Origin of the sequence: Dolichospermum circinale AWQC131C (assembly GCF_000426905.1) — a bacterium.
GTDB lineage: Bacteria > Cyanobacteriota > Cyanobacteriia > Cyanobacteriales > Nostocaceae > Dolichospermum > Dolichospermum circinale.
Genome location: NZ_KE384612.1, coordinates 1,863 through 55,488 on the forward strand (window position 1 = coordinate 1,863; position 53,626 = coordinate 55,488).

The 53,626-nt window shown below is 37.8% G+C and carries 51 protein-coding genes, 2 tRNA genes and 1 pseudogene; 23 read left to right on the forward strand and 31 right to left on the reverse strand.

Annotated elements, in window-relative coordinates:
- Nucleotides 1-88 precede the first annotated feature (88 nt).
- Together ACIR131C_RS0111005 and ACIR131C_RS0111010 are read right to left on the reverse strand one after the other, a co-directional pair.
- Nucleotides 89-1,813, reverse strand: a complete 1,725-nt coding sequence (locus ACIR131C_RS0111005) for an ABC transporter ATP-binding protein (protein WP_028090234.1) — start codon at nt 1,811-1,813, stop codon at nt 89-91.
- Between the two features lie 136 nt (nt 1,814-1,949).
- Nucleotides 1,950-2,555 (reverse strand): DedA family protein, encoded by a 606-nt coding sequence (locus ACIR131C_RS0111010; protein WP_028090235.1) that lies wholly within the window; start codon nt 2,553-2,555, stop codon nt 1,950-1,952.
- A gap of 146 nt (nt 2,556-2,701) precedes the next feature.
- Here ACIR131C_RS0111010 and ACIR131C_RS0111015 point away from each other — a divergent pair, with 146 nt between their 5' ends.
- Entirely contained in the window at nt 2,702-3,484 is a 783-nt protein-coding gene (locus ACIR131C_RS0111015) for an ABC transporter permease (RefSeq protein ID WP_028090236.1), read from the forward strand.
- A gap of 54 nt (nt 3,485-3,538) precedes the next feature.
- On the opposite strand, the gene ACIR131C_RS0111020 is transcribed toward ACIR131C_RS0111015, so the two are convergent.
- From ACIR131C_RS0111020 to ACIR131C_RS0111030, 3 genes are all read right to left on the reverse strand, one after another.
- The gene (locus ACIR131C_RS0111020; RefSeq protein ID WP_028090237.1) at nt 3,539-4,300 is read right to left on the reverse strand and encodes a Uma2 family endonuclease; all 762 of its coding nucleotides are present in this window, start codon (nt 4,298-4,300) and stop codon (nt 3,539-3,541) included.
- A 142-nt stretch (nt 4,301-4,442) separates the two neighbouring features.
- Entirely contained in the window at nt 4,443-5,198 is a 756-nt protein-coding gene (locus ACIR131C_RS0111025; protein WP_231387487.1) for a Uma2 family endonuclease, read from the reverse strand.
- 358 nt (nt 5,199-5,556) lie between these two features.
- Nucleotides 5,557-6,864, reverse strand: a complete 1,308-nt coding sequence (locus tag ACIR131C_RS0111030; RefSeq protein ID WP_028090238.1) for an aminopeptidase P N-terminal domain-containing protein — start codon at nt 6,862-6,864, stop codon at nt 5,557-5,559.
- A gap of 464 nt (nt 6,865-7,328) precedes the next feature.
- Between ACIR131C_RS0111030 and ACIR131C_RS0111035 the strand changes: the two genes are divergently transcribed.
- Entirely contained in the window at nt 7,329-8,552 is a 1,224-nt protein-coding gene (locus tag ACIR131C_RS0111035; protein WP_028090239.1) for an FG-GAP repeat domain-containing protein, read from the forward strand.
- Between the two features lie 227 nt (nt 8,553-8,779).
- Here ACIR131C_RS0111035 and ACIR131C_RS0111040 read toward each other — a convergent pair whose 3' ends face one another.
- The 11 genes from ACIR131C_RS0111040 to ACIR131C_RS0111090 all read right to left on the reverse strand — a co-directional run bounded on the left by ACIR131C_RS0111040 (nt 8,780) and on the right by ACIR131C_RS0111090 (nt 17,154).
- Nucleotides 8,780-9,547 (reverse strand): MBL fold metallo-hydrolase, encoded by a 768-nt coding sequence (locus tag ACIR131C_RS0111040; RefSeq protein ID WP_028090240.1) that lies wholly within the window; start codon nt 9,545-9,547, stop codon nt 8,780-8,782.
- A 12-nt stretch (nt 9,548-9,559) separates the two neighbouring features.
- Nucleotides 9,560-10,147: an anthranilate synthase component II gene (locus tag ACIR131C_RS0111045; protein ID WP_028090241.1), complete on the reverse strand. Its 588-nt coding sequence runs from the start codon at nt 10,145-10,147 to the stop codon at nt 9,560-9,562.
- A gap of 74 nt (nt 10,148-10,221) precedes the next feature.
- On the reverse strand, nt 10,222-10,677 hold the full coding sequence (locus ACIR131C_RS0111050; protein ID WP_028090242.1) for a diacylglycerol kinase family protein: 456 nt from the start codon (nt 10,675-10,677) through the stop codon (nt 10,222-10,224).
- Nucleotides 10,678-10,817: 140 nt separating this feature from the next.
- Nucleotides 10,818-11,318, reverse strand: coding sequence for an rRNA maturation RNase YbeY (ybeY, locus tag ACIR131C_RS0111055; RefSeq protein WP_028090243.1), 501 nt, complete (start codon nt 11,316-11,318; stop codon nt 10,818-10,820).
- Nucleotides 11,319-11,330: 12 nt separating this feature from the next.
- Complete coding sequence (locus ACIR131C_RS24530) at nt 11,331-11,486, reverse strand: DUF3285 domain-containing protein (RefSeq protein WP_071604953.1); 156 nt, start codon at nt 11,484-11,486, stop codon at nt 11,331-11,333.
- Between the two features lie 397 nt (nt 11,487-11,883).
- Nucleotides 11,884-12,997, reverse strand: a protein-coding gene (gene prfB / locus ACIR131C_RS0111065; RefSeq protein WP_155963084.1) for a peptide chain release factor 2 whose coding sequence is annotated in 2 segments (ribosomal slippage) — nt 11,884-12,924 and nt 12,926-12,997 — 1,113 coding nt in all. Because the reading frame shifts where the segments join, the coding sequence is not laid out codon by codon here.
- A gap of 107 nt (nt 12,998-13,104) precedes the next feature.
- Entirely contained in the window at nt 13,105-15,168 is a 2,064-nt protein-coding gene (locus tag ACIR131C_RS22525) for a serine/threonine-protein kinase (protein WP_035371868.1), read from the reverse strand.
- Nucleotides 15,169-15,233: 65 nt separating this feature from the next.
- The gene (locus tag ACIR131C_RS0111075; RefSeq protein ID WP_035371870.1) at nt 15,234-15,902 is read right to left on the reverse strand and encodes an N-acetylmannosamine-6-phosphate 2-epimerase; all 669 of its coding nucleotides are present in this window, start codon (nt 15,900-15,902) and stop codon (nt 15,234-15,236) included.
- Between the two features lie 35 nt (nt 15,903-15,937).
- Nucleotides 15,938-16,363, reverse strand: a complete 426-nt coding sequence (locus ACIR131C_RS0111080) for a PIN domain-containing protein (RefSeq protein WP_028090246.1) — start codon at nt 16,361-16,363, stop codon at nt 15,938-15,940.
- Complete coding sequence (locus ACIR131C_RS0111085; protein WP_028090247.1) at nt 16,360-16,635, reverse strand: hypothetical protein; 276 nt, start codon at nt 16,633-16,635, stop codon at nt 16,360-16,362. The genes ACIR131C_RS0111080 and ACIR131C_RS0111085 overlap by 4 nt, the downstream gene beginning before the upstream one ends.
- 324 nt (nt 16,636-16,959) lie before the next feature.
- The gene (locus ACIR131C_RS0111090) at nt 16,960-17,154 is read right to left on the reverse strand and encodes a hypothetical protein (RefSeq protein ID WP_028090248.1); all 195 of its coding nucleotides are present in this window, start codon (nt 17,152-17,154) and stop codon (nt 16,960-16,962) included.
- 344 nt (nt 17,155-17,498) lie between these two features.
- Between ACIR131C_RS0111090 and cobN the strand changes: the two genes are divergently transcribed.
- Nucleotides 17,499-21,221, forward strand: a complete 3,723-nt coding sequence (cobN, locus tag ACIR131C_RS0111095; protein ID WP_028090249.1) for a cobaltochelatase subunit CobN — start codon at nt 17,499-17,501, stop codon at nt 21,219-21,221.
- A gap of 307 nt (nt 21,222-21,528) precedes the next feature.
- Here cobN and ACIR131C_RS0111100 read toward each other — a convergent pair whose 3' ends face one another.
- From ACIR131C_RS0111100 to lipA, 4 genes are all read right to left on the reverse strand, one after another.
- A complete protein-coding gene (locus ACIR131C_RS0111100; RefSeq protein ID WP_028084223.1) occupies nt 21,529-21,984 on the reverse strand; it encodes a Fur family transcriptional regulator in 456 nt (151 codons plus the stop codon).
- 279 nt (nt 21,985-22,263) lie between these two features.
- Nucleotides 22,264-23,511 (reverse strand): RNA polymerase sigma factor SigC, encoded by a 1,248-nt coding sequence (gene sigC, locus ACIR131C_RS0111110; RefSeq protein ID WP_028090250.1) that lies wholly within the window; start codon nt 23,509-23,511, stop codon nt 22,264-22,266.
- 549 nt (nt 23,512-24,060) lie between these two features.
- A complete protein-coding gene (locus tag ACIR131C_RS0111120; protein ID WP_051347543.1) occupies nt 24,061-25,047 on the reverse strand; it encodes an NAD(P)H-dependent glycerol-3-phosphate dehydrogenase in 987 nt (328 codons plus the stop codon).
- 183 nt (nt 25,048-25,230) lie between these two features.
- Complete coding sequence (gene lipA, locus ACIR131C_RS0111125) at nt 25,231-26,100, reverse strand: lipoyl synthase (protein WP_028090253.1); 870 nt, start codon at nt 26,098-26,100, stop codon at nt 25,231-25,233.
- Nucleotides 26,101-26,225: 125 nt separating this feature from the next.
- Between lipA and ACIR131C_RS0111130 the strand changes: the two genes are divergently transcribed.
- The 6 genes from ACIR131C_RS0111130 to ACIR131C_RS0111150 all read left to right on the forward strand — a co-directional run bounded on the left by ACIR131C_RS0111130 (nt 26,226) and on the right by ACIR131C_RS0111150 (nt 28,136).
- Nucleotides 26,226-26,299 (forward strand) — tRNA-Pro (locus ACIR131C_RS0111130).
- Between the two features lie 19 nt (nt 26,300-26,318).
- Complete coding sequence (locus ACIR131C_RS25520; protein WP_155963088.1) at nt 26,319-26,489, forward strand: hypothetical protein; 171 nt, start codon at nt 26,319-26,321, stop codon at nt 26,487-26,489.
- Between the two features lie 182 nt (nt 26,490-26,671).
- Nucleotides 26,672-26,800: a hypothetical protein gene (locus ACIR131C_RS27100; protein WP_334310495.1), complete on the forward strand. Its 129-nt coding sequence runs from the start codon at nt 26,672-26,674 to the stop codon at nt 26,798-26,800.
- 76 nt (nt 26,801-26,876) lie between these two features.
- Nucleotides 26,877-27,167, forward strand: coding sequence for a BrnT family toxin (locus ACIR131C_RS0111140; protein ID WP_028090254.1), 291 nt, complete (start codon nt 26,877-26,879; stop codon nt 27,165-27,167).
- Nucleotides 27,157-27,453: a hypothetical protein gene (locus ACIR131C_RS0111145; RefSeq protein ID WP_028090255.1), complete on the forward strand. Its 297-nt coding sequence runs from the start codon at nt 27,157-27,159 to the stop codon at nt 27,451-27,453. The genes ACIR131C_RS0111140 and ACIR131C_RS0111145 overlap by 11 nt, the downstream gene beginning before the upstream one ends.
- Nucleotides 27,454-27,917: 464 nt before the next feature.
- Entirely contained in the window at nt 27,918-28,136 is a 219-nt protein-coding gene (locus ACIR131C_RS0111150; protein ID WP_028090256.1) for a type II toxin-antitoxin system HicB family antitoxin, read from the forward strand.
- A 76-nt stretch (nt 28,137-28,212) separates the two neighbouring features.
- Here the strand turns inward: ACIR131C_RS0111150 and ACIR131C_RS0111155 are convergent, their stop codons facing one another.
- Nucleotides 28,213-28,704, reverse strand: coding sequence for a GNAT family N-acetyltransferase (locus ACIR131C_RS0111155; RefSeq protein ID WP_028090257.1), 492 nt, complete (start codon nt 28,702-28,704; stop codon nt 28,213-28,215).
- A 76-nt stretch (nt 28,705-28,780) separates the two neighbouring features.
- Here ACIR131C_RS0111155 and blaOXA point away from each other — a divergent pair, with 76 nt between their 5' ends.
- Nucleotides 28,781-29,656 carry a class D beta-lactamase gene (gene blaOXA, locus ACIR131C_RS0111160; protein ID WP_081677188.1) on the forward strand — a complete coding sequence of 292 codons (876 nt, stop codon included), beginning with the start codon at nt 28,781-28,783 and terminating at the stop codon, nt 29,654-29,656.
- A gap of 183 nt (nt 29,657-29,839) precedes the next feature.
- Here blaOXA and ACIR131C_RS0111165 read toward each other — a convergent pair whose 3' ends face one another.
- Complete coding sequence (locus tag ACIR131C_RS0111165; RefSeq protein ID WP_028090259.1) at nt 29,840-30,559, reverse strand: class I SAM-dependent methyltransferase; 720 nt, start codon at nt 30,557-30,559, stop codon at nt 29,840-29,842.
- 42 nt (nt 30,560-30,601) lie between these two features.
- Nucleotides 30,602-32,248 carry a dipeptide ABC transporter ATP-binding protein gene (locus ACIR131C_RS0111170; RefSeq protein WP_028090260.1) on the reverse strand — a complete coding sequence of 549 codons (1,647 nt, stop codon included), beginning with the start codon at nt 32,246-32,248 and terminating at the stop codon, nt 30,602-30,604.
- A 286-nt stretch (nt 32,249-32,534) separates the two neighbouring features.
- On the opposite strand from ACIR131C_RS0111170, the gene ACIR131C_RS0111175 reads away from it, so the two are divergent.
- A complete protein-coding gene (locus tag ACIR131C_RS0111175) occupies nt 32,535-33,419 on the forward strand; it encodes an ABC transporter permease (protein WP_028090261.1) in 885 nt (294 codons plus the stop codon).
- 30 nt (nt 33,420-33,449) lie between these two features.
- Nucleotides 33,450-33,809, forward strand: a complete 360-nt coding sequence (locus ACIR131C_RS0111180; protein ID WP_028090262.1) for a hypothetical protein — start codon at nt 33,450-33,452, stop codon at nt 33,807-33,809.
- Between the two features lie 128 nt (nt 33,810-33,937).
- On the opposite strand, the gene ACIR131C_RS0111185 is transcribed toward ACIR131C_RS0111180, so the two are convergent.
- A complete protein-coding gene (locus ACIR131C_RS0111185) occupies nt 33,938-34,372 on the reverse strand; it encodes a peroxiredoxin (protein ID WP_028090263.1) in 435 nt (144 codons plus the stop codon).
- Between the two features lie 149 nt (nt 34,373-34,521).
- On the opposite strand from ACIR131C_RS0111185, the gene ACIR131C_RS0111190 reads away from it, so the two are divergent.
- The 4 genes from ACIR131C_RS0111190 (at nt 34,522) to ACIR131C_RS0111205 (ending at nt 38,468) form a co-directional block, all read left to right on the forward strand.
- Complete coding sequence (locus ACIR131C_RS0111190; RefSeq protein WP_028090264.1) at nt 34,522-34,926, forward strand: Npun_F0494 family protein; 405 nt, start codon at nt 34,522-34,524, stop codon at nt 34,924-34,926.
- A 128-nt stretch (nt 34,927-35,054) separates the two neighbouring features.
- The gene (gene cobQ, locus ACIR131C_RS0111195) at nt 35,055-36,527 is read left to right on the forward strand and encodes a cobyric acid synthase CobQ (protein ID WP_028090265.1); all 1,473 of its coding nucleotides are present in this window, start codon (nt 35,055-35,057) and stop codon (nt 36,525-36,527) included.
- 209 nt (nt 36,528-36,736) lie between these two features.
- Complete coding sequence (locus ACIR131C_RS0111200; RefSeq protein WP_028090266.1) at nt 36,737-37,852, forward strand: LptF/LptG family permease; 1,116 nt, start codon at nt 36,737-36,739, stop codon at nt 37,850-37,852.
- A 175-nt stretch (nt 37,853-38,027) separates the two neighbouring features.
- Entirely contained in the window at nt 38,028-38,468 is a 441-nt protein-coding gene (locus ACIR131C_RS0111205) for a hypothetical protein (RefSeq protein WP_028090267.1), read from the forward strand.
- On the opposite strand, the gene ACIR131C_RS0111210 is transcribed toward ACIR131C_RS0111205, so the two are convergent.
- Together ACIR131C_RS0111210 and ACIR131C_RS0111215 are read right to left on the reverse strand one after the other, a co-directional pair.
- Nucleotides 38,465-38,908 carry a ketosteroid isomerase family protein gene (locus tag ACIR131C_RS0111210; protein WP_028090268.1) on the reverse strand — a complete coding sequence of 148 codons (444 nt, stop codon included), beginning with the start codon at nt 38,906-38,908 and terminating at the stop codon, nt 38,465-38,467. The two genes, ACIR131C_RS0111205 and ACIR131C_RS0111210, sit on opposite strands and share 4 nt — an antisense overlap.
- Nucleotides 38,909-39,283: 375 nt before the next feature.
- Entirely contained in the window at nt 39,284-39,799 is a 516-nt protein-coding gene (locus ACIR131C_RS0111215; RefSeq protein ID WP_028090269.1) for an orange carotenoid protein N-terminal domain-containing protein, read from the reverse strand.
- 208 nt (nt 39,800-40,007) lie between these two features.
- Between ACIR131C_RS0111215 and queG the strand changes: the two genes are divergently transcribed.
- Both queG and ACIR131C_RS0111225 read left to right on the forward strand, forming a co-directional pair.
- Complete coding sequence (queG, locus tag ACIR131C_RS0111220) at nt 40,008-40,982, forward strand: tRNA epoxyqueuosine(34) reductase QueG (protein ID WP_028090270.1); 975 nt, start codon at nt 40,008-40,010, stop codon at nt 40,980-40,982.
- Nucleotides 40,957-41,604, forward strand: coding sequence for an HAD-IA family hydrolase (locus tag ACIR131C_RS0111225; RefSeq protein ID WP_028090271.1), 648 nt, complete (start codon nt 40,957-40,959; stop codon nt 41,602-41,604). The genes queG and ACIR131C_RS0111225 overlap by 26 nt, the downstream gene beginning before the upstream one ends.
- 98 nt (nt 41,605-41,702) lie before the next feature.
- On the opposite strand, the gene recA is transcribed toward ACIR131C_RS0111225, so the two are convergent.
- Nucleotides 41,703-42,776: a recombinase RecA gene (gene recA / locus ACIR131C_RS0111230; RefSeq protein ID WP_028090272.1), complete on the reverse strand. Its 1,074-nt coding sequence runs from the start codon at nt 42,774-42,776 to the stop codon at nt 41,703-41,705.
- 251 nt (nt 42,777-43,027) lie between these two features.
- On the opposite strand from recA, the gene ACIR131C_RS0111235 reads away from it, so the two are divergent.
- The 5 genes from ACIR131C_RS0111235 to ACIR131C_RS0111255 all read left to right on the forward strand — a co-directional run bounded on the left by ACIR131C_RS0111235 (nt 43,028) and on the right by ACIR131C_RS0111255 (nt 49,835).
- A complete protein-coding gene (locus ACIR131C_RS0111235) occupies nt 43,028-43,393 on the forward strand; it encodes a DUF1818 family protein (protein ID WP_028090273.1) in 366 nt (121 codons plus the stop codon).
- Between the two features lie 140 nt (nt 43,394-43,533).
- A tRNA-Pro gene (locus ACIR131C_RS0111240) sits at nt 43,534-43,607 on the forward strand.
- Nucleotides 43,608-44,235: 628 nt separating this feature from the next.
- On the forward strand, nt 44,236-44,733 hold the full coding sequence (locus tag ACIR131C_RS0111245) for a chemotaxis protein CheW (protein ID WP_028090274.1): 498 nt from the start codon (nt 44,236-44,238) through the stop codon (nt 44,731-44,733).
- A gap of 62 nt (nt 44,734-44,795) precedes the next feature.
- On the forward strand, nt 44,796-46,826 hold the full coding sequence (locus ACIR131C_RS0111250) for a methyl-accepting chemotaxis protein (protein WP_028090275.1): 2,031 nt from the start codon (nt 44,796-44,798) through the stop codon (nt 46,824-46,826).
- 54 nt (nt 46,827-46,880) lie between these two features.
- Entirely contained in the window at nt 46,881-49,835 is a 2,955-nt protein-coding gene (locus ACIR131C_RS0111255) for a hybrid sensor histidine kinase/response regulator (RefSeq protein ID WP_028090276.1), read from the forward strand.
- A 315-nt stretch (nt 49,836-50,150) separates the two neighbouring features.
- On the opposite strand, the gene ACIR131C_RS0111260 is transcribed toward ACIR131C_RS0111255, so the two are convergent.
- From ACIR131C_RS0111260 to ACIR131C_RS0111275, 4 genes and pseudogenes are all read right to left on the reverse strand, one after another.
- On the reverse strand, nt 50,151-52,307 hold the full coding sequence (locus tag ACIR131C_RS0111260) for a polyribonucleotide nucleotidyltransferase (protein WP_028090277.1): 2,157 nt from the start codon (nt 52,305-52,307) through the stop codon (nt 50,151-50,153).
- 268 nt (nt 52,308-52,575) lie between these two features.
- Nucleotides 52,576-52,938: a DUF5615 family PIN-like protein gene (locus ACIR131C_RS0111265; protein WP_028090278.1), complete on the reverse strand. Its 363-nt coding sequence runs from the start codon at nt 52,936-52,938 to the stop codon at nt 52,576-52,578.
- Nucleotides 52,935-53,273 (reverse strand): DUF433 domain-containing protein, encoded by a 339-nt coding sequence (locus ACIR131C_RS0111270; protein ID WP_028090279.1) that lies wholly within the window; start codon nt 53,271-53,273, stop codon nt 52,935-52,937. The genes ACIR131C_RS0111265 and ACIR131C_RS0111270 overlap by 4 nt, the downstream gene beginning before the upstream one ends.
- 122 nt (nt 53,274-53,395) lie before the next feature.
- Nucleotides 53,396-53,626, reverse strand: a pseudogene (locus ACIR131C_RS0111275) (Uma2 family endonuclease); the annotation flags it as partial.

Sequence of the window (53,626 nt, forward strand, 5' to 3'; positions counted from 1 at the left end):
GTTACATAGAATTGCAGCTAGATTTGAATATTAAAAGTATTATTGATAATGTATAATGTATACTTATCATTTCATGCAGTGAGTAACTTTAGGAAAACTGTTGAGCATAATACCGCGCATATTTCCCTGCTAATTCTAACAATTGCTGATGATTTCCTGATTCGACAATTTGTCCTTTTTCTAAAACTAAAATGCGATCGCATTTTCTGACGGTTGACAATCTATGGGCAATAATTAATACAGTGCGGTTTTTCATCAATCTCTCTAAAGCTTCTTGTACCAAAGCTTCTGACTCGGAATCTAAGGCAGACGTAGCTTCGTCAAGTATCAAAATCTGCGGGTTAAGCAGGACTGCGCGAGCAATAGCTATTCTTTGTCTTTGTCCCCCTGATAAATTCACACCTCGCTCTCCCACCCAAGTATGATAACCTGCCGGTAATTGCTGAATAAATTGATGAGCATTGGCGATTTTTGCGGCTTTTTCAACAGCTTGAATATCAAAATCATTCTGTCCAAAGGCGATATTTTGGGCAATAGTTCCTGAAAACATAATTGTTTCTTGGGGAACGATGCCAATTTGTTTTCTTAAACTATTTAAAGTCACATTTCGGATATTGATATCATCTATAAAAATCTCTCCAAATTCCGCATCATAAAATCGAGGTAACAGGTTCACAAAAGTAGTTTTACCAGCACCAGAAGCACCAACTAAAGCAACAGCCTGACCGGGCATTATTAATAGGCTAATTTTTTTTAAAACCGTTTCTCCCGATTGATAGGCAAAAGTAATATTGCAATATTCGACTTTACCATTAACAGCAGGTAAATTAATAGCATCAGGTTTTTCTAATACCGTTGGTTGAATTGCTAATAACTCAAAAATTCTATCAACTGATGCCTCACCTTGTTTAAATTCATTATAATTATTAGTAGTATGTCCAATGGGGTCAATTAACAAAGCTGCTGCTGTTAAATAACTAAAAAATTCACCGACGGTTAAATTACGTTGAGATATTTGCCAAGTTCCTACCATTAATAAAGATAAGGCACTGACAGCTTCTAAAAACCCGACAATAGGAATTTGAATAGCTTTTAATCTTTCTACGGAATATTTAGCTTTAAAACTGCGTTCTGCTTCAAAACTAAACCTATCAATTTCGTATTTTTCCGCTGCGAAAGCTTGAATTAAGCGAATTCCGCTAAAAACTTCCGTTAAAATAGCAGATAAATCAGAGATACGACTTTGACTTTTGAGAGAATATTTCCGTAAACGTTCCCCAAACCAACCAATTAAAATTCCCATGATTGGGGCAACAATTACCGTTGCTAAAGTCAGTTGCCAGTTTAAATAAATCATGTAAATGGGAATAGCAATTAACTGTAAAGCACAGGGAGTAAAATCATGGAAAAGCTTATTAATCACTTCTCCAACCCGGTCAATATCCTCCGTGAGACGATAAGATAAATCTCCAGCTTTAGCAGTTTCAAAAAAGCTGAGATTGAGTTTTTGTAAATGGGTATAAACCTGTTGTCGGAGATCAAAAGCTACTCTTAAAGCAGCCCTGGCCATGTATAAGTCTTGCACGGACTGAAAAAAGCCTCTGACCAGAAAAATAGCAGTGCTGATTGCGGCTAATTGAGCGATCGCTAATACATTACCATTGCCAAAGGGAACTGCCAACTTCCCTGCGACATTAATTAGGGTTAATGTTGCCAGTACATAGCCTAAAATGCCCACAAAACCCTTAATAATAGTTGGCCATTGGGTGCGGATATAGGGTAGAAGTTGCCAATAATGAGAACGAGTTTTCAACTTATAACATCCATAATATTTGCCTTAGTTACATTACCAGTTTTTGGTGATCTTTGGCAATCAAAAATAATCAATTGACATCATTGAATAAAAATTGGAGTATCTCAATAGATTTTGAATTGTGAATTGTGAATTTTTAAGGTTTATTAGCTCTATTTTCCTTAATTATATGAATAATTGAAGGTAATAAAGAAACAACCACAATTAAGCCAATTATTGGTAACAGATATTTATCTAATTGTTCCGCTGGTAAAGATTTTCCTAAGAAGAAACCTAATAAGGTAATACCAAAAGTCCATACAAAACCACCGAATAAATTGTAAGACATAAAAGACCGATAGTGCATAGCTCCAATTCCTGCGACAATTGGGGCAAAAGTCCTGATAATTGGCACAAATCTTGCTAAAACAATCGTTTTCTTACCATGCTTTTCGTAAAAATCTTGGGTTTTGACAACGTGCTTTTTATGGAATAACCAAGAATCTTCTTGATCAAATAATTTTCTGCCAAATTTATGTCCAGTAAAATACCCGACATTATCACCCAATACAGCACAAACAAACGCACCGAAAATCAGTACCCAAATATTCAACAAGTTTTGAGAGGCGACAAATCCTGCTGTAAATAATAAACTATCACCAGGCAGAAAAAAACCAATCAATAAACCAGATTCAGCAAAAATAATTCCCCATACTCCAAAGTAACCAAGTGATTTAACTAATTCTGGTAAATCAAAGTGCATAAAATCCCACTTGTTTAAGACATTTTACTCAACATTTTAACGGTTATAAATTTATAGAAATAAAAAGTAATATTAAATTTAGATAAATTTATTTTATGTTTAATTTATATTTACATATTTAACGGATATTGGGGTCAAGGCGAAAAATGCAAAGATATTTAAAAGTGCTGAGATTATTTTGGACTGCGGCGATCGCTGCGGAAATGGAATATCGTATTAATTTTATCATTGCTGCTCTTAGTAGTTTAGGTAATTTAGTCGGTAGTATCTTTGGTTTGTTCCTATTTTACCGCACAGGTTACACTTTTACAGGTTGGTCATGGGAAGCAGCTTTAGTAGTTTTAGGAGTTTTCACCTTATTACAAGGCTTTAGTGCTACCTTTCTCTCTCCCAATTTAAATTACATTGTGCGCCATGTCCAGGAAGGGACTTTAGACTTTGTATTATTAAAACCTGTTCGCAGTCAGTTTTGGTTATCTTGTCACACCTTTTCCCTCTGGGGAATACCAGATTTAATCTTTGGGTTACTGATAATTGGCTACGCTGGTACTAAACTTGGCTTAGGCATTGACAGATATCTATTGACCCTCTGGCCATTATTTTGCGGTTTAGTTATTCTTTACAGTTTGTGGTTTATACTAGGAGCAACCAGCATTTGGTTTGTTAAAATATACAATATTACAGAAGTATTAAAAGGCTTCTTAGAAGCGGGAAGATATCCAATTACTGGCTATCCTGCGGTTTATCGCTTTTTCTTTACCTTTGTATTACCAGTATCTTTTTTAACTACTATTCCCGCCCAATCCATGTTAGGAGAAATTGAATTTACCTCGTTGCTAGGTGCAGGATTATTAGCTTTTGTATTATTTTTCATTTCTACTCAGTTTTGGCGATTTGCTCTCCGTTTTTATACTAGTGCTTCTAGTTAGTTATCAGAGGAGTTAAATGTAGACAGAAGCTACATTTAACCCAGACAAAAGAGATTACAAAATATCTGGATTTTCGCCCAAATCTCGTAATCTAGCAGCTAACCTAGCCGCTTTTGCTTCAGCTTCCTGCTCTCGTAATTGAGCGGCTTGGGCTTGTAATTGAGCAGCTTGGGCTTGTAATTGAGCAGCCTCCTCTGGTAACAAAACGAGATTACCAGCAACATCATAAAACCGCGCCCAAATTGCAGTTTCCCTGTCTATAGTTCCTTCCCAAGTTCCCAACCATAAACCTAAACGTCTACACCATAGCCAACCATTTTCATTTGGTGTCAAGGGTTGATACTGTTGTTCATGATCTAAATGCCATCCTTCTAAAGAATTGGCATCAAATGGGTCATAGACAAAGTAATCTGAAGTATGGAAAGTCTGTTCGTACAAGTCTTTTTTAATTCCCTTATCTATTACTGCTGTAGACCGTGACATTAACTCCACAATTACATCAGGATAGCGACCATTTTCTTCCCAAACTACCCAACCTTGTCGAGGATTTCTACCATCAACATTCAGAACCACAAAGAAATCTGGACCGCGAAAATCACGATTGCGAATTTGGCTACTGCTGTAGTATATAAACATATTGCCCCCAGTAAAATAATCATTGCGGTCAGACCAAAGCTGCTGCAACGAACGAATGAGGACATTCATAGCAATACGGTGACGATTTGATTCCAAGACTTCACCATCATCAAATATTAAATCTGTTGGTGGGTTATGGGCTTCCCAGTCCACAACGGCTAGATTGTTGTCGGTAGTCATGTAATTATTACCTTTTTCACCAAGCCCTAAACTCCTATGATAATCTGAATCAATATCAAAAGCGATACAAATTAGCACAGCAGTGGATTAATTCAGGGTGTGCTATCAAGATATGAAACCTGCTGTAACTGATAGAACAACATCACAATATATCTGGATTTTCACCCAATTCTCTTAATCTCGCAGCTAATTTCGCCGCTTTGTCCTTAGCATTTTCCGCTTGGATTTTAAACTTCTCCGCTTCTACTCTTACTTTTTCTACTTGTGCTTTCTCCGCCTCCTCTGGTAACAAAACTAAGTTGCCAGTAATATCATAAAAGCGTAACCAAGTCGCAGTTTCCCTCTGTATAGTTCCTTCCCACGTTCCTATCCACAAACCCAAATGTCTACACCACAGCCAATCATTTTCATTAGGTGTTAAAGAGCGATATTCTTGGTGATGATCTAAGTGTAATCCCTGTAAAGAACTAGAGTCAAAGGGGTTGTAAACAAAGTAGTCTGAGGTGCAAAAAACCCGATCATTAAGGTACTTTTTAATACCTATATTTACCTCTGCCGTCGCTGGTGATATTAATTCTACAATCATATCAACATAGCGACCATTTTCTTCCCAAACCGCCCAACTTTCTTGAATATTACTACTATCAACATTGAGAACAGCAAAAAAGTCAGAACCGCGAAAATGACGATTCTTGACCTGGCTACTGCTGTAATAAATGAACATATTACCCTCGGTAGAATAATCATTGCGGTTAGACCAAAGTTGCTGTAAAGAACCCATGAGGACATTCATAGCAATTCGGTGACGATTTGATCTCAATGGTTTACTATCATCAAGTATTAAATCTGTATGTTGCTTATGGTGTTTCCAGTTGACAATGGCTAGATTGGTACTCATATTAATTATCACCTTTTTCATCAAGCCTGAAACTTCTGTGATCATCTGTTTCGCACTTTTTTAGGGTACTTTTCTATCACGGTAATTATTGACGATTGATAAACAACAGAATACCCCATACCCTAAGAGTCCAATAAGACATTAATGTGCTATTTTCCGAGTTTACCAATGATCTATCATCTCCTCCTGTGAAATTAACTAAAATACATTATCACCTTCCCCCCCTTGACAGAAAAGGGGTTACTTATCAGTTTCTTGTATCTTAAACCACAAAAAACCTAGCAACCTCCTCCTGAATACTACTATCTTACTGAGTTTTCATGCAATTATTTAGTCCAAAAAAATTACAAATTATTGTTTATTTTTCTAAATCCTTAATTTCCTTGGGAACTCCCGCAGTTAATACCTCATTTCCCTCAGAAGTAACTAATACATCATCTTCAATTCTAATCCCAATTCCTAGCCAACGCGGGTCAATTTCCGGTTGGTCTTCTGCTGGTTTAGTGTCAGGGACTATATACAGTCCCGGTTCTATTGTCAGCACTTGGCCAGGTTGTAAAATTTGCGGGTTTTCTCCATGTTGATAAATTCCCACATCATGCACATCTAAACCTAACCAATGACTGGTACGGTGCATATAAAATGGTTTATATTTTTCCTCCTCTATTAATTTATCAATTTCCCCTTTGAGTAAACCCAGTTCCACTAATCCCTCTGTTAATATCCGCACCGCTGCATTATGAGGTGCATAGAAAGAATTACCTGGCTTTACTTCTGCTATCGCTTGTTTTTGTGCTGCTAATACAACTTCATACAATGCTTTTTGTTCTGGTGTGAATTTACCACTAACGGGAAATGTGCGGGTAATATCTGAATTGTAATAACCATAAGCGCAACCAGCATCAATCAATAGCAAGTCCTGTTCTTGCAGTTGACTGTTATTTTCAATGTAATGTAGTACGCAAGCATTCTTACCAGCAGCAACAATGGAAGGATAAGCAGGTCCCATTCCTCCCCGTAAACGGAAAAGATGTTCTATTTCGGCTTGAATTTCATATTCATAACGTCCCGGTTTACTGCTTTGTAAAGCATAATTATGAGCTTCTACCGCAATTTCTACAGCTTGACGCATTAGGTCTAATTCTGTTGTGCTTTTATAAAGTCTCATATTGTGCAGGAGAATACTAGGATCTGCGATCGCAATTGGTCCTGTACCTCGTTTAGGGTAAGTTCGTAGTAAACTTTGGTAATGTTGGATGATTTTATCATTAAAATTGCGATCGCGTCCCAAATGATAATAAATGCGGTCTGCTTTTTCTAAATATTGCGGTAACTTCTCATCTAACTCTGCAATGGGGTAAGCTATATCTGCACCATAAAATTCTTTTGCTCCCTCTACTCCACAACGATAACCAGTCCAAACTTCCTTGTCTGGATCTTTCGGTTGCACAAATAATATAAAGCGATGCTCTGGATGATGAGGTGCTAATACCGCTACTGCTTGCGCTTCATTGAACCCAGTTAAGTAAAAGAAATCACTATCTTGACGATAAATATACTCAACATCGTTGTGCATGACCGCTGTGGGCGCACTTGTGAAAATCGCTGTACTACTGCCTATTTTCGCCATTAAATCCTGACGACGTTGCTGATATTCTGTTTGCATAGCTGATTTATTAATAGTGTTGTTTTTAGCTTTAACAATTAAAGACTACTGAGAATGTTGTCGAGAAAATTGCTAATTCTACTTATAATAGCTAATTTTCTCTTGATTTGTGTTCACCAATCTTTTTTTTGGATGAACCACAGAGGACACAGAGGTGGAGTTTTATGCTTACCAAGACGCAAAGGAATAAAAGCAATAAAAGCAATACATATATGATTCGGGATCTCGATGTCAAGAAAACAGGATTTTATTTTTAAATCATGACTTTAATAAATAAAATATAAAATATTTTTTGATTGTTTAGATATTACTTTTGATTTGGAAAATTTCCTATTTATAAACATGATGTAAATGTCTATAAATACTGACATTTAATAAAAATAATTAACCAGATGTTTACTGTTTACAGAATCTTTATCAAAAGCAAATTAAAAATGGATATTAATTACTCATAAAAACACATCATGCCTGAACAATTATCTTTAAATACAAGCCGTTGGGCAAAAGAATCCCTGCAAAAATCAGATGCTTTGACAAACCCTCTTGATAGTTTGCTTCCTCCTAGTTCTGCACCTCAATCACCATTAGATCCATCATTATTACCAGCAAATCCACAATTACCATTAGGAAGTCCTAACCCCAATCCTAATCCTTATTTAACCAGTGCAGCCATTGTTCCTGATTTTAATGCTGACGGTAAAACAGATAAACTTTGGGTTAACGTCCAAACTGGTGAAATTTTAGTTCGCTTAATGAATGGAACACAAGTTTTAGAACAGGGTTCTTTGGGTAAATATGACTTAACAGCTTATGACTACAAACTTGCTGATTTTAATGGTGATAATAAGACCGATTTCTTGTTACGCAATAAGACAACTGGTGAAAATACAATTGTGCAAATGGATGGTACAAGAGTCGCTAATTACTTAACTTTAGATCGAGTTGATCCAGGTTGGACTGCTAATATTGGCGATTTCAATGGCGATCGCAAAACTGATATTTTCTGGAATAATGCAACTACTGGTGAAAATGCTATTTGGCAAATGAATGGTACAACAGTAATTAGTGCTAATGTCCTAGAAACTACAGGTCCAGGATTGACTGCAACCATTGTTGATTTTGATGGTAATGGTAAGAGTGACATATTCTGGCGTAATACCACCACTGGTGAAAATAGTGTTTGGTTTATGGATGGTAGCCAAACTACCAAGTATGATCTCCAGGCTCAAGATGCTTCCTGGACTTCTACCCTTGGTGATTTTAATGGTGACTTCAAAACTGATATTTTGTGGCGCAACTCCCAAACAGGGGAAAATAAGATTTGGACGATGAATGGCGTTTTTGTAACTGAAGGTACTGTCAGCACCTTGAGTACAGATTGGACTGCAAAAATTGGTGATTTCAATGGTGATGGCAAAACCGATATCTTCTGGCATAATGCCTCTACTGGTGCAAATACTGCTTGGTTGATGGATGGTACAAGCATCAGTTCTGAAGCTTTCTTACCTAGCAATACCCCTGGTTTGACAGCATCTCTAGGTGATTTTAATGGTGATGGTAAGACTGATATTTACTGGCGTGATCAACAAACATCCGCTGATAAAATCTGGACTATAGATGGAACTTTAGCTACTGAAACTCCTGTTGCTGATGTAGATAAGCTGACACCAGAATGGTATACAGGTTGATTTAGTCAGTAGTTATTGGTCAAGACATATTGTCAGTATGACTAGGACTTTCTAAATTCAGAATCAGCGATCACTTTCTAGAATATTATGGAAAGCGATCGCTTTTTTGCTTGAGAAGATATTGACAAAGAATTTTAAATATGTTATTATATCCCCTATAAATGAAAACTATTTTCTTTAAAACATCCCCAACTCCTTCAAAAAGTCGAGTATAAAAATCCGTGGTGTCAAAATTTATAACTCAAAACCTGGATTTCCGTATTTTTTGGTAAACTCTTGGCATTAATTACTATAGAGTCACTATTACCTCGGCGGATATTAACACCCTGCATCAAAGTCAGAAAATCATCTACTGGGGTAATGTCACACTGGTTTGTATCAGCAGCTTGAGTGCGGTAATGGGTGGGAATAACCAACTTAGGATTTAAGACGGTAATGGCTGCTTTTGCTTCTTGAGCATTGTAAGCTTTAGCACTACCACCTACAGGAATAAATAATACATCAGGACGACCCATGAGGATTTTTTGTTCTAGGGTCAGGGGTGCAGCAGAACCCCCTAAATGCAGTAAATTAAGTCCTGCTATGGTGAATTTCCAAGCCAGATTTTTCCCGAATCGTTTTCCATTGTGACGATCATGATCTGTGGTAATTCCCTGAAAATTAACACCCCTAAATTCGTAAACCCCCGGTTGATAAACTAATTTGGGATTTACCGGTAGTCCTGCTACATAACCTTCATCTAATAATTGACTACTAATTAATACCAAATCTGCCGCAACTTTTGGGGGACGATACTTAGCTGTACAACCCAAGGTGCGAAAGGGATTAATCAGAATTTTGACATTTCCAGTGGTGAATAAAAAGCAAGTATGACCCAACCACTGAATTGATACACCGCTAGACTGGGCATTTACTGAAACAGGCAAACCTAAATTAGTAATTACAGCCGTCATTAGACCTGCCCCAGTATAGCCTATCAACTCTCGTCTTTTCATCTGTTTTTCGCTTTACAAGGTTCGCAGAAAATTTCTGAGTAATTCCTTACCCAAAGAAGTTAAAACACTTTCTGGATGAAATTGGACTCCTTGAATGTGTGGATAGTTCCGGTGTCTAACACCCATAATTGTACCATCTTCTACCCAAGCAGTAATTTCCAATACTTCTGGACAAGTTTCCCGCTCAATTACCAAACTATGATACCTGGTAGCGGTCAAGGGATTTTCTAAACCTTGAAAAATTCCTATCCCCTTGTGTGATACCTGGGAGGTTTTTCCGTGCATTAATTCTGGTGCAGAAACTATTTTACCACCGAATACCTGACCAATACTTTGATGTCCTAAACACACCCCTAAAATCGGTAATTTTTCGCCAAATTGAGCGATCGCATCTAAGGAAATTCCCGCATCTTCTGGACGACCAGGACCAGGGGAAATGACTATTGCGTCTGGGTTTAAGGTTCTAATTTCCTCTACAGTCATCTTATCATTTCGTACGATTTGGATATCATTAGCTACAGGGAAATCTGCTGCTAGTTCTCCCAAATACTGAACTAAATTATACGTAAAGCTGTCGTAATTATCAATGACTAATATCACGATTTTTGCCTAATTTCATCTTAAAATATTCGAGACGTTTCCTAGAAACGTCTCTATTTTTCACAATTCACTATCTAGAAATTGGATAGGATTAAAGTTGCTAAAGGAGGCAATAATAGTGTACTTGCGACTAACACTGCTACTAAAGCGGAAACAAGTACAGCCCCAGCCGCACAGTCTTTAGCAATTTTTGCCAATTCATGGTAGGATTGTTTCACCGTTAAGTCTACAATAGACTCAATGGCAGTATTCATTAACTCTAAAGTCAAAACTAACCCACTGGTAACAGCAATTATAGCTATTTCCACTGCTTCTAGACGTAAGAATACACTCAAACTAATAGCCAAAGCGCAGACGGCTAAATGAATGCGAAAATTACGTTGAGTCTGAAAACCATAGATAATTCCAGCCCAAGCATACTTAAAACTAACAAATAAATTAGAGGCAATTTGCCAGGAAAGTTCCCTCTCTTTAGACACAAGCGGTGGTAAGCTTTTACTTGTTGGTGATGACGAAAGTTTTGAAGGCATAGATAAAAAAATATGATATGTGACAGAGTGAGAATCTACCGATTTCCATAGCCGGATCAACTTTGAAGCAATTGTAGGCCATTTTAAATAGCGACACTATGAAGTAATCACTAAGATTCCCAATTTTAAATATACATATACTACACCTCTAAGTTAATAATCATACCTATCTTCTCAAGTAAGATAACTTGTTGCTGTAACATTTCCATCAAACTTTTTTCATCAGGATGATCCCATCCTAACAAATGCAATAAACCATGAACCGTTAACCAAGCTAATTCTGTAGATAAGCTATGTTCCTGCTGTTGTGCTTGTCGCTGTGCTGTATCTACAGAAACAATAATATCACCTAAATACAAGGGCATAGATATGAGCATTTCCTCGCTTTGTGGTAAATTTGCTTCTAGAGATGCAAAAGCTAAAACATCAGTAGGTTTATCCTGTTCACGGTATTGGGAATTGAGGGTTTGAATTTCCGTATCAGTTGTCAACCGCAAACTAACCTCATAACTAGGTGCAGTTGGTAAATAATCATTAAGAATTTCTAACCACTCCTGAAACCAATTTTCCCAAGTTTCGGGAGGAATTAGGGAAAAGTCGTCAACACAATTCTCTAAATATAATTCCACTGGTAAAGGCACAATTTTTCCCCCTTAGCGGGTCAGATACGCTAAACCAACGAGGACAGATAATAGTCCTACAGCAGTTAACGCAAAGTGTTTCAAGGAAGTACCGCCTTTTCTGACCATGTTCCGCATGGCTAGTTTAACATAGCTGGGTTGGGGTTCTGTATTAGGGGACTTGTCCATAGTTAACTTCTCCAAAAATTTCCTTTATTACTTTAACAGGTTGCGGGAAAATAGGACTCAGGAGTGCAGACTATTAACCTAAATTAAGCTATTACACGGCTAAATTATGCAATCCTAATATGGCTAGATGTTGTGGTGCGGGCATCCTGCCCGCTATAATTATACAAATTAAAGGCAGTACAGCTTATTAACCTAAATTAAGCTATTACACAGCCAAATTATACAATCCTCATATATAGCAATCCTCAACAAAACGTAAATACCTCTTTTTTTCTCTCTACCTCTGTGTCCTCTGTGGTTCGTTCCCAAAAATCCGTTTACAACCCACCGAGAATTGCTATCTTTAATCGATGGATATCCTGATTCTGATAGTGTACCTAAGTGTCCCCTGCTTTCCCTAAGCTTCTACTATCTGATTTTCTTGTCTTAAATAGGCTTGGATAAACATATCAATCTCACCATTCATAATGTCGGTAATGGCTGTTGTTTCTACGTTTGTACGCAGGTCTTTAACCATCTGATAAGGATGAAATACATAGTTACGGATTTGATTACCCCAGGAGGCTTCTACCATATCACCGCGAATTTCCGCTATTTCTTGGGCGCGTTGTTCTTTGGCTATAATTAGTAGTTTAGCTTTAAGACGAGCTAGGGCTTTTTCTTTATTTTGCAGTTGTGACCGTTCTTCTGTACAACGGACTGCTATCCCTGTGGGAATGTGAACTATGCGGACTGCGGTTTCTACTTTGTTGACGTTTTGTCCACCTTTACCACCAGAACGGGTGGTGGTAATTTCTAAATCTTTTTCGGGAATGTCTAATTTGACGGTATTATCTATTTGTGGCATCACTTCAACTCCCGCAAAACTGGTTTGTCGTTTACCGTTAGCATTAAAGGGAGAAATTCGTACTAAGCGATGAGTACCCATTTCAGAACGCAAATAACCATAGGCGTAGCGTCCGGTTATTTCTAGGGTAGCAGATTTAATACCCGCTTCGTCACCTTCTGATTCTTCTGCTAAAGTAACTTTATAACCATGATCTTCTCCCCAACGGGTATACATCCGCATTAACATAAATGCCCAGTCTTGCGCGTCTGTACCACCAGCACCAGCGTTAATTGTTAAGACTGCACCTTTATCGTCGTAGGGTCCAGAAAGTAGTTGTTGTAATTCCCATTGATCTAAATCATGATTGAGTTTGTTAATGGTAGACTCCGCTTCTTGTAATAGCGCTGTGTCCGTTTCTAGTTCCAATAGTTCAACAACTACCCTAGTATCGTCTAAATGGGAATGCCACCGGTAATATTGCTCTAAATGGGATTTTAGATCATTGAGTTCTTGTAGGGTGTTTTGGGCTTGGGTTTGGTCTTCCCAAAATTCTGTTTGGGCAGAAATTTGTTCTAAATCGTGAATTTTGGCTTGGAGTGCGGGTACGTCAAAGATAGTCCTGGGTTTTACCCAGGCGGCTAGACAATGTTTCGATTTCGCGTTTTAGTTCTAATACGTCCATAATTTTGGCTACTGGCAGGGATGTGATATTTTTCTCAGTTAATTGGATAATTGGTATTTTATATTTTACTGGATTTTGGTAAGAAAAAAGAATGGTTTACAATCTGATCATAGATTTTGGGTTGGGGTATTCTGGGCTTTTATGCGGGCTTCTATAGCTTGTTGGTAATCTGGTTTATATTCTATAGCTTTATCGTAGGATGAGATCGCCTGTTTATATTGTTGCATATTTAATAGCGCATTACCGCGACTATACCAACTTTCATAATGATTGGGTTTATAACGGATAGCTTTATTATAGGATGCGATCGCTTCTGGATATTTTTGCAAACTATATTGTGTATTTCCCAGATTATACCACAGTAAATAATCATTTCCCTTTAAAGAAATAGCTTTTTTATAAGATTCTATGGCTTCTGGATAACGTTTAACTTGATGTAATGCCCAACCCCGATTATACCATGCTTGATACCGTCGAGGATTGGATTGAATCACTTGGTTAAAAGAATCAATAGCCTCTGGATATCTACGTAATGTCATCAATATATTACTTCTTGATAACAAAGCGGGAAAGTTACCATGATTGTATTGTAGCACCTGATCATAAGCTTGCAGAGCAAATTCATAACGATTTAAATTCACCGAACAATTACCTAAATTATACCAAGCTAATTCATGATCTGGTTTTAATTCTATGGTTTTTTTATAAGCTGTAATTGCTTCCTCATACTGTTTAAGATTTTGTAATGCCAATCCTCTTTTGTACCATAATTCAGAATTATCAGGTTGTAAATTAATTGCTTGTTCATAAGCCTTAACTGCATTATTATAGTTATTAATTTTTATAAAAACATCCCCTTTAGCTTGCCAAACTTGAGGAGCATCATTTTTGAGTTCTAAAGCTTTATCAAAAGTGGCAAGTGCTTCCGCATAACGTTTGAGATTTACTAAAACCAACCCGCGATTATTCCAAGCTTCTAAATAATCAGGTTGAAGTTGAATAGCTTGATCATAGACCATTAAAGCTTGTTCATATTTCTTTAATTGAAATAATGCTTGACCTTGACCATACCAAGCTTGAGGATAATCAGGTTTAATATCTCCGGCTTTTTCATAAATTGTTAAAGCCTCTTGATAGCGTTGTAATTGCAGCAGAGTATTCGCCTGATGATATAATTCTATAGCATTTTTATTATTAATGCGATTAATTATAAATATTCCACCGACAGCACCAATAACTAACACAAATATCCCCAAAGGTAATTTCCAGAATATCCCTTTTTTAACTGGGGAATTTTTAACTTGATTTGGTAAAGTTGCGGGAGAAAAAACTATTGTTTCCGATGTATTTTTATGCAAATTTTGTAAAGCTTGTAATGCTATTGTCGCAGAGGCATAACGTTGTCGAAAATCATAACATACCATTTGATTTAAAAATTGAGCAAATTCTGGGGATACCGTGGCGGAATTTTGCCAAATAATTTCATTAGTTTCGGGATCTTTTTCTAATTGTTCAGGGGATAATCCTGTTAAAGCTTGAATAGCAATAATTCCCAAAGCATAGATATCACTACTAAATTTGGGTGTTCCTTGTGCCTGTTCTCCAGGGATATAACCAGGTGTGCCAATAGCGACAGTAGATTTAGTAGTATCCAGGGAATTTACTAATTTAGTCGTAATTTGTTTAACTGCACCAAAATCAATTAAAATTAGTTTACCATCTTGTTGTCGTCTCAGAATATTCCGAGGGTTAACATCACGATGAATTACTTTTTGTTGATGTACAAAATCCAAAATTTCTAAAATTTCTTGTACTAGGGAAATTACCTGATTTTCAGTAAAAATTGTACCTGATCTTAATTCTTGACTAAGGTTATTACCTACAATAAGTTCCTGCACCAGATAAAATTCGGCATTTTCTTCAAAGTAAGCTAAAAGTTGCGGAATGCGGTCATGAGTCCCTAATTTATATAAAACTTGGGCTTCTGTGTCAAACAACCTTCTGGCTATTTCCAAAGTAGCAATATCACTAGACTGAGGTTTAAGTTTCTTAACTACACACTGCGGTAAACCGGGTAAATGAGTATCATTAGCAACATAAGTTTCGCCAAATCCCCCACCTCCCAGGTAATTGGTAATTTGGTATCTGCCCACAAGGGTGTTTCCTAGCATTTTATGAGCCTATTTGAATAATATGTTATATTATGACTATTTTGCCACAGAAAAATGAGAAGATTTTAATTTTCCAATGCCAAATTATAAGCTTTAACTAACAAATCAATGCCAGTAATTGCTCCACCCACAACAACAGCATTAGCGCCTAAATCTAAGGCTTTTTTGGCCATTTGTGGTGAAGAAATACCACCCTCACAAATCACAAAAGTGTCAAGATTTTCTACTATTTTAGTCAGTAATTCCCAACCAGGAGGAGAAAAGTCTTGAGTTTTCCCAGTGTAACCAAAAAGAGTAGTTCCGACAATATCCGCACCCGCATTAACAGCTAATTGTGCTGCTTGATATGTATCTACATCTGCCATAACCGGCTTATTTAATTGATCATGAATCAAATTAATAATATTTGCTAACTTTTCATCACCGGGACGATATCTAGTAGTAGCATCTATAGCTATGATATCCGCACCTGCTGCCGCTACGGCCACAGCGTGATGAAATTGTGGTGTAATATATACATCAGAACCAGTTATTACTTGTTTCCAAAGTCCGATAATGGGAACTTGGACTTTTTTCCGCACCGCTTGGATATGAATAGGTGTGTCAATTCTCACTCCTACAGCCCCATTATTTACTGCTGCTTGTGCCATTGCAGAAATTACATAAGGATCATGTAATGGTGAGTTTATGGGTGCTTGACAGGAAACGATTAATCCTTTTGGTAAGTTAGTCATGTTTGATATTGTCTAAAAGTTGTAATAAAATACTGTCAGTCATGCTTTATTTCTTGAATAATGCTTAGTAATTCAGTTGGACTATAAATAAGCAAACTAGCAGTTTTAAAATCCTTGCTATTTCGAGTTACAAAACCATCAACACCCGCATAAATGCCTGAATGATATAAAACAGCATCCTCAAAATCAGAAAAATCTGAATTTATCGCTGCTTTCAATATCAGATCATTAACCTCTGCAATCGCAAATAAATTAAGCAATTGATTAATAGAAACCTTGGCTGACTGCTTTCCTATTGATTTAGTTAACAAATAATCAATCGTAGTTATCGTTGTCGCACAAAGATAACCTTGAATAATTTGCTGCTCAACAGCATTAAATAAATTAATAGAGAAGCTAACGAAAGGCTCACGCTCTAGCAAAATATCAAGAACAATATTGGTATCAAATACAATTTTCAAAGATACTTCTCCTCTAAATGTTTTTTATAGTCTGCTACATCAACATGATAACCTTTCAAAACACCAACTAGAGATCGCGTAATTGGCAAAATTTCATCATTGCTAGTTTGGTGTAACAATTCTCTCTGTTCAATTAATAAATCATGGGTGGCTCGTCTGCTTTGCTCTTCTAATAACATTTTTTCCACAGCTTTCTGTACTAATAGCTGCATATCAGGCATTTCCAAAAGTTGTTTTCCCAATTCATCAGGTAACTCAATTTTAACTTGCATAAAATCCTCCATTAAAACGGCGGTTTAATTCTTAATTCTTCACAGAATAATGCAATTATAGCATCTGTGACCTGACAATGAATTTATTTATTGCCTCATTTAATGCTAACGTAAAAAGCCCAATTTGTAAACTCGAAATTTTCGTTAATTCTTTAATTTTACTGGCACAATCTCAACTATCTAAATGTTGTATGGTTGAAAATTTATATTTAACGTAGGTTACTAGTTAGGTAAACTGTCAGAATCAGGATGTACAGGATGAAAACAGGGATTTTATCACTAATTACCTATTATCAGCTTTAACTAAATAACTAGCAATTTCAGTTATTTAATGGTAATTTGTCCGTTCATTAGCATGGGAAGTAACCAATCTCTTAATTGGGTTTGTTTAAAAATATCTGTAAAAATATTATTTTCTGAATTATAAACCGCATTTTTTAGCGATAAGTATTCATAACTTAATCGCTGTAAATGTAGAATTGATGGCAGTTTTACCCTAGAATTTTCGTTAAAAGTCATAAGATAACAAGGTTTTCAGACTGATATGGAAATACCGTGATAATTATTCCAGACTATGGTATAATTACCATAGATAAATCACTTAGTAAAGTGCGATTCTAATAATTTTATCTAATTTCCATGGATGACAGTATAGCTCGTCTTTCACCCCGTTTTTCACTTTCTCTGAAAATCTGTTGATACCAAGGAAACTCTTATAATATTACCATATCCCACCTCAGGATTTGTGGAAACGCTATCTAGTACAATAGTAGGGGGTGTTGGGTTTCGTTCCCATTGCTTTGCAACGCTAACGCGAACAACCCAACCTACAATAAATGTTATGTCATTATTAATTACCAACTATGCACCGTATAAATGCTACTGCTGGAGGCTGGAATCAATCAGAAGGTTTATTTTTCCTAGAACAAACTATAGCACCCTTTGTATTGATTACAGCAGCAGATACTGATATTCAAACTCTAGGAACTGTAGTTTCTCAATTACCTGATGAATTTCCGGAAATTCGAGTCGCTAATTTATTACAACTACAACAACAAATCAGTATAGATACTTATAGCGAACAAGTATTAGAATCAGCGCAAGTAATTGTTCTGCGTCTTATTGGGGGAAGTTCTTATTGGAATTATGGTCTAGAAGTTATACAGGAAATTGGAGAACGTAATGGCACAACCCTAATTATAATGCCAGGAGATGACGGACTTGATCTTGATTTAATCTCCAAATCTACAATTGCTCCAGAAATTGTCCAGAAAATCTGGCAATATTTTCAAGAAGGTGGTACAGAAAATTTCCTCAATGCTTTAAAATTTATCGCTGATACGGCTTTATTAACAGAATTTAATCCTCTACCTCCACAACCTGTTCCCCGTGTGGGTTTGTATGGGAGGTTAGGAACTGAGAATAATACCCAATTACCAATTACCAATTACCCATTCCCAAAAGTTGGGATTTTGTTTTATCGCGCTCATTATTTATCAGGAAATACTAAAGTTATTGATGCTTTGTGTAATGCTTTGTTAGAGAAAAATTTACAACCTGTACCAGTTTTTGTCTCTTCATTGCGTGAACCTGGTGTAAGTGATAAATTATCTGAATGGTTTACAGATCAAAATGGGGTAAATATTAGTTTATTAATGAATACCACCAGTTTTTCCCTAGCGCAATTAGAAACAGAAATACCGCAAATTGAACTTTGGGAAAAATTAGATGTCCCGGTTTTGCAAGTAATTCTTTGTGCTAGTTCCATTGAACAATGGGAATCAGAATCACAAGGTTTAACACCCCGTGATATTGCTATAAATGTGGCTTTACCAGAAGTAGACGGACGGATTATTAGTAGGGCTGTATCCTTCAAAACTTTGCAAACTAGAAATCACAAATTAGAAACCGATATTGTAGTTTATGAACCCTTGAGCGATCGCATTGAATTTGTTACCCAACTGGCTGCAAATTGGGTACGATTGCGCGTAAAAATGCCCTCAGAACGGCAAGTAGCCTTAATTTTAGCAAATTACCCCAACACCAACGGAAGGCTGGCCAATGGCGTAGGATTGGACAGTCCTGCCAGTTGTGTAGAAATTCTCAAAGCTTTAAAATTAGCTGGTTATGAAGTAGGAAATATTCCTGAAACTGGAGACGAATTAATTCAAATTCTCACATCTAGCATCACCAATGATCCCGAAGGAAGAGACTGGAAACCAATAAATCAAAGTCTTTCAGCAGCCGAATATCAAAAATATTTTGCCACCTTACCTGCAAATATACAACAAGAAATTATTGAACGGTGGGGAGCAGTAGAAACAATTCAAAATTTGGCAATTTCGGGAATTAAATTTGGTAATATTTTTGTGGGTATTCAACCATCAAGAGGTTATGATCTTGATCCGACTTTAAATTATCATGCACCAGATTTAGAACCAACACATAATTACTTAGCCTTTTATCATTGGCTGCGAGAATCTTTGGCTGCGGATGCCATAATTCATCTAGGAAAACATGGTAACTTAGAATGGCTACCGGGTAAAAGTGTCGCCTTATCTAATAATTGTTATCCAGAAATTGCCTTGGGACCAATGCCCCATTTATATCCATTTATTGTCAATGATCCTGGTGAAGGTTCACAGGCTAAAAGACGCGCCCAAGCAGTAATAATTGATCACTTAACACCGCCCATGACAAGGGCGCAATTATATGGAGGATTGCAACAAGTAGAAAACCTCATTGATGAATATTACGAAGCCGAAAGTTTAGATCCTTCCAGATTAGCAATAATTAGCGATCGCATCAAAGAATTAGTCATCAAAGAAAACCTATATAAAGACTTAGGAATTACCAACCCCAAAGACATCACCAATTTTGAAACCTTAATCTTAAACTCCCTAGACGGTTACTTGTGCGAACTCAAAGAAGCCCAAATCCGCGACGGCCTACACATATTCGGCCAATGTCCCCAAGGAACCCAACTAAGAGATTTAATAGTAGCGATCGCCCGCATCCCCAACCGCTATTCTATAGGTATTACCCGCACGATAGCCAAACAATGGGACATAGACATAGATCCCCTCACCGATGACCTTTCCACCCCCCTCTCTGGGTCTGTGCGCCTCTGCGAGAGACTTAAATCCTGTCATATCATTGGGGATGTCGTTGAACTCCTAGAAATAGAAGCCGCCCATTTAGTAGAAAAAATCATAGCCGGAACAGAAACCCAAAACTGGATTAGCGACAAACTTCTCCCGTCCCTGCAAAAAACCAGCGAAGAAATCACCAACCTCCTCCGGGGACTGGATGGAAAATATGTCAAAAGTGGTGCTTCCGGCGCACCGACGCGCGGCCGTCCCGAAGTTCTGCCCACTGGTAAAAACTTTTACGCTGTTGATATTCGTGCCATTCCCACGGAAACAGCCTGGGATATCGGCAGAAAAGCGGCTGAAACCCTGATTGAAACCTACACCCAAGCAAATGGAGAATATCCTAAAACTCTCGCTTTATCGGTGTGGGGTACGGCTACCATGCGGACAGGTGGTGATGATTTAGCGGAGGCTTTAGCTTTGCTCGGTGTTAAACCTGTGTGGGATGGTGTAGCGCGACGGGTGATAGATTTTGAAATATTACCTTTGGCGGTTGTGGGTCGTCCCCGTGTGGATGTTACTCTGAGAATTTCGGGTTTTTTCCGGGATGCTTTTCCTAATTTAATCACTTTATTTGATCAAGCTGTAAAAGCGGTTTCAGCTTTAAATGAACCCCCTGATCAAAATCCCCTCGCAGATATGGTTCGTCAAGAAACTGAACAATGGACTCAACAGGGTTTATCTTTAGATGTAGCACAAGAGCGATCGCAATATCGCGTTTTTGGTTCTCAACCAGGTGCTTATGGGGCGGGACTCCAAGGTTTAATGGCTTCCCAAAATTGGCAAAATGACGAGGATTTAGCCCAAGCTTACACAAATTGGAGCGCTTACGCCTATTCTTCTGGTCAGGTAACAGGGAATAAGAATGTGGAAGCTTTTGAACAACGTTTAAAGCAAATGCAAATTGTCCTCCACAATCAAGATAACCGCGAACATGATTTACTTGATTCTGATGATTATTATCAATTTCAAGGAGGTTTAACAGCCGCTGTGCGTTCTCTTCAGGGTAAAAATCCCGAAACCTACTTTGGCGATAATTCTAATACACTCCAGCCCAAAATTCGCCAACTCAGTTCAGAAATTGCCAGGGTCTACCGAACGCGAGTCGTTAATCCTAAATGGATAGCTGGAGTTATGCGTCACGGTTATAAGGGTGCATTTGAAATGGCCGCAACGGTAGATTTTCTTTTCGCTTACGATGCTACAGCCCAATGTGTGGAAGATTATATGTATCAAGGTGTCTTTGAAGCATATTTAGAAGATGCCACGGTTCGTGAATTTATTCACAACAAAAACCCTTGGGCGTTACGTGATATTGCGGAAAGACTACTAGAGGCAAACCAGCGCGGTTTATGGCAAGATGTAACTAGACAAACACTAGAAAGCCTCCGTAATTTAGTCCATCAAGCAGAAGCCACCATTGAAGAAAAATAATTTACCAATGGGTCATGGGTAATGGGTCATGGGTAATTGGTAATTGGTAATTGGTAATTGGTAATTGGTAATGGGTAATTGGTAATTGGTAATTGGTAGTTAATTTCTGTCACCTGTAACCTGTAACCTGTAACCTGTAACCTGTAACCTGTCACCTGTCACCTGTCACCTGTCACCTGTCACCTGTCACCTGTCACCTATAACCTGTCACCTGTAACCTGTCACCTGTCACCTGTCACCTGTCACCTGTCACCTGTCACCTATAACCTGTCACCTGTACCCTGTACCCTGTCACCTCCCTTAGTTTTTAAATAGGCATTAACGCCCTTTGGCACTTAGGGCATACAGCATGAATAGTCATTTGACAATCTAATAAATGATAACCTTCTTTTTGCGCTGTTTTTCCCCCAATTTTTAAAATAGAGTCATTTTTAAACTCGATAGTCGAGTTACAGCGCACACAAATTAGGTGATGATGGTGATGGGGATAAGGTTGATTGATTTCATAATGTTTATGTCCTTCCCCCAATTCTAACTCCCGCAAAATCCCCATTCTCGCCATTAACTTTAAAGTCCGGTAGATAGTTGATAAACTAATACCTTCACCGTCAGTCTCTAAGCGATGATAGAGATCCTCTGCACTTAAATGCTCACCTTGGGGGAGTTCTTGAAAAATATGTAGAATTGTTTCGCGCTGTGGAGTTAAACGCCAACCACGGTCGTTTAGTTCTGCTTTGAGTGAACCAGTTGTGTAGACAGTCATACTAAATTTTCTCAACAAAGCTCATTAATTGAGAATATAACAAATATTTGTCCCAATTTGCAACAATCATTGGTTATTGAGAATATTTACTAGTTGATAGGTGACAGGGAACAGGGAACAGGGGACAGGGAACAGGGAACAGGGAACAGGGGACAGGGAACAGGGAACAGGGAACAGGGGACAGGGGACAGGGAACAGAAATTAACTACCAATTACCAATTACCAATTACCAATTACCCGTTACCAATTACCAATTAATTACCCATTACCCATTACTTTCTAACTTAAAGACTCTAGATAGTCGCGGACAAGGTTACGGCGCTTAGGTTGACGAAGTTTCTGCAAAGCCTTTGATTCAATTTGTCTCACTCTTTCCCGTGATAGGTCAAGGGCCCGGCCAATTTCTGATAAAGAGTAAGAATGACCATCGGACAAGCCAAAGCGCATGGAAACAACATCACGCTCCCGGTCGGTTAAATCGTCCAGAAGACTATACAAATCTTTATGTAAAGACTCCCGCATTAAGGTTTCTTCAGGGGTAATGTTATCAGTTTCTAGCAATTCCCCCAATTCAGTATCTTTATCTTTTCCTACTTTGGTTTCTAAAGACACAGAACGAGGAACTCTCAATAACACTTCCCGGACTTGAGCAGGTGTCATATCTAACTCAATTGCCAGGTCTTCTAAGGTAGGTGTGCGACCTTTTTCTTGGGCAATTTTCCGTTGCGCCTTTTTAATTTTGTTCAGTTTTTCGGTAATATGGACAGGAAGGCGAATGGTACGACTAGAAGTAGCGATCGCTCTGGTAATTCCTTGACGAATCCACCAATAAGCATAGGTACTAAAACGATAACCCTTAGTGGGGTCAAATTTCTCAACGGCTCGTTCTAAACCTAAAGTTCCTTCTTGAACTAAGTCTAACAATTCCAAACCACGATTTTGATATTTTTTCGCCACAGATACCACCAAACGCAAATTCGCTTTAATCATCTGGGCTTTAGCTTGTAGTCCTTGACTTTGAATTTGCTCTAGTTCTTCCACGGTTAACTGAGCGATTTCTGCCCAGCGTCTCTTACCATTTGCTAAAGTGGGTTTAAGATCGGATAAATTTATCCCCGCAGTAGCCGCCCACCGTTCTAAAGAAGGGCGGTGTCCTAACTCCGAAGCCAAACGCTCCTGTACCTCAATTAATCGCAAATAAGGGATAATTATCGCATCTCCCTCCTGGGCTGCTAAACTAAGCACTACTCGCATCCGTAAGTTTCGCTGTACTTTTTGAGCTTCGGAAACTTCTTCATCTTTTCCTAATAACCGGACTCGACCAATTTCTTGCAGATAGAGACGAACTAAGTCTGTACTGCTGCGGTTAACTTGAACGGGTAAATCAGATTCAACTACAGGGATATCTAAATCCGGTAAATCATCTAGAGATAAATCACCTGCATCACTACTGATTTCGAGATCCACCGGTACGCTTAGATTTTCGCTATCGTAGTTGGTATTTTTATAAACGGATGTTGCTGGCATAATGTCTCAAGTTGCTCCAGGTAAAAATAAATTAAGGGCAGTTAAAATTATGATCAAATCAACGGTTGCTATTCCGTAATTTCTCATCAAATAAAACAGTTTAGTCTTCGATGTACAATTAATGGCAAAACTTTGTACTAGTGTAAGTAGGCATAAAGGAAGAAAACTTAATTTATCAGCTTTTGCACCTTTTTTTAACTTGATAGTTATTTTTGCCGCACTCCACTGCCTGAAAAGAATATATTTTAACGATTTTTTGGTTTCTAATAGCATCAGGAACTAATAGCTATTCTAATCTTGAGTCGAACTTTCAATTAGAAGTTATCTACTAGTCAAAATCACCATTTTTAGAGATATTTACAGTTGTTTTTCTAACTGATCATAGTGTCAAAAACATACTTCTGATCATGATGTTTATAAACTACATGGTCATATTTACATCATTCAAAACGTAATTTCCTGACAATTTGGCAAATTCTTTCAGGGACTGAAAGCGGTAATCATTTAATTTTCATTGCAGGCCTTACTCTGTAAGCATTTTACCCTTACTTACCACATTTGTTCTGTGGGAAAATCATCAAATTCTGGCTTAATATCTCGTAACATAAGTTGATCTAATGCTTGTTGAGGTGTAACTTCTCCTTCCAGTAGTTGATAAACTTGTTCACTAATAGGAATAGCAATACTTCGTTGTTGTGCAATTTCCATTAATACCCGACAAGTGTTTACACCTTCCGCTATTCCTGGAAGACCCGCTAAAATTTCTTTGAGCGTTTTTCCATGAGCTAACTGATAACCAAGTTGATAATTCCGACTTAAAGGGCTGTTACAGGTAGCTAGTAAGTCTCCTAGACCGGATAAACCATAAAATGTTTCCGTTTTCGCGCCTAAATTCTTACCAATTCGCACTATTTCGGTTAAGCCACGGGTGACTAAAGCCGCTTTAGCATTTGTTCCTAAGTTTAATCCATCACATACACCAGCAGCGATCGCTATTACATTTTTTAGCGTTCCTCCTAATTCTACTCCCACAGGGTCAGGATTAGTATAAACACGAAAACGACTGGAAGAAAATACCAATTGTACACTTTGGGCGGCATTGATATTTTTACTAGCTACTACGGTTGCTGCTGGTAATTCCCGGACAATTTCCTGGGATAAATTCGGACCTGATAAGACAACAACGGGATGATTTGGAAAAATTTCTTGCCAAATTTGCGAAGGTGTGTATGTTGTTTTGGTTTCTAATCCTTTAGTTGCGGTGACAAAGATTGTCTCTGGAGACACAGGAGAAGATTGTACCACAGAAGCTACATCTCTTACCCCTTGCATAGAAATAGCCGATAAGACTATGTGGGCATTTTCCAGTACACTGACTAAGGATTGTGATCCCTGACGTGACCATAAATGCACCTGATTACCATTAATTGCTGCTAATTTGGCCAGGGCTGTACCCCAAGCACCAGCACCAAGAATCACGACAGATTTTAAATTTTGGATTTTGGATTTTGGATTTTGGATTTTGGAATTGGTCATTAGGGTAAAATAACAACAGATTTTAAATTTTGGATTTTGGATTTTGGATTTTGGAATTGGTCATTAGGGTAAAATAACAACAGATTTTGGATTTTGGATTTTGGATTTTGGAATTGGTCATTAGGGTAAAATAACAACGGACAACGGACAACGGACAACGGACAACGGACAACGGACAACGGACTATCGTGGGTAACGTTTCATTAATTCTCTGACTTGCTCTGCATGATAGGAGCTTCTTGTCAATGGTGAAGAAACAACTTGTAGAAATCCTAATTCTTCTCCAAAAGTTTGCCAAGCTGCAAACTGTGTTGGTGTAATAAAATCAGATACCTGCAAGTGTTTTTGAGTAGGTTGGAGATATTGCCCAATTGTCAAAATATCACAATCTACCCTTCTGAGGTCTTCCATAACTTGACGCACTTCTGCGTCTGTTTCACCTAAACCGACCATAATACCAGATTTTGTGTAAGTTTTAGGAGAAATTTGCCGGGAGCGTTGTAATAATTCCATAGTCCGCTCATAATTACCTTGGGGACGCACACGACGATATAAACGGGAAATAGTTTCTGTATTGTGGTTCAGTACCTCTGGTTTAGCTTGGAGAATTATCTCTAAAGCTTGCCAATTACCGCATAAATCAGGAATTAATACTTCTATGGTAGTATGAGGTGAAATATCATGAATAGCATGAATACATTTAACAAATTGAGACGCACCACCATCAGGTAAATCATCTCGATTAACGGAAGTAATCACGACGTGATTAAGCTGCATTCGGCTGACTGCTTCCGCTAGTCTTATAGGTTCAGTGGGATCTAAGGGCTGGGGTTTTTTTTCAAAGTCAATATCACAGTAAGGACAAGCTCTGGTGCAAGCAGGACCCATAATCAAAAATGTAGCAGTACCAGCATTGAAGCATTCACCAATGTTAGGACAAGAAGCTTCTTCACAAACGGTATTCAGGGCTAAATCCCGCAAAATCTCTTTAATTTTACCAACACGCTCCCATTGAGGTGCTTTTACCCGCAACCAGTCTGGTTTTACAGTCACAGTCTACTTTTACCATTTTAGTTATACAAGTCTTATACTAGCAAGCAAAGACATCTCCGGCGGCAGAAAAATTTGTTATTTTTTGCTAATTGTGGTATGATGGTTCTAAATTACCATTTCTATGGCGGGATGTGGCGCAGCTTGGTAGCGCACTTCGTTCGGGACGAAGGGGCCGCTGGTTCGAATCCAGTCATCCCGATTTACTGGGGAAGAAGTATATGTTGTTGTTATCACAGGATGATTCGCTTTCTTTGGTAGAATCTGATCGGAAGATGACGATTCCTACGGAGAGCTTCGCTAACGCATCCCTGGATGAAGGTAAAGCTGTAATTCCCGTGTGGTTAGATGTTATTTATCAGAGGTTAGCTCTGAAGCTAGGAAAAAACTAAGACTCTTAAATATAAAGCAGATACACTGCACTTTAAACTGTTACAACTATCAGGATGCGATCGCTTACTGTACTGGCAATATGAACTACACGACACACAACGCTATTGTTAATTTTATTTGGGGTATTGCCGACGATGTATTGAGAGATGTCTATGTACGTGGTAAATACTGAGATGTCATTCTGCCAATGACGGTACTACAGCGTTTGGACTGCTTACTAGAACCTACTAAGGAAAAGGTACTTGAACGTTACAAGCTACTGGAAGAAGGTAGTTTTGGACAAAATGCCATGCAGATATCTTTGCTTTAGAAGCGGAGACAGAAGGAGTATTAAAAGCGATTATCAGCGAATAATAATTTCATCAGGAAAGGAAATAAAATAGATAATGAATTTTGTTTATAGACTTCAGGGTGTTGAATTTGAATGGGATACAAATAAAGATGAGAGCAATTTTGTTAAGCATGGTGTTAGATTTGAAGAAGCAGCAGAGGTCTTTTTTGACCCTTTTTATCAAGAAGGAGACGCTAGTGATAATAATGAACAACGCGATTTTATTTTGGGGTATTCGTTATCACAACGTTTATTGTTAGTCGTTTATGTAGAAAGAAAAGCGCGAAAAAGAATTATTTCTGCTCGTCCTACAACGAAAACCGAAAGGAGATTATATGAGCAATAATCAGGAAGAATTAAAATTACAACTGCGTCCCCGTGCCACAGAAGTTTTTCCTCTTAATATACCAAAAGATACTTTAGTATCTATAGAAGAAGTAGCTGTTAGTAAAGATATGTCTGTAGAAGCTTTGATTAAATTTTATATTGGACAAGCTTTGCGGCAAGATATAGCTAAGTTATTTAATGAACGTTTATTAGATAAAACTGCACAAGTTTTATCACGTCATATTCAGTCTGAGGAAGAAATTTCTAGAATTATGCAGGAAATTAAAGCTGAAACAATAGGATAATCAGGGATGTGAAAATGTTGGGTTTCATTCTTCAACCCAACCTACAGTTATATTTTGTTTTTTAGTTATTACTTATTCTGAGGAGGTTGTGAAATGAAGCGTTATCAAGTTTATAAAAAAGAGGATAAATTACCGGCTGTAATTGAAGCAATGCTTACAGTAGGGATTTTCTAACCATGAAGATTGGGAAACGACGTTCGCAATAAACAACCATTTTATCAGATGAAATTAAATGTATTTTGGAGCAGTGACAATGTTAGGTTTACTAGAGTCGGGTTTCACGGCGTTCTATCCAACCTACAATAGAGGCTGTTAGTGCTTCGGTGGGGTTATTAGATAATTTGTAATTATTTTGTCTGATAGCGAAGCGTGGCGTTAGCCATATCAGGATTTCCAGGATTTAAGGATTTACAGGATGTTAATTGTAGTAGGATAGCAAATATATAGTGAGGTTTAATTAAGTTATGAAAACTTTTACTGCTTATGTTGAATATGATCCAGCTACTAAATTATATGTGGGTATTGTTCCTGGTATTTCTGGGGCGCATACTCAAGGAGGTAGTTTAGATGAATTACAGGAAAATTTAAAGGAGGTTCTTGAGCTTTGTTTATCTGAATATGGTAATGATTTAGAAGAATTACCTCGTTTTGTTGGTATTCAGCAAATAGAGGTGAGTCCATGAGTAAACTACCAATTGTCAATTATCAGACAATGGAAAAACTATTATAGTTATTGGAGTTTGACACGGCTCCCAACCCCTACATTACACGCAAACCTAAAATCATCAAATCCCGTTCTACACCGTCCAAATCAGCGATTTTTGGTAGATTTCCCCAAGCTTGAAAACCAAACCAAGCAAATAACTTTAAACTAGGTTGATTATGGGCGAAAATAAAACCAACTAAAGTTTTTAAACCTAGACTGGGACTTTCTGTAATTGCTTTTTCTAAAAGTTGTTTTCCTAAACCCCGTCCTTGGAATTTTGGGGAAATGTAAATACTAATTTCTGCTGTGGAATAATAGGCTGGTCTACCGTAGAATGATTGGAAACTCAACCATCCAGCAATTACCCCCTCCGTTTCTACTACCCATAGGGGACGTTGGGAGGGGACTCGTCCTTTAAACCAAGCAAGACGACTTTCCACAGATACGGGTTCTAAATCAGCGGTAGCCATACGGCTAGGAACGGCAGCATTGTAAATGGCTACAATAGCGGGTAAGTCGGTTGCTGTGGCATTGCGGATGATCATTGCTGATATTGGGGGTGCAGATTTTTGATAAAGTAAAATAGATATTTCCAAATAATACACTCTCAGGAGAAAAATCTTGTTTCCTATTTGGCGTTCACCTCTGGTGCTGAGTTGTCTGCGATCGCTCGGTCTGGTATTTACAGCTATAATCACTATTAGCCTTGGGTCAATCTATGTTCAGGCACAAACCGCCCCTGTGTTATCTCCAGATTCACCAAAAGTCAAGGTTAGAGTCCCCGATTTAGGGCGACATTTCCAAAAACTTGGGGTGACAGGATCAATTATAATTTATGATTCAAAAAACAATCGTACCTATGAACACAATCCTCAGCGAAATGTCACGGCATTTACTCCGGCTTCAACTTTCAAAATTTTCAACGCTTTGACAGCTTTAGAAACAGGTGTGATTGCTGATGATGTAGCTGTCTTGACTTGGGATGGAATTTATCGAGATTTTCCGGGTTGGAATCAAGATACAAATTTACGTCAAGGTTTCAAAAATTCAACTGTCTGGTTTTATCAAATTCTTGCCCGCAAAATTGGCAATGAACGAATGCAGCAATGGATTGATAAAGTTGGTTATGGCAACCGACAGATTGGTACTTCCGCAGATATTGATCGTTTTTGGCTGCAAGGACCTCTGAAAATTACACCCAAGGCGCAAATTGATTTTTTGCAACGGTTGTATCAAGGTAATTTACCTTTTTCAAAACGAACAATGGATCTTGTCAAAGATATCATGGTGCGTGAACAAACTCCCGATTACACACTGCGAGCTAAAACGGGATGGTTGAGTAGCAACAAACCCCAAATAGGTTGGTTTGTGGGTTATGTGGAACAAAATAAAAATGTCTATTTTTTTGCCACAAATATTGATATAAATAAACCAGATGATTTATCGGCTAGAGTCGAGATTACACGCAACAGTTTGAAAGATTTGGGTTTGCTATAAACTTCGCTGATTATATCTTAAGAGGATATTTTAAAAGTTCTTAATGTATAGATAAACCCCTCTCCAAACCTCTCCCCTGCAAGGAGAGAGGCTTTAAAGCCCCCATTCCCTGGTAGGGAAGGGGGGTTGGGGGGTTAGGTTTCTAGAGATTATTGGTTTCATCTAATACTTTTCAAACACCCTCTAAAACCGGACTTTGTACAATTCAAATAATTCTCCTAATTGCTGTTTAACAATCTTACCACCCCCAGCTTTAATTATTTTTTCCCATTCTGAAATCGGTTCTAGAAACACTTCCGCACCTAAATAGGTTTCGAGTACAGCCCAGTCTTCTGCTAGAGGTTGTTCTGAATTGAGAATATCAAAAACAAAATTTCCTCCTGGTTTTAATACTCGTTTGACTTCTATTAATACAGCTTGCCAATATTCTAAGGGAAAATAGCAACTAAATCCTGTGGCAATTACTAAATCAAATTGATCTTCTGGATAATTCAAATGGTGTGCTGGTCCTAATTCTACACCTTTAAATAGTTTAGAATTTAATTGTGAACCACGGGAATTAAGGGTATCTTTGGCTATATTACTAATTTCTTGTCCATAAAAGAATGCTTGCCAATCTCGCCAAGGATAGATTAAAAAGCTGAAACCGCAACCAATATCTAAACAATGTTGATTTTTTTGAGGTTGGGCAATTTCCCAAAATGGTGAAACTATTCTATCATTTAATCTGCCATTAATCCATTCCTGAAATATTGGCATTGCTTCTATTTCTTCGGGTAATGCAAATTTTTGATTTTGATATTGGCGGTTAAAACGATATGCTATTTGTGCTATTCTCTCTTGCCATTTATCAGAGGAATAGTTATTGGTTTTATAAGTATTAGACGGTGAATTTTTAGACATTTATTACTTTGGTAATTGGTCATTTTCTTGCTCCTAACTCCTTTAAGCTTTTGCTAGTAAAGGTGCAGCAGCTAGGAGGGTTTGGGTATAAGGGTGTTGAGGATGAGCAAAAATGTGTTTAGTCTGTCCTATTTCTACTATTTTACCACTATTCATGACGGCAATGCGATCGCACAAAAACCGTGCTAACCATAAATCATGGGTAATAAACAAGTAGGTTAAATCAAATTCTGCTTTTAATTGTAACATTAAATCGAGGACTTGGGTTTGTACACTCGCATCTAACATACTCACCGGTTCATCACATATTATCAGTTTCGGATGGGTAATTAAAGCCCGGGCTATGGCTACCCGTTGTTGTTGTCCTCCAGATAAATCGGCAGGATAACTGTGATAATATAATTCTGCTGGGGTTAAACCAACTTTTTCTAACATCCATAACACCTGTTCTTTGGCTTTTTTTCCATGAGCTAAATTATGAATTAATAAAGGATCTGTGATACTTTCCCCTACGGTCATGGCTGGATTTAAACAAGCATGAGGATCTTGAAATATCATTTGGATTTGTCTCCGGGAAAAACGGATTTGTTGACGGGATAAACTGGTTAATTCCTGTCCTAAAAATTCGACTTTTCCTGATGTGGGACTGATCAATTGTAAGATGGTTCTCGAAAGTGTACTTTTCCCACAACCAGACTCTCCTACTAATCCTAAAATTTCCCCTGGATACAATTCTAAGTTAATTCCATCTACGGCTTTAACTGTTTGACCTTCTCCTTTAAATATTCTTTCAATAAAATTCGGTTCTATGGTATAATGTTGTTTAAGTTCGGTAATTTTTAAAATGGGATTTTCTTGGTTGAGTTTTCCCTGTTCCCCGTTCTCTTTTCCCTCTTCCTGTTGAATATGTAAAGCTGCTTTTAATAAAGATTGAGTATATTTGTGTTCAGGGTGAGCAAATACAGTTTCCGTTTTCCCCATTTCGACTATTTTACCCTGATACATCACCCCAATGCGATCGCAATATTCCCCCACCATGGCTAAATCATGGGAAATTAACAATAATCCCATATTTTCTTCTCCACATAATCGCGTTAATTCTTGGAGAATTTGAGCAGAAACAGTCACGTCTAAACTAGTTGTTGGTTCGTCCGCAATAATTAATTTAGGACTCAATAACAAAGCTAACGCAATGGCTACTCGTTGACGCATTCCTCCGCTAAACTCATGGGGGTACTGATGCCAACGATTAGAAGGGATTTTCACCTTGTCTAAAGTCGCTAAAGCTCTTTCCTTGGCTTGCTGTTTGGATAATTCTGGTGCATGAGCCTGTAAAGTTTCAATACAATGATTACCAATAGTCATTAATGGGTCTAATCGCGTCATGGGATCTTGGAAAATCAAAGCCACGGCTTCTCCCCGAAACTTTTGCATCTGGATTTCTGTTAAATTAAATACAGATTTTCCTTGAAATTTTACTAATCCTTCCACACGACTGGAGGCTGGTAATAAACGCATAATTGCTCTACCGATAGTTGATTTACCACAACCAGACTCTCCTACCAATCCCATGCTTTGACCAGATTGGAGAACAAAAGATACATCATCAACAGCCCAGTTTTCCCTTTCTCCACTGCGTTGAGGATAGGCTACACGCAGATTTTCCACAACAAATAAAGCTTCACTCATAATTCAGACTTTTTATAAACGTATTAATTTTAACTTTGTCTCACAAGTATATTCTGTATACAGGTCAATAAAATACCTTGAAACACAATAGATATACCATGAAAAATCTTTCTAGTGATCGGGAAAAAACTAGTTTCGGCTTTTCATCAAATTTTAGACTTGATATACCCATCATATACTGTAATGATTTTAGTTATAATATAGTATTAAGAATCATAAATATTCTTTGCTAATTTAAAATAGCAGGGATGTTTATAATTGATACCCTTTGATTTTAGCATTTTGTATGAGTAATGATAAATTAGCTATGAACTGGCAACAACTAACCTCATCAGATGTAACTGGTGATACAAACTCCAATTTATTCGGGGAAATTGTGCAAGAGACCGTTGCTTTAACCCGTCGTCTGTTTATTCAACTGCAACGACGACCTTCCAGCCTGATAGCAGGGATTATTCAGCCCGTTATGTGGTTAGTTTTATTTGGGGCGTTATTCCAAAATGCCCCCAAAGGTTTATTTAGTAGTACGTCGAATTACGGTCAATTTCTCGCAGCAGGTGTAATAGTATTTACTGCTTTTGCTGGGGCTTTAAATGCCGGTTTACCCGTCATGTTTGACAGAGAATTTGGCTTTTTAAATCGCTTACTGGTTGCACCCTTAGCCTCACGCTTTTCAATTGTTTTTGCATCTGCTATCTTTATCATTAGCCAAAGCTTACTACAAGCGGCGGTAATTGTGGCAGCAGCGGCATTTTTAGGGGCTGGTTTACCTGATTTTACGGGATTATGTGCGATTGCTTTGATTGTCTTTCTTCTCGCCTTGGGTGTCACCGCAATATCACTAGGTTTGGCCTTTGCATTACCGGGACACATTGAACTGATAGCCGTAATTTTCGTTACTAATCTTCCCTTATTATTTGCCAGTACAGCCTTAGCGCCTTTATCATTTATGCCCAGTTGGTTGCAGGTTATTGCTACCCTCAACCCTCTCAGCTACGCAATTGAACCAATTCGCTACTTATATCTACATAGCAGTTGGGGATTAGATAATATAGTCATGCAAGCCTTCTGGGGTAATGTTACCTTTGGGTATGCACTATTAGTCTTACTAGGTTTTGCCCTCTTTGCTTTACTTAGTATACAATCCCAAATACGTCGCAGTCTTGCTTAGTCTAAACAGCAGAATAGGAGGGGAAACTTCATGAAAAGATCATTTTTAGCAATTCACAAAATTATAGCCGTGACTATTGCTAGTATTACTGCTACTATAGTCACATTAGAACCTACCTTAGCTGATCCTAACCAACCCTTTAGCAGTTTGGAAAGTGATCGCAATAGTAACCCCTTGTCTGGTAATAGCTCAGATTTTAATATGTTCAACCTGATTCATCAAGCACAAATGGGGACTATCCAATGGAACGCCCAAGAACAGAATCAACAATTAGATCAAGCAGCAACAGCATTTAAAGCAGCACAACAGAAACGGCTTCAGAGTCAGTCACAACAAAATCCAACTGCATCAGAATTGCCCTTAAAAACTCTACCATCACCCGACAAATAAAACCTGAAGCCGGAAAAATTCTCATAAACCTCTTAACTCTGTGTCCTCTGTGCCTCTGTGGTTAGATAATAAATTACCTTTTACCCAAGAGACAGAGAACCCAGAGGAAAAAAACTCAATGCTGATAATTACCCAATTTTTGCTAAGACATCACTAGCGTGGGTAGAAGTGTTAACAGAAGCATCAACATCAATAATTTTGCCATTACCATCAATGATGTAAGTAACACGCTTGGCATAACCACCGCCATCAACATCATAAGCTGTAATGATGCTTTTATTGGTATCAGCCAATAAAGGGAAATTTAGATTATACTTCTGAGTGAAAGCTTGATGATCAGCTTCATCATCAGCACTCACACCCAACACCACGATACCTTTGCTTATATATTCTGAGTGAGCATCGCGGAAACTGCAAGCTTGTTTAGTGCAGCCCGGTGTGTCATCCTTGGGATAAAAGTAGAGAACCACTGTTTTACCAGCAAAATCAGACAATGAAACTGTGTTACCGTTAGTATCTTTAGTGGTAAATGCAGGTGCGTCTGTACCAACTGCTAGAGGCATAATTCACCTTATCCTGTTTAAGAAATATTCATGCAATCAAGATTTTACAATAATTTACAATATTTAAATAACCTGATTATCCAATATGTTCCTCCAGAAGTATTTATTTTCAAAGCCTTGACAAAAAGCCCAATTTAGAGTAACAAAAAATGCCTGCTGTGGATTCTCCAAACCTCAAACCCCTAGTTTATACTAAGGAAGCACTAAAAAGAGCCGAGCGATCGCTAATTTGTTCGCCCTTTAATCTGAATTTGTTTATGGCCATGACTAGTCAAAGCATCCAATTGGGTGCTGTAGCAATGGATAAAGGAGTTAAGCAAAATTACACCAAGCGCCCATTATCAGAATTAAGCTGTGAAAACGCCTTAGCCTGGTTAATTGATGTAGGCGTATTGCGACGAGAAGTTGACGGACAGGGAATTACAGACAGTTTTCGTTTAACGCCCCTTGGTCATCAATTAATCGGAAAGTTAAAAAATCACAATCTTCCTGATGCTACACTGAGCGATCGCTGGCATAATTTTATCACCCGTTGGTTACGCTTACCCTTTTAACTAACTTAATTGTGGTTAAAAATTTTGTATGGTAGGCATCCTGGCTACCATACTTATACAACTTCAAAAAATAACAGTTTATTCACTGATACACTACTGCATCTAATAATACTAAATAGTAGTCAAAAATGAAATCAATTATGGTAGTGGGAACAACATCCCACGCAGGAAAATCACTGATAACCACCGCCATTTGTCGGATTCTTTCCCGGCGCGGGTTGCAAGTAGCCCCCTTTAAAGGCCAAAATATGGCTTTAAACGCCTATGTTACCGCCAGTGGGGGAGAAATTGGTTATGCCCAAGCAGTACAAGCCTGGGCTGCGGGAATAGTACCTCGGGTAGAAATGAATCCAATTTTACTTAAACCCCAGGGGGATATGACATCCCAAATCATTCTTAAAGGTAAAGCCATAGGTACAGTCAGCGCCACAGATTACTACGAACAATATTTTGAACTCGGTTGGCAGACCATCAAAGAGTGTTTAGAATGCCTATCTACAGATTATGAAGTCCTAGTTTGTGAAGGTGCTGGTAGTCCCGCCGAAATTAATCTCAAACACCGGGATTTAACTAATATGCGGGTCGCTAAACATTTAAATGCACCTACATTATTAGTAGTAGATATTGATAGAGGTGGAGCTTTTGCTCATGTGGTGGGAACATTAGAACTATTAGACCCAGATGAACGCGCCTTGATTAAAGGCGTAGTCATTAACAAATTTCGGGGACAAAGATCAATTCTCGAACCCGGAATTAAATGGTTAGAAGAACGGACAGGTATACCTGTGGTTGGTGTTATTCCCTATTTAGAACAGGTTTTCCCCGCAGAAGACTCCCTAGATTTACTAGAACGCAAACCCACAAAAGCTAACTCTGAACTAAACATTGCGGTGATTCGTTTACCCAGAATTGCCAATTTCACCGATTTTGACCCCCTAGAATCAGAACCATCAGTAACAGTAAAATACTTACATCCTAAGCAAGATTTAGGACATCCAGATGCAGTAATTATACCAGGAACAAAAACCGCCATTGGCGATTTAATAGCTTTGCAAAAAAGCGGTATGGCAGAAGCAATTCAAAATTACGCAGCCTCTGGTGGCACGGTTTTAGGCATTTGTGGCGGTTTCCAAATGCTCGGACAAGTTATAGCCGACCCAGAAGGAATAGAAGGACAAGCTGGTAGATATCAAGGGTTAAATTTATTACCAATAAAAACAGTAATGACAGGTCAGAAAATTGCCCGTCAGCGTCAAGTTACCTCCAATTATCCCCAAGCGGGTTTACCTGTCACAGGCTTTGAAATTCACCAAGGGCGCTCGCGCATAGAAAACCCCGGAGATCAAAAATCCTGTCAACTTCTATTTGATGATGTTAATTTAGGGTTAGTAGATAGTTGTCAATCAGTTTGGGGAACTTATCTGCATGGAATTTTTGATAATGGACCTTGGCGACGCGCTTGGTTAAATCGTCTTCGTCAACAACGAGGTTTGAAATCTTTACCCACAGGTGTAGGAAATTACAGAGAACAGCGAGAACAACTTTTAGAATCTTTAGGGAATCACATTGAAGAACACTTAGATTTAACACCGTTTATATAAATCAAAATTTCGGGTTGGCTGGGTACAATTAACTCATTCCCAGACTGAAGCTGGGAATGACCACTACATAATATACCTATACCACCTCAGCTATCAAAATCTTAAATTTTGCGCCTTTGCTCCTTTATATCTTTGCGCGAAACATAATCATGACATCTCAACAGTTTAAATCATTCTCTCCTTTCATCTCCCTATTTTCCTTTTCTATCATGGATCGCTATTTGGCGCTCCAACTACTGCCACCATTTTTATTTGGTGTCGGTGCATTTACTTCTGTAGTTTTAGCAATTGATAGTTTATTTGAATTATTAAGAAAAGTTGTAGAATCTGGTTTACCACTTAACATCGCTTTAGAAGTTTTCTTATTAAAGCTACCTTATGTCATGGTTTATTCTTTTCCCATGTCCACTTTGTTAGCTACTTTAATGACTTATAGTCGTCTTTCCAGCGAAAGTGAATTAATTGCATTACGTGGCTGTGGTGTTAGTGTTTATCGGATGGTTTTAACTGCTGTAGTGTTAAGTTTTGCAGTTACGATCATGACTTATATATTTAATGAACAAATTGCTCCAGCCGCAAATTATCGAGCTACTGTTACCCTAGAAGCAGCACTGAAATCAGATCAACCTTCTTTTAAACAACAAAATATTTATTATCCTGAATATCGAGAAATTAACGAAGCAAATGGGAGCAAAAATAAAATACTTTCTCGCCTATTTTATGCTGATCAATTTGATGGTAAACAAATGAAAGGTTTAACAATTATAGACCGTTCTCGCGGCGGAGTTAATCAAATTGTTATTTCTGAATCAGCTAAATGGAACGGTAAAAAACAAGTTTGGGATTTTTATAATGGGACTATTTATTTAATAGCAACTGATCAATCATATCGGAATATTTTACGATTTGAACATCAGCAATTACAACTACCTCGCACACCTTTAACTTTAGCGGAAAATAGCCGGGATTATGGGGAAATGAATATTTCCCAAGCTTTAGAACAATTAGAAATCGAACGTTTGGGTGGTAATGATCAAAAAATTCGCAAATTACAAGTGCGAATACAACAAAAAATCGCTTTTCCCTTTGTTTGCGTCATTTTTGGTTTAGTTGGCTCAGTTATGGGCAGTATACCTCAACGTACTGGAAGAGGAACAAGTTTTGGTATTAGTGTGATTGTCATTTTCAGTTATTACCTACTATTATCCGTCTCTGGAGCTTTAGCACAGGCTGGTATTCTTTCTCCTCTAATCGGTGCATGGCTACCCAATTTATTTGGATTAGGGACAGGTTTATTTCTATTAGTGCGCGTAGCTGGCAGATAAATGTTGATCCTTAAATTAATGATTAAGAAATATTAACTTAATTAATAACTTTTGCTAAATTTATTTGACATATCAGTTTAACTTATTAAATACTGTGAATATAGGGCTGCTTGCAGATGATCCCGATTATTTGGTTACTAAACATAAAAATCCCTAATTTGATAGAATTTCAACTATGGAAGCTTTATTTTGCCTATCACCCCGCTATCGTCTAGATGATGAATCACCTTGGTTAGAAGGAATTGATCCTAGTCGTCATTACTGGATTGCGGTGAATGGAGATAAAAAAGCAACAGTGGCCATCCCCGGACTCTTAGTATCTTCTATAACTGAATTTAAACAAGTTATCCGTCAGTTTCGCTCTCTCCAACCCGGTGAAATGATGAGTTTGGCGAGAATTTCCAGCGTTTCTATAATTCACTGTATTTCTCCTAACTGCTATGGTCTAGAATCAAAAATTAATGATGCTGCTGTATGGCATCTTTTTGATCAGGAAACCTTAGATAGCTTGTTAATGACAGCACATCCAGATTGGCAGTGTTCACAGTCTGATATCGAACTAGGTAGAAAATTGCTATTCCGTTCTTTAGCTCAAGCTACTGCTGCTAAAGGCTAAACGGGATCAACTGTATATTCTTTATCGGGTGGCCTTAAGCACAGCAAATCTTGGGGTGAGGCTAAAAGCTTGATTTTAGCTTCAGTGATTTGTTTATTTTGGTTGAGAATGAATAACCACAGGACATTGACACCACACCAAGAAGTTTCCGCTTTACCTGTCACCTGAATTTGAGTATGATGCTCTGGTAAATTCTCACTTATTCCTTGTTGCGGATAGGCTTTGATATCTTGCGCTTCTTTGTCAAGATAAGAAGCGATCGCATCTAGTCCGATAATAGCAGATTCAAATGGTGGATACATAATACCATCCTCCGCAAATAAAGCAGCGGTTTGTGTAAATTCCCCAGCATTTAAAGTAGTAAAGTAATTTAAAATTGTTGTTTCTGTGACTCCTGAAATCTCAAGTCTCCTTGGTGGTGAGAATTTAGCAACGGTCATATATTTACCTGTATTAATTTAGATTAGAAATAAACCACAAAGGCGCGAAGGACGCGAAGGAAGAAATACAAGATTAAAAAAAATGGGTTTAGGCTAAGAAAAAAGTGATATTACGCAACTGACTATTTATGGATATTATTGTGACAGTTGCGTAACTTCTAAAATGGGTAAATATTGAGTTTATGAGGATATAGAAATTTTGGCGTTGCTGAATTGGAGTATGATTTTTGGAGGTAGAGACGTTCCATGGAACGTCTCTACAAGGATCTTGAATGTATGCAGTATCATTTTCATCCCTAAAATCAGCAACACCGAAATTTTTAAATCCCTTGTGGGGAATTTAAAATCCAAAATCTAAAATCCAAAATCCAAAATCTAATCAGCTAGGGGGTCTACACCCATATCTGAGACTACTTTCCGCAAAACAGTAATTTGTTGACCAAAATCTAATTCTTTTAAGGTTTCTAAAACTCGTGAACCGTCGCGGGACAGTTGATAACCGGCTGGTACGGGAATAACAAAGCCTTTCACCATTAATTCCGATAATTCGTACCAGAAAGCCAACTTGGTGTTGACGCTGAGAATACCATAGGCGCGAGAAATGGAACTATTTTTTTGAGCAGCCAAGTCGCGCATGACTTCTAACTGCTCTGGGTGAGACATTTGTTTAATTTGATTTAAAAGACCTTCTGCTAATTGCAAACGCGCTGCACCTGTGGCTGCTGGTGTAATAGAGCGACCCATTTCTGTATAGGCATACCATAGCACTGCTAATTGGTCATCTACGCTCAGGGATTTAAATACAGCAATAGTCGCAGGGATAGCGTCGGTGGTTTGATAGTTAAAAGTTCCAGAAAATCTGGTTGAAGCTGAATCAGAAGTGAATGTCATAATTTCTCCAAGGTCTATGAATTAAGTTAGGAGGTTAATCACTCTGGGTTGCTTGACCTCTTCCATCCCATATTGCATTATTTCTTAACAAATTGCAAATAAAATTTACATATATGTGTAATCAGGAATAGTAAACTAGGGGATCATAGCCTGGCCTGATGATATACTGATCATCTCCTTTGTCTTTGCTAAATTTCCCATAAGAAAAATGAATGAATGTACATCAATTAACAGCATAGTGGTCAAAGCAAAGGCCAAAGAGTTAGGATTTCATGAGGTGGGAATTGCTGCTGTGGCTGATTTAGAAGGGACAGAAATACAAAAATTGAGAGATTGGCTAAAAATGGGTTATCACGCTGATATGGAATGGATGAAAAATCCCCGGCGTGAGAACATTAGTTTAGTTATGCCGGAAGTGCGATCGCTTGTATCTGTAGCATTGAATTATTATACTCCCCATGCACGCCCCCAGGGTGATGAATATGGCAAAATTTCTCGCTACGGCTGGGGTCGGGATTATCATAGAGTCATGGACAAAAAGCTGAAGGAATTGGCTAGTTGGCTAGAATCTCTGGGTACGGATATAAAAGCGCGTTATTATGCAGATACAGGACCAATCCAAGATAAACTTTGGGCTGAAAAAGCTGGGATTGGTTGGATTGCTAAAAATGGTAATGTGATTACCAGGAAATATGGTTCTTGGGTGTTTTTAGGAGAAGTATTAACTAATCTAGAGTTAGAAAAGGATCAACCGAGTACACAACATTGCGGAACTTGTACTCGTTGTTTACAAGCTTGTCCTACAGGTGCAATTACTGAACCATTTGTAGTAGATGCTAATCGCTGCATTGCCTATCATACCATAGAGAATCGGGATCAAGAGCTACCACCAGACATTAAACCTCATTTACAAGGATGGGTAGCAGGTTGTGATATTTGTCAAGATGTTTGTCCTTGGAATCAGCGGTTTGCTCAAGTGACTGATGTAACTGATTTTCATCCTTATCCTCAAAATTTGCAACCCAAGCTGGTAGAATTGGCACAAATATCAGATGAGGAGTGGGATAAAAGATTCCTAGCATCACCTTTGCGACGCATTAAACCAGAAATGTTACGACGTAATGCTCGCGCTAATCTTGACGTATCCAAGCATAATAATGACCCAGAAAGTAATAATTTTTGATTTTGATGGGACGATTGCTGATACAGTAGATGCTCTTGTAACTATTGCCAATCGTTTAGCTAGGGAATTTGGATATATTCCGATTAATTCCCAAGAATTAGCACTACTGAGAAACTTACCAGCCAGAGAGATTATTAAATATTCTGGTGTTTCACTATTCAAAATCCCTTTTCTTGTGAAAAAAGTAAAAGGAGAATTAAAGCATAAAATCCACGAATTGCATCTTATTAATGGAATTAAAGCCGCATTAGTAGAACTTCATGATCAAGGTTATCACCTGGGAATTATTACTTCTAACTCTCAAGAAAATGTGCATGAATTTCTCAAGTGCCATAAATTGGATAATTTGTTTGACTTTATTTATTCAGGAGTAACTATTTTTGGCAAAACCACAATTATTAATAATGTCTTGCGTCAAAAACAGTTTAAACCAGAGGCGGTGATTTATGTAGGAGATGAAACTAGAGATGTGGAATCTGCTAAAAAGGCGAATATTAAGGTAATTGCGGTCAGTTGGGGGTTTAATTCTTCGGAAGCACTAGGTAAACAAAACCCAAATTTTTTAATTCATGATCCTAGTGAATTAGTGAGTGTGATTAAAAATTGGGCTTTGATAAAGTAAAGAATTTTTTTGACCTAGAGTCGTTACAGCCATACAGAACAAGAGTTTGAGAAGATTTTTACTGTAGAGATGTTAGCAGTAACATCTCTATTTTTTTTCTATTCTTCTAAATCAATTTCTTCTTCCTCTTCAATGTCATGGGGTTGGGTGACAGAATTGGCAGAAACTACTGCACCTTTATCTAGTTTTTCCAGAACTTGTTCTTTAACTTTGGCTACAAAGTCTGGTTTTTCTTCTAGGTATTTAATGGCGTTATCTCTACCTTGGGAAATGTTTTCACCATTGTAGCTATACCAAGCACCTTTACGCAAAAGAACTCCAGTTTCTTCGGCTATGTCTACTAAACAACCCAGAGTAGAAATTCCTTTACCAAAGATAATATCAAATTCGGCAATTCTGAAAGGTGGTGCAACTTTATTTTTAGCTACTTTCACTTTTACACGGTTGCCAAATTCATCTGTACCTTTTTTCAAGGTTTGAATTCTGCGAATATCCAAGCGTACAGAAGCGTAAAATTTCAGCGCATTACCACCAGTTGTGGTTTCTGGACTACCATAGGTGACACCGATTTTTTGCCGCAACTGGTTAATAAAAATAACTGTGCATCCAGATTTACCAATATTACCAGTTATTTTACGTAAGGCTTGGCTCATTAAGCGAGCTTGTAAACCTACGTGAATATCACCCATATCCCCTTCAATTTCAGCGCGGGGGACTAGGGCGGCTACGGAGTCAATAATGACAATATCAACCGCCGCAGAACGCACAAGTTGATCAACTATTTCTAAGGCTGATTCGCCGGTGTCTGGTTGGGAAACCAGCAAGTTTTCAATATCTACACCCAATGCGGCGGCGTAAGTTGGATCTAGGGCGTGTTCCGCGTCTACAAATGCCGCAATACCCCCATTTCTCTGGACTTCTGCCAAAGCATGGAGAGCAACGGTAGTTTTACCAGAACTTTCTGGTCCGTAAATCTCAATTATCCGTCCTTTGGGTAAACCCCCTCCCAAGGCTAAATCTAGGGTAAGCGCACCAGTAGATATTGTTTCTACCTTCATGCGGGTAGCATCACCCAGGCGCATAATTGCCCCCTTACCGAAGCTACGCTCAATTTGTCCAAGTACGATATTTAACGCTTTTTGCTTGCCAGAAGTCTCGGTATTAGCTGCCATTCTTACCTCTAAAGTATAGGATTTTTCAAAATTGCTGGGACGGGAGTTTTAATAGAACGAATATACTATCTTAACCGCAAAGTGTGCGAATAGGAACGTCAATTAAATTAAATAGCTTGGCTAAGATTTTAACGCGATCGCTACAAAATTATAGCATTTTGGATTTGAAATTTGGGATTTGGGTTAATTAACAGATTGCAACAGACTGATCCACAATAGTAGTAGTTTCAAAATATGTAGTTTATGTAGTTATGGAACGAGTTATCAAAAGTGGTACGGGTTGGCGCTTAGGTTGGAACCCAGATGCAGTACAATTCAAAGGATTAGTTGGTACGGAAGATTGGGCGATTGAATTAACAGAAGCGGAATTAAATGAATTTTGTCGCCTTTTGAATCAGCTTGCAGATACCATGAAGCATCTAGCTACAGAATTAATGGAGGAAGAAAAAATTGCCTGTGAAGCGGAAAGTGATTTATTATGGATGGAGGTAGAAGGTTATCCCCAATCCTACAATCTCCGCTTTATCTTGAATACAGGACGGGGTACAGAGGGTAAATGGGAAGCTCCTGCCGTGTCTGGTTTGTTGCAAGCAATAGGAATGCTAAAAGTTTTTTGAAAAACCCCTTGCAATTTTCCTTAACCTTGTGATATGCTCGTCAGAGCAACTTGATTAGTTTTTAGATTCCCAAATTTGGTATAATCCCCAGTCCAAAATTCTAAAAATTTTAAGTTGACCAAATTTTAAGTTTACAGTTACGGGGCGTAGCGCAGCTTGGTAGCGCGCCACTTTGGGGTAGTGGAGGTCGTGGGTTCGAATCCCGCCGCTCCGATTTATTTATGGAATTGCTAATCACTCAATTATTATATTTTTTTAATGCTAATTTTTTTAGTAATTTTTGGCAGGAATAGTGATAAAATAATTCACTGAGTTTTCTGTCTTTTTTTACAGTAGCTATCAGCAGTCAGCGGTTAGTAGTAAAACTCTTTAGCTGCAAGGCTTTATGGTTTAAACTTGTACCTCATTGACTTGCTGCTGTATTTCCGTATTTCCAATTTATTGCCAATTTATTTCCAGTTCAGCTAGGCAAGATTCTCACCTCTACAACAGTTTGCTCAAATATCCATAAGCAGATCCTAATTTATTTGAGTCTACAATTTGGGTAATTGAAACTTTAATTGTATCTAGAGGATGTTTTAAACGTATTGGCAGAATCCATCAAGCTCTGCCACAACAAGAGTAAACGCTAGTATGCAGGCTAACTCCAACTGCATGGATCAATAAAAAAGTTAAAATCTTCAATCTTTGTACAAGCGGTTGCTCATTGCTAAAAATCGTATTAATTTGCACTTGAAAAACATCCTCTTAGACTTGATTTGAAAAAGTATTTGTTTTGCAACTTGGAATTAATTATCCTATAAAACCAAAATAAATTAATTTTAATAATCCTCGCTCCAGCCATGAAAAAATTACAACTTGATTTTAACCATCAAGCCATATATAACACCAGTGAAAATGGCTATCTTAAATTTCAACTCAATCAACAAACGGGTGCTATTTTATCCATTGCTCATACTCAAGAAGCAATTATCGTACCCATGACATCGGTGACAGCTATTCCAAATATGCCTGCTTGTATATTAGGATTGATGAATTGGCGTAGTCATATAATTTGGGTAGTTGATTTACCGAAAATGCTTAATTTAGAATACATTGACCATCAGTTACATCAATATAATATCATTGTTATTCAAATAGAATCAATGATTTTAGGTTTAGTTGTCCAAGAAATTCAAGGAACAACTAAGTTTATGGCTGATAATATTCGTTCTCCTGTAGGACAAGTAGCATCTAGTTTAGTACCTTATTTATGTGGTTGTGTAGTGGAAGAAGAAGAAATATTATTAGTATTGGATGCTGTACATATTTTAGAGTCGGCTATTCTCTGTGTTGACTAAAATTAATGCCTAGAAAATCCGGGTTGAATGTTTTTGTTTTATAGATTTAGTGTGAGGATAGTATGTTGAAGAAAAATGACATCAGAAAAAGCGGTGATTCTCAAAATAAAGTATCTTTAATTTCTCCAGTGAAAGTTATTGATATTCAGGGAGAAAATTCTAGTCACGCCCAGAATTTGGATCATAGATTCAAATATTTACAGCAACTTAAATCGAGGATAAAACCCATTATTTTGTCCATAGCTATTGGCAGTTTACCGATCTTGGGAATTGGGGCGATAGCTTATAGTTTTGGTAGTAAATTGATGGCTAAACAAATTATTATATCTCAAGAAACTAAGGCAATTAGCTTAAGTAATGCGGTTAATAATTTTATTGGACAACGCTATGACGATATTCGGGTATTGTCTAATATCAAACTCTTGAGTAATGATAGTAACAAAAAAACAGACAAATCCAACAAAAAAGACAAAATTGATATCAGCAGAATTAATATAAAAACCCAAGAAACCTTAGATAGCTTGAGAAGAACTGGTAAGGTTTATGATAGCGTGGCTGTATTTGATTTGAATGGAAAAGTAATTATGAAATCAGGAGGAGAATCTTTAGAGGCAGAAAAAAAACTGGTCTATTTCCAAGAGGTAATTAAACAAGATACTCCCATTATTAGTCAACCAGAAATAGTTAAAAATGGGAATGCAGTGATTTATGTAGCTGCACCAATTAAAGATAGAATCAAGGGTAATACCATTGGTATAGTCAGAACCCGTATACCTATAAAATATTTAGAGAAATTAGTCAAAAGTCATACAGATGATAGTGATATTCAGGAATATTATTTTTTAGATGAAAAGGGCAGAATTTTGATTAGTTCCTATCAAAATTTATTTGGTCAAGATAGTGAGGAGATTTATCCTGGTTTAGCTAATATTTTAAATGATGAAGATATTCAGACATTTACAGAAGTTGCCCAAAATAATCAAAATCAGCAACTAGTTACTTATGTACCATTGAGAAAATTATCAGATTCACAAAATATCAATTGGTGGTTGATTGTTACCAAAGATACAGCGATCGCCTTCAAGCCACAAAAGGAATTTTTACTATTAATTGCGAGTGCAACTTCGGTAATTGGGTTAGTGATGACATTGTTTGTAGGTTGGTTAGTTCAGGGGAATAAAGAGATACAAAAATTAAAAACAAATAGTAAATTAAACAATGATCAAGACACTGGAGAACGACAAGATGTACCAAATAATCTTCAGTATATTGTGAATCAAATTCAACAATCTGTTGATGAAATAAATGTATCTATTCAAAAATTAACCACAGAAGCAGTCATAGAATCTGAACAAAATAACCGTAGCTTAGAAACCATTGATAATATGACTATTGCTATAGTATCTATCGCTAATATAGCACAGCAAGCTGTCACAATTATTAACGATGCTAACTATGCAGCGACGGAAACTGGAGCAGCAATGGATTTAACATTGCAAAACATTTTTTTAGTCCAAGAAACAGTTTCGGAAATAGTTAAAAAAGTGAAACGTTTAGGGGAATCTTCTCAACAGATTTCTCGTGTAGTTTCTGTAATTAATCAAATTGCTATGCAAACTAATTTATTAGCAATTAATGCCGGAATTGAAGCTGCAAGAGCCGGGGAAGAGGGTCAAGGTTTCGCTGTAGTAGCAGAGGAAGTAGGAGAATTAGCCGCTAGAATTGCAACTGCAACCCAGGAAACCGAGGAAATAATTGCTAAAATTCAACGAGAAACTGGTGAAATAATACAAGGAATGACAACAGGAACTAATCAAGTCGCTGAAAGTAGCCATATTATCAAAAATGCCAAGGAAAGTTTGCAGCAAATTGTTAATGTATCAGGGCAAATAGATACCTTAGTGCAGTCAATTTTAAGTGCTACTACATCTCAAATACAAACATCAGAAATTGTTATTCAAACTGTTAAGGACATTACAAATATATCAAGATTTAACCGTGATAATTATCACCAAATTTCTCAATCTTTGCAAAAAGCAGTAGATATTTCTCAGCAGTTAAAGGAGACTGTCGAGACCTTTACAGCTAATTGATCTTGTGATTCTGAAATTAATAACTAATAACTAATAACTAAGGAATACTCACTAATGACTAAAGATAAAGAATTGGAAATCCAGATGCAATTTTTAGAAGAAGCAACTGATTATCTCAACATTTTAGAAGGGATCTTGCTGGGAATTGACAGCAGCAACTACATGGAATTAGAAAAAATTAATGCTGCAATGCGAGCCGCGCATTCTATTAAAGGTGGAGCGGCCATGATGGGTTTTAGCGTATTAAGTGATTTAGCTCACCGTCTAGAAGATGCTTTTAAAGTTTTAAAAACTCAGAAAAATTCCCTAGAACTAGACACCAATTTACAAAGTTTATTACTATCTGGTGTTGATTGGCTACGGCGAATTGTTGAATTACTTTCAAAGGGTAACAATTTAGATCATAGTTCTCTTAGAGAATTTTGTTACCCAATTTTTGATCAACTTTATCAGCGTTTAGGTGAGCCTTCTTCGGAGAATATTACAACATTAATATCATCAGAACTATCATCAGAAGATAATCAACTTATCCTTTTGTTATTTGAAACTGAAGTTGAAGAATATTTAAAAATTCTAGAATCTCGCTTAAAAAATAATAATCAAGCAGAATTAAGATCCGAATTACTGATCATGGCTACTGAGTTAAGTGGCTTAGGAGAAATGCTCCAGTTAAAAGCATTTACCCAACTATGTGAATCAGTGATTAATTACTTAGAAACCTATCCTGAACGCTGCGTGGAAATTGCTAATCTAGCTTTAGAATCATGGAAAAAGTCTCAGTATCTAGTATTAAGTAATCAAGGGAATGATTTACCAGTAAAAATTGATTTATGTGAGTTTATTAATAATAAAATTGATAGTGATAAAGACCTATTATCAAATTCCCAAGATAATTTAGTAAATCAATCAAAAACTGTTAGTTATGATTGGCAATTATTAGCAGATATAGAACTACCTCCAGAAATTAACGCCGTCGAATTTCCTGATTTTGATAGAGTTTCATCCGCAAAAGATCCGATTTTAAATATAGATATAGATGATAAATCTAATGAACAGCGCAAAGGTGATATTAATTTACCTCATAAAGAACGTGAAAATCATGAAAATACAGTGAGAATTTCTGGAAAATATTTAGAAAAAATTTATGATTTATTTGGAGAAATTATTATTCAAAAAAATGGGTTGAATGTGCAAGTAGAAAGATTACGTAAATTGGTTCGTAGTTTAAATCAGAGAGTGCAAATTCTTGATCAAGAGAATCAAGAACTGCGGACAGCTTATGGAAAAATGATAACTCATAATCATCTGATCAATCATCATAATCAAGAAACAGAAAATAACTGTTTAGAACAAAATTACTATCAGAAATTAGATGTATTATCTCAAGATGTCATGGAAACTATTGTGCAAGTTGCAGAAGTTACAAGTGATATTCAATTAAGTGTTGATGATGCAGATCAAATAGCAAGGAAACTGAATAAAACTTCTAAACAATTACAAAGACAATTAACTCAGATGAGGATGCGTCCTTTCTCAGATTTAGTCGAGCGTTTTCCTAGAGCCATTAGAGATTTGAATGTGGAGTATGGAAAAAATGTGCAGTTAAGAATTGAAGGTGGTAATACCTTAATTGAAAGGAGCATTTTGGAAGCATTAAATGAGCCTTTAATGCACTTATTACGCAATGCTTTTGATCACGGAATCGAAGATCCTGTTACCCGTAAAATTCACGGAAAACCCGAACAAGGGTTGATTGAAATCAAAGCATTTTACCATAGTAATCGGACGATGATTACTATCCGTGATGATGGTCGAGGTATTTCTTTAGACAAAATTCGTCACCGCGCTTTAAAAATGGGTTTAGATGATTCTTTATTAGCGAGTGCGAGTAACGACGAACTACTATCATTAATTTTTGAACCAGGGTTTAGTACCTCAGAACGGGTGACAACTTTATCTGGTCGGGGGGTGGGAATGGATGTAGTGCGTAATAACCTCAAATTAGCGCGAGGAGATGTAAATGTTGATACTAAAATAGGATTGGGGACGACAGTTACTTTATCAGTACCATTTACCTTATCCGTAGCGCGAATCTTATTAGTAGAGAGTGATGGATTACTGTTGGCATTTTATACAGATGTCATAGAGGAAATTTTCTTACTAGAAAATCAGCAAATCTTTCTCCAGGATGGTAAAGAATTGATTAAATGGCAAGATACGCAATTACCATTACTGCGTTTAAATAGTTACTTTGAGTTTAATTGCCCCCGCTCCCATAATCTAGAGTTAGAAACTCCGCCCATAATTAATGCTATAAGTGTATTAATAGTCAAACATGACCATCAACAGATTGCGGTGCAGGTAGAACGCTGCTGGGGTGAACAGGAAGTAGCTATTCGTCAAGTAGAAGGTAATATTCCTCTACCGAGTGGTTTTAATAACTGTACAATTCTGGGTGATGGTCGGGTAGTTCCCCTAGTTAATACTAATGATCTAGTGTTATGGATTACTAATTGTGAACCTCCCCATCTGAGTCGTAAGTTACCGACAACAAGATTACAGACTGCTTTCTTAAAACCGTCAAAAGTAGCCATTTCAACTAAACACCCCCGTCAAAAAGGGAAAATTTTGATTGTGGATGACTCCATTAATGTGCGTCGCTACTTAGCCCTAACCCTAGAAAAAGGTGGGTATCAAGTAGAACAAGGGAAAGATGGTCAAGATGGCTTAGAAAAGCTAGAAAATGGGTTACAAGTCCAAGGGGTAATTTGCGACATTGAAATGCCCAGAATGGATGGTTATAGCTTTTTAGAGCGAATTAATGCCAATAAAGAATTGAGAGATATTCCTGTAATTATGCTGACATCTCGCAGTAGCAATAAACACCTTCAACTGGCAATGAAATTAGGAGCAAAAGCCTATTTTTCCAAGCCTTATAATGAGCAAGAACTATTACAGACATTAGCGGAGATAATTTTTCAGACAGCAGAAACAAAGTCATCAAATTAGGTTAGGTCAAAAATCAAAAATTACAATTGTAGAGCAATAAAACTTAGTTAAGCATTTTTCTTCTCTCTGTGTCCTCTGTGCCTCTGTGGTTAGATAAAAAAAGGACTTAGAGTATTAGTGTATAACTATACCAGATAGGGATGGTACTGAGATTGCCTAAGTATGCCCGCACCGGAAGATTTAGCCATATTAGGATTGTACAATTTAGCTGCTTAACAGCTTAAACAACACAACAGCGATGCCTACTAGCAAGGCATCGCGGATTTTAGATTTGCGATTCATCCGTAATCTAAAATCTAAAATCCAACAGGGGATTTAATGGTTTACCGCTGCTGCTTCCCGTGCTGCTGCTGCTTGATCTGGGTGAATATTCAAGCGTGTGAGGTTAATTCGACCTTTATTGTCAATTTCTCGCACTTTGACAATCACTTCATCACCAACAGCGACCTCATCTTCAACTTTACCAACGCGGTAGTCAGCGAGTTGAGAAATGTGAATCATGCCTTCTTTTCCGGGCAAAAATTCCACAAAAGCGCCAATAGGTATAATCCGGGTAACACGACCGATATAAACATCACCTTCATGGAGTTTACGAGTCATGCCTTGAACAATGTTCCGTGCTTTCTTAGCCCTATTTTCATCAACTGCGGAAATAGTGACAGTACCATCATCTTGGATGTCAATTTTTGCACCAGTTTCTTCAGTGATGCCCTTAATGGTTTTACCACCAGGTCCAATGACTAGACCAATCATGTCAGGATCGATCTTAATTGTCAGTAGCCGGGGGGCATAGGGTGAAGTTTCTTCCCTGGGGGTGTCAATAGTCTGGAGCATTTTTTCCAGAATGTGCAACCGCGCTGGCCTGGCTTGGTGGACGGCTTCGGCGATGACTTCTAAAGACAACCCGGATATTTTCATATCCATTTGCAAAGCGGTAATACCAGTATCAGTACCGGCAACTTTGAAATCCATATCACCTAAAAAGTCTTCAATGCCCTGAATATCAGTCAGGATTCGCACTTCGTCTCCTTCCTTGATCAAGCCCATAGCCGCACCGCTAACGGGTTTAGTAATTGGTACACCAGCATCCATGAGGGATAAACTAGAACCGCAAACTGAACCCATGGAAGTAGAACCGTTGGAAGAAAGCACCTCGGAAACTACGCGAATTACGTAGGGAAATTTATCTTTAGGTGGCAATACAGGCAACAATGCTCTTTCCGCTAATGCACCATGTCCGATTTCTCTTCTACCGGGGGCGCGTAAGGGTTTGGTTTCGCCGACGGAGAAGGGAGGAAAGTTATAGTGATGCAGATAACGTTTAGCTTGGTCTAGTTGCAAGTCATCGCTAAGATTTTGAGCGTCTCCAGGAGTACCAAGGGTACACATTGATAATACCTGAGTCAGTCCCCGGTTAAATAAACCACTGCCATGTACTCGTTTGGGTATTATACCAACTCGACAAGATATAGGACGTACCTCATCAAGTTTACGCCCATCAACGCGCACATTATCTTCGATAATTTGACGGCGCATGAAGTATTTGGTAATGCTTTTAAAAGTATTACTAAGGGCGTTGGAGTCTGCTGTTGCGGCGATGCGAATGGGGTCTTCTTCTGATAAAGCTTTGATTTCATCAGATATACTATCCTTAACTGCATCTAAAGCAATATCACGATCAGTTTTAGTTAACTCAAATTGCGCTAATATTTTCCTAATCTCTTGATTAGCGCGATCGCGGATATAATTTTCTAAGGTCTGATCTGGTTCTGGTGGTGCTTCTTGCACAAGTTTTAAACCCAATTCATCCAGCAAATCTAACTGGGCTTGAATTAAATCCCGTACAGCTTCATAGCCAAAATCAATCGCTTCAATAATATCTCGCTCTGGCAATTGATTTGCACCAGCTTCCACCATGATCACCCCATCAGGTGAACCAGCCACGACTAAATCCAAATCTCCCGCTTCAATTTCTGCGTAGGTTGGGTTAATAATAAAATCATCACCCACTAAACCTACTCGCACAGCGGCCATTGGTCCATTAAAGGGAATTTGGGCAATGAGGGTAGCAATTGAAGCACCTGTCACTGCTAACACATCGGGAGGGACCTGTTCATCCATGGACATAGTTAAGGCCACAACTTGCAAATCATCCCGTAACCAGGAAGGGAATAAAGGACGCAGCGGGCGGTCAATCAGACGACTGGTAAGAATTGCCTTTTCCGGTGGACGACCTTCCCGGCGCATAATTCCTCCGGGGATTCTTCCTGCCGCATACAGTCTTTCTTCATAATCTACCGTCAGTGGCAAAAAATCAACACCTTCGCGGGCTGCTGACCTTGTGGCTGTCACTAAAACAGTTGTATCCCCTGATTGTATCAAAACCGACCCACCTGCTTGGGGGGCTAGTAGGCCAACCGTCAGTCGAATATCCCGTCCATCAAAGGATATTGACTTTTCAAATTCTGCCATTCAGTTTTTTTTCCTTCTCTTACGCGTTTCTCACTCTGTGGCAATCCTAACATTTATGAAGTCTAGACGGCTTGTGTCATGAACAAACATAAAACAAAATTTCCTAAGTTAGCTGTACAGTGGGCTTTATATCTGGGTTTGTCATCTCAGCTATATTTTTCAGAACGATTTCATCATAGTTCATCAATCAATTAAGATGTAATTAGCTGTATGGTAATTCTCAAAAAAGGAATGGTAAACCCAAGCTATATTACCAATTGAGTTATTTTTATGGTAAGGGTAAATAAATTATTCTATCTTGATATTCATTGTCTTCTGAAGCCAAAGCAACTAATATTAATTCTTCTATATTTTCACCAATACTTAAATTTGGATTAAGGATGAAAATACCTGGTATATGGCGATTAATAGCAACATGATCATCTAAATGTACAGGCATGGAAGTTCGGTTATTTGTCACTAATACAAAATTATTTTTCTCACACCAACACAAAATTTCTGGATCTAATGTACCTTTTGAGGGTATATTCGCTTCTCCTATTACCTTAATCAAAATATCAGGTTCTCGTAATCTAATTTGATTTGGATATAGAGGATTAACATTTTCATCAATTAAATATTTTAAGGTCATGCTGGCTTTTTCGCTTGTCTGGCAATTCTGAGTTGGTGCAGTTTTTCCGACACTGGTGGGGGATTAAGTCTTTGTTGTTCTCTCATTTTATGACCATGTTCCATCCAGTTTTTTATGTAAGCGCTGACAGTTTCTTGATTTTGCAAATAATAAAGAATGGTCGCATATACTTGTTCTAAGGAAATTGATTTATATATTTGGGTAATTTCTTCTGGAGAACGTCCACAATCAATGTATTCATAAAGAATTGTTTCAATCCCAATACGTGAATCTTTTAGTCGGATGTCTTCCGGGGAGAGAAAGTTGAAATACTCTGTAATCTGTTTGGTAGTCATAGTTTTACCCATATTCATACTCAGTTCCATTATATCAGTTAGGTTGGTTGGTTTGATGCCAAGAAACTCAAGATTATTAAAGCTGTTGTTAGGTGGCGTTGTTACTTAACCCAGGAACGGGATTAAATTGTATCAGGATCTATATTTAATTCCCGCAATTTTGCTGCTAAACGTTCTGACTTTCTCGCTTCTTTTTCTGCGGTTTCTTCAGGTGTGGGAACTAGCTCTCCTGCTGGTGTAAAATACCGTAATAGTCCTTGATATATTCCTAAATATAAACCTAGCTGACAACTCCACAAATGTCCTTGCTGATTTTCTTCTAAAGGTTGATATTCTCCGTCTACTAAATGAAA

Bases quoted from the DNA above. Each gene is read 5' to 3' on its own strand.
- ACIR131C_RS0111260 (WP_028090277.1), bottom strand. From the start codon at position 52,307: ATGGCAGAATTTGAAAAGTCAATATCCTTTGATGGACGGGATATTCGA.
- ACIR131C_RS0111100 (WP_028084223.1), bottom strand. From the start codon at position 21,984: ATGACTGTCTACACAACTGGTTCACTCAAAGCAGAACTAAACGACCGT.
- cobQ (WP_028090265.1), top strand. From the start codon at position 35,055: ATGAAATCAATTATGGTAGTGGGAACAACATCCCACGCAGGAAAATCA.
- ACIR131C_RS0111025 (WP_231387487.1), bottom strand. From the start codon at position 5,198: ATGAGTACCAATCTAGCCATTGTCAACTGGAAACACCATAAGCAACAT.
- ACIR131C_RS0111250 (WP_028090275.1), top strand. From the start codon at position 44,796: ATGTTGAAGAAAAATGACATCAGAAAAAGCGGTGATTCTCAAAATAAA.
- cobN (WP_028090249.1), top strand. From the start codon at position 17,499: ATGCACCGTATAAATGCTACTGCTGGAGGCTGGAATCAATCAGAAGGT.
- ACIR131C_RS0111200 (WP_028090266.1), top strand. From the start codon at position 36,737: ATGGATCGCTATTTGGCGCTCCAACTACTGCCACCATTTTTATTTGGT.
- ACIR131C_RS0111140 (WP_028090254.1), top strand. From the start codon at position 26,877: ATGAATTTTGTTTATAGACTTCAGGGTGTTGAATTTGAATGGGATACA.
- ACIR131C_RS0111245 (WP_028090274.1), top strand. From the start codon at position 44,236: ATGAAAAAATTACAACTTGATTTTAACCATCAAGCCATATATAACACC.
- ACIR131C_RS0111040 (WP_028090240.1), bottom strand. From the start codon at position 9,547: ATGAAAAGACGAGAGTTGATAGGCTATACTGGGGCAGGTCTAATGACG.
- ACIR131C_RS22525 (WP_035371868.1), bottom strand. From the start codon at position 15,168: ATGCTAGGAAACACCCTTGTGGGCAGATACCAAATTACCAATTACCTG.
- ACIR131C_RS0111120 (WP_051347543.1), bottom strand. From the start codon at position 25,047: ATGACCAATTCCAAAATCCAAAATCCAAAATCCAAAATCCAAAATTTA.
- ACIR131C_RS0111185 (WP_028090263.1), bottom strand. From the start codon at position 34,372: ATGCCTCTAGCAGTTGGTACAGACGCACCTGCATTTACCACTAAAGAT.
- ACIR131C_RS0111165 (WP_028090259.1), bottom strand. From the start codon at position 30,559: ATGTCTAAAAATTCACCGTCTAATACTTATAAAACCAATAACTATTCC.
- ACIR131C_RS0111035 (WP_028090239.1), top strand. From the start codon at position 7,329: ATGCCTGAACAATTATCTTTAAATACAAGCCGTTGGGCAAAAGAATCC.
- ACIR131C_RS0111270 (WP_028090279.1), bottom strand. From the start codon at position 53,273: ATGACTACCAAACAGATTACAGAGTATTTCAACTTTCTCTCCCCGGAA.
- ACIR131C_RS0111145 (WP_028090255.1), top strand. From the start codon at position 27,157: ATGAGCAATAATCAGGAAGAATTAAAATTACAACTGCGTCCCCGTGCC.
- ACIR131C_RS24530 (WP_071604953.1), bottom strand. From the start codon at position 11,486: ATGGACAAGTCCCCTAATACAGAACCCCAACCCAGCTATGTTAAACTA.
- ACIR131C_RS0111075 (WP_035371870.1), bottom strand. From the start codon at position 15,902: ATGACTAACTTACCAAAAGGATTAATCGTTTCCTGTCAAGCACCCATA.
- ACIR131C_RS0111170 (WP_028090260.1), bottom strand. From the start codon at position 32,248: ATGAGTGAAGCTTTATTTGTTGTGGAAAATCTGCGTGTAGCCTATCCT.
- ACIR131C_RS0111175 (WP_028090261.1), top strand. From the start codon at position 32,535: ATGAGTAATGATAAATTAGCTATGAACTGGCAACAACTAACCTCATCA.
- ACIR131C_RS0111150 (WP_028090256.1), top strand. From the start codon at position 27,918: ATGAAAACTTTTACTGCTTATGTTGAATATGATCCAGCTACTAAATTA.
- ACIR131C_RS0111205 (WP_028090267.1), top strand. From the start codon at position 38,028: ATGGAAGCTTTATTTTGCCTATCACCCCGCTATCGTCTAGATGATGAA.
- ACIR131C_RS0111155 (WP_028090257.1), bottom strand. From the start codon at position 28,704: ATGATCATCCGCAATGCCACAGCAACCGACTTACCCGCTATTGTAGCC.
- ACIR131C_RS0111255 (WP_028090276.1), top strand. From the start codon at position 46,881: ATGACTAAAGATAAAGAATTGGAAATCCAGATGCAATTTTTAGAAGAA.
- ACIR131C_RS0111010 (WP_028090235.1), bottom strand. From the start codon at position 2,555: ATGCACTTTGATTTACCAGAATTAGTTAAATCACTTGGTTACTTTGGA.
- queG (WP_028090270.1), top strand. From the start codon at position 40,008: ATGAATGAATGTACATCAATTAACAGCATAGTGGTCAAAGCAAAGGCC.
- ACIR131C_RS0111265 (WP_028090278.1), bottom strand. From the start codon at position 52,938: ATGACCTTAAAATATTTAATTGATGAAAATGTTAATCCTCTATATCCA.
- ACIR131C_RS0111030 (WP_028090238.1), bottom strand. From the start codon at position 6,864: ATGCAAACAGAATATCAGCAACGTCGTCAGGATTTAATGGCGAAAATA.
- ACIR131C_RS0111090 (WP_028090248.1), bottom strand. From the start codon at position 17,154: ATGACTTTTAACGAAAATTCTAGGGTAAAACTGCCATCAATTCTACAT.
- ACIR131C_RS0111225 (WP_028090271.1), top strand. From the start codon at position 40,957: ATGACCCAGAAAGTAATAATTTTTGATTTTGATGGGACGATTGCTGAT.
- ACIR131C_RS0111085 (WP_028090247.1), bottom strand. From the start codon at position 16,635: ATGCAAGTTAAAATTGAGTTACCTGATGAATTGGGAAAACAACTTTTG.
- ACIR131C_RS0111210 (WP_028090268.1), bottom strand. From the start codon at position 38,908: ATGACCGTTGCTAAATTCTCACCACCAAGGAGACTTGAGATTTCAGGA.
- ACIR131C_RS0111015 (WP_028090236.1), top strand. From the start codon at position 2,702: ATGCAAAGATATTTAAAAGTGCTGAGATTATTTTGGACTGCGGCGATC.
- ACIR131C_RS25520 (WP_155963088.1), top strand. From the start codon at position 26,319: ATGTTGTTGTTATCACAGGATGATTCGCTTTCTTTGGTAGAATCTGAT.
- ACIR131C_RS0111020 (WP_028090237.1), bottom strand. From the start codon at position 4,300: ATGACTACCGACAACAATCTAGCCGTTGTGGACTGGGAAGCCCATAAC.
- sigC (WP_028090250.1), bottom strand. From the start codon at position 23,511: ATGCCAGCAACATCCGTTTATAAAAATACCAACTACGATAGCGAAAAT.
- ACIR131C_RS0111235 (WP_028090273.1), top strand. From the start codon at position 43,028: ATGGAACGAGTTATCAAAAGTGGTACGGGTTGGCGCTTAGGTTGGAAC.
- ACIR131C_RS0111215 (WP_028090269.1), bottom strand. From the start codon at position 39,799: ATGACATTCACTTCTGATTCAGCTTCAACCAGATTTTCTGGAACTTTT.
- ACIR131C_RS0111190 (WP_028090264.1), top strand. From the start codon at position 34,522: ATGCCTGCTGTGGATTCTCCAAACCTCAAACCCCTAGTTTATACTAAG.
- ACIR131C_RS0111050 (WP_028090242.1), bottom strand. From the start codon at position 10,677: ATGCCTTCAAAACTTTCGTCATCACCAACAAGTAAAAGCTTACCACCG.
- recA (WP_028090272.1), bottom strand. From the start codon at position 42,776: ATGGCAGCTAATACCGAGACTTCTGGCAAGCAAAAAGCGTTAAATATC.
- ACIR131C_RS0111180 (WP_028090262.1), top strand. From the start codon at position 33,450: ATGAAAAGATCATTTTTAGCAATTCACAAAATTATAGCCGTGACTATT.